The organism is Pseudomonas sp. 18058, from assembly GCF_902706155.1.
GTDB lineage: Bacteria > Pseudomonadota > Gammaproteobacteria > Pseudomonadales > Pseudomonadaceae > Aquipseudomonas > Aquipseudomonas rustica.
In genome coordinates, this window is record NZ_CACSJY010000026.1 from 1 (window position 1) to 55391 (window position 55391).

A 55391-nucleotide genomic window follows, 5' to 3' on the forward strand; every position below is an offset into this window, starting at 1 on the left:
ACGAAGCATTCTTTATCGGCGCTTTGGTGGAAGGGGTGGGGCCGATGTCTCCCACAGTCTGTACTGGGCTAACAGTCAGAAGCTGGCTTTTGGTCCCACCCACCCCTTCGAGTCCTACCATACAAGCGGGCTTGCTCGCGAAGGGGGCGGCAGGTTCAGTATCTTCGTTACAGGTACACCGCTTTCGCGAGCAAGCTCTGCTCCTACAAAAACAAAAGCAACATCAAAAGATCGCAGCCTTCGGCAGCTCCTACGCAGGATGAGCGCAAGCTCGGCTGCAGCTTTTGATCTACCCGCCCCGTCGGAAGGCTGAGTGGCGGGATTTATCCGGGGGTGGGAGCGCAGCGACCGTTTGGCGCAGCCAAATGCATCGAGAGGAGGTGCAGCGAAGCAAACCGTAGGCGATGCGCCCGGATGAATTCCGTAACGAAGGAACCCCGAGCCCCAGCGAGCGGGCCGAACGCTGGGGCAAAGCCTTTTGGGTTACCTTTTCGGCGTCTGGAAAAGGTGACCCGCCGTAAGGGCGGAACCCTAAGCGGCCGTTACCGCAGGAATGGATATGTACGCAGTCAGAAAGAACCCAACACCTGAAAAACAGCCTTCGCGAGCAGGCTCACTCCCACAATTGGAACTGGGTATATTCTGCCAGAGATTGGTCGGCTCTCAGGCCGCCATCGCTGGCAAGCCAGCTCCCACAAGGATTTGTGCTAATCCGCGGTTCCGTGATCAACATCAAATCCTTGTAGGAGCCGAGCTTGCTCGCGAAGAGGCCGGTACATTCAAAGCTGATGCTGAATGTGCTGACGCCTTCGCGAGCAGGCTCGCTCCCACAGGTTTTGTGATCAGGCCAATTCTTTGCGCAGTTGCCGGGCAGCGGTGACCATGTGCACCAGCGCCGCTTCGGTCTCTGGCCAGCCGCGGGTTTTCAGGCCGCAGTCGGGGTTGACCCACAAGCGTTCCGCCGGAATACGCTTGGCCGCTTTACGCAACAGATTGGCCATTTCCGACGCATCCGGCACCCGTGGCGAGTGGATGTCGTAGACGCCCGGGCCGATTTCATTCGGGTAGGCGAAAGCTTCGAAAGCCTCCAGCAATTCCATGTCCGAGCGCGAAGTTTCGATGGTGATCACGTCGGCATCCATCGCCGCGATGGACTCGATCACATCGTTGAACTCGCTGTAGCACATGTGCGTATGGATCTGCGTTTCATCGCGCACGCCCGAGGCGCACAAACGGAACACTTCGGTCGCCCAATCCAGATAATGCTGCCACTGCGCCTGACGCAACGGCAGACCTTCACGGAAGGCCGCTTCGTCGATTTGCACGATCTTGATGCCGGCGGCTTCCAGATCCACCACTTCATCACGGATCGCCAGCGCCAGTTGCCGCGCCTGCACTTCACGGGTGACATCCTCACGCGGGAACGACCACATCAGCATGGTCACCGGGCCAGTCAGCATGCCTTTCATGACCTTGCGGGTCAGGCTCTGGGCGTAGCGAATCCATTCGACGGTCATGGCTTTCGGACGACTCAGATCACCAAAAATCACCGCCGGTTTCACGCAGCGCGAACCGTAGCTCTGCACCCAGCCAAAACGGGTGAATACATAGCCGTCGAGTTGCTCGGCAAAGTACTCGACCATGTCATTGCGCTCGGCTTCACCGTGCACCAACACATCAAGACCCAAACGCTCCTGAATCTCCACCGCGTGGCGGATTTCGCTGTGCATCGCCTCGGTGTATTCCGCTTCGCTGAGCTTGCCTTGCTTGAACGATTGCCGAGCCAGACGAATCGATGCGGTTTGTGGGAACGAACCTATCGTCGTGGTCGGAAACAGCGGCAGATCGAGCCCGGCACGCTGCTTGGCGATACGCTGGGCAAACAACGATTGACGCTGACTGTCCTGGGCAGTGATCGCCGCCACACGCGCCTGAACCGCCGGTTTGTGAATGCGTGGCGATGCAGCACGCGCAGCCTGCACCGAACGGCTCTGGGTCAATGCCCGCAGCACGCGCGGCGCTTCCGGCTCGTTGACCGCCTGAGCCAGAACCGCCACTTCCTCGCACTTCTGCACGGCGAAAGCCAGCCAGCTTTTCAATTCGGCATCCAGCTTGTCTTCACGGCCCAGATCCACCGGGCTGTGCAGCAGCGAGCAGGACGGCGCCACCCACAGACGATCACCCAGACGCTCATGCGCATGCTGCAAAGTCGCAAGGGCATTTTCCAGATCGCAGCGCCAGACGTTACGGCCGTTGACCACACCCAGCGACAACACTTTATACGCCGGCAGACGATCAAGAATCGTCGGGTACTGTTCCGGCGCACGCACCAGGTCAATGTGCAAACCGTCGACCGGCAGATTCGCCGCCAGACCAAGGTTTTCTTCCAGGCCACCAAAGTACGTGGCCAACAGTTTCTTCAGCGGATCGCGCTGGATCTGGTTGTAGGCGCGCTCGAATGCGTTCTTCCATTCCTGAGGCAGATCGAGCACCAGAATCGGCTCGTCAATCTGCACCCACTCCACACCCAGAGCAGCGAGGCGCGAGAAGATCTGGCCGTACAGCGGCAACAAACGATCGAGCAAATCGAGCTTGTCGAACTCAGCGCCTTTGGCCTTGCCCAGCCACAGATAGGTCAGCGGGCCGATGATCACCGGTTTGACGTTGTGCCCCAGCGCGCGGGCTTCTTCGACTTCTTCGAACAACTGTTCCCAACCCAACTGGAACTGTTGATCCGCGCTGAATTCCGGGACGAGATAGTGGTAGTTGGTGTCGAACCACTTGGTCATTTCCTGGGCGTGAGCACCGCCGCAGCAACTGTCGCTGACGCCACGCGCCATACCGAACAGGGTGTGCAGATTGGCTTTGCCGTCGTGCGGACGGAAGCGCTCCGGGATCACACCGAACATCAGCGAGTGCGTCAGCACCTGGTCGTACCAGGCGAAATCGCCGACCGGCAACAGCTCGATGCCGGCGTTCTTCTGCAAGTCCCAATGGGCTTTGCGCAGTTCGCGCCCGACGTCACGCAGGCCCGCTTCGTTCAGTTCTCCTTTCCAGAACGCCTCTTGCGCTTTTTTCAGTTCGCGGTCGCGACCGATGCGCGGAAATCCAAGGGAATGGGCCAGTGCCATAACAAACAACTCCAATGTCTTGTTGATGGCGGGCATTGTCGGCATCGGTCGCAAGTGAATCAAACTCAATATAATCCTGATCATCACAAGAAATCCTCATGATCAATCGCCCCCCTGTAGGAGCTGCGGAACGCTGCGATCTTTTGATCTCGCCCTTCAAAAACCAACATCAAAAGATCGCAGCGTTCCGCAGCTCCTACGGGGATCGGGGTTGCGAGAGGTGCCAACCGGGCCTATGTTGCTTGCGAGCATCTTCTGCGCGAATGGAACGCGATCAATCACCAACACTGAGGTGAAGACATGTCAAAGGAATCCCGCCCTGCCGTACTTGGGCTGATCGGCAACACCCCGCTGGTGCAAGTGACCCGCTTTGATACCGGGCCGTGCACGCTGTTTCTCAAACTCGAATCACAGAACCCAGGCGGCTCGATCAAGGATCGTATCGGCCTGGCGATGATCGACGCCGCTGAACGCGATGGCCGTCTGCAACCGGGTGGCACCATCGTCGAAGCGACGGCCGGCAACACCGGTCTGGGCCTGGCACTGGTCGGCCGCGCCAAAGGTTATCGGGTGGTTTTGGTGGTTCCGGACAAAATGTCCACTGAGAAAGTCCTGCACTTGAAAGCCATGGGCGCCGAGGTGCACATCACCCGCTCCGATGTCGGCAAGGGCCATCCCGAGTATTACCAGGACGTCGCCGCGCGCCTGGCGAAAGACATTCCCGGCGCGTTTTTCGCCGACCAGTTCAACAACCCCGCCAACCCGCTGGCCCACGAATGCAGCACCGCGCCGGAGATCTGGGCGCAGACCGAACATGATCTGGACGCGATTGTGGTCGGCGTTGGCTCGGCCGGCACGCTGACCGGTTTGACCCGTTTTTTCAAACGCGTGCAACCGGATCTGGAAATGGTCTTGGCCGACCCGGTCGGCTCGGTCATGGCGCAATACAGCCGCGACGGCAGCCTGCCAACGCCCGGTTCATGGGCGGTGGAAGGCATCGGCGAAGATTTTATTCCGTCGATCACCGACCTCTCCAGCGTGCGCCACGCCTACTCGATCAGCGACGAAGAAAGCTTCGATCACGCCCGTCAATTACTCAAGGCCGAAGGCATTCTCGGCGGCTCCTCCACCGGCACCCTCCTCGCCGCCGCGCTGCGTTATTGCCGCGAACAGACCGAGCCGAAGCGCGTAGTCAGTTTCGTCTGCGACACCGGCACGCGCTATCTGTCGAAGGTTTACAACGATCAATGGATGACCGATCAGGGCCTGCTCAAACGCAAAGGTTATGGCGACTTGCGCGACCTGGTTGCCCGTCGTTTTGAAGATGGCCGGGTGATCAGCGTCGGCCCCGACGACACCCTGCTGACCGCGTTCCAGCGCATGCGCCTGGCCGACGTTTCGCAGTTGCCGGTGTTGATCGACGGCAAGCAATTGGTCGGTGTGATCGATGAGTCGGACATCCTGCTCGGCGTCCATGAAGACGCCGCGCACTTCCGCAAACCGGTGGCCAGCGCCATGACCGACAAACTGCAAACCCTCGCGCCGAACGCCGATCTGGCTGAGCTGGAAAGCGTGCTCAGCCGTGGCCTCGTCGCCATCATCGCTGACGCTTCGGGCTTCCATGGCCTGATCACCCGCGTCGACATGCTCAACCAATTACGGAGATCCCTCGCATGAGTCAGCACGACGATAAATCCCAAGGCTTCGCGACCCGGGTGATCCACGCCGGGCAGGAACCGGATCCGACCACCGGCGCGCTGATGCCGCCGATCTACGCCAACTCCACCTACCTGCAAGACAGCCCCGGCGTGCACAAGGGTTTCGATTACGGCCGCTCGCACAACCCGACGCGCTTCGCGCTGGAGCGTTGCGTGGCGGATCTTGAAGGTGGCACGCGGGCGTTTGCGTTTGCGTCAGGGCTGGCGACGATTTCGACGGTGCTGGAATTGCTCGATGCCGGCTCGCACATTGTTTCCGGCAACGATCTGTACGGCGGCACGTTCCGTCTTTTCGACAAGGTGCGCCAGCGCAGCGCCGGGCATCGTTTCAGCTTCGTCGACCTGGCCGATCTGTCGGCGTTCGAAGCGTCATTGCAGGACGACACGCGGATGGTCATGGTCGAGACGCCGACCAACCCGCTGCTGAGCCTGTCGGATCTGGCCGCGATTGCGCGTATCTGCCGCGCACGCGGGATCATTTGCGTGGCCGACAACACCTTCGCCAGTCCCTATATCCAGCGGCCGCTGGAGCTGGGTTTCGACATCGTGCTGCACTCGACCACCAAGTATTTGAACGGCCACTCCGATGTGATTGGCGGGATTGCCGTGGTTGGGCAAAACGCTGAACTGGCGGAGAAACTGGGTTTTCTGCAAAACGCTGTGGGGGCGATTGCCGGGCCGTTCGATGCGTTTCTGACCTTGCGCGGAGTGAAGACTTTAGCGCTGCGCATGGAGCGTCATTGCAGCAATGCGCTGGAGCTGGCGCAGTGGCTGGAGCAGCAGCCGCAGGTTAAACGTGTCTACTATCCGGGGCTGCCGTCGCATCCGCAGCATGAGTTGGCCAAGCGGCAGATGCGTGGTTTTGGCGGGATGATTTCTGTTGATCTGAATAGTGATCTGGCCGGCGCGCGGCGGTTTTTGGAGAATGTGAAGATCTTTGCGTTGGCGGAAAGTCTGGGCGGCGTGGAGAGTTTGATCGAGCATCCGGCGATCATGACGCATGCGACGATTCCGGCTGAGACGCGGGCTAAACTCGGGATTGGTGACGGGTTGGTGCGGCTGTCGGTGGGGGTTGAGGATGTTGAGGATCTGCGGGGGGATTTGTTGCAGGCGTTGGCTGGGATGTAAGTCTTGGGGTTTGATTCGAAATTGTCGAGGGGGCTGCTTCGCAGCCCAACGGGGATAAATCCCCTCGCCACAGGGGTACAAGGGAGACCTGTGGAGAACGACAAAGCCCGCACTGGGCGGGCTTTGGTGTTTGAGTAGGCGGCCAGTGCTGGTCTCTGGCTTACAAGGTTTATCGGGAGTCTCACAGTACTGGACCAGGGTGAAAGTAACGGTCTCAGCTGCTTCACACGGCATAAGGGCTGGATCTCAGCGCGGAGATCTTTCTAACCGTGAACCCTTCGGAACGCGCCCCACGTTTCCTTGCTATCCGATTGCGCATCAGTCTGCGTCTTCGCCTACATCATTGAGCCTAGCAAAGCCTGCGCAAACCGGTTCAGTGTTTTTAGACGGATTTCTTTTTTGCGCGTGGCTGCAAGGAAGCGAAACGACTATCCCCTCACCCTTCGTCCCGCCGGCCAATGGCCGGCAAATGCCCATCTATACTAGTTCAGTTGCCTTCGCTGAGTCGTTCAAATCGCCGACACCCGTGCACCCCGACGGTGCGCCCGTGCCAATCGCCAACCAGCTAGACCCGAGTCAGTAAATCGAACGGACATCACTCAACTGCGTTGTAGCTGACGGGTCGTGGAGAAGATCATGAATCACAAGCTTTTGTCAGGCGTTGTATTCGCAGTAGCGGCAACAATCGTGGCGCCCGGAGTCTGGGCCGGACAGCCGCAAGCGGTGGCGGCGGATGGGTCGGATCATGTTGGTGCGGGTGCGGTCGCTGCTGATGGCGCAGATCACGTCGGCGCGAATGCCGTGGCTGCTGACGGTTCCGATCACGTCGGTGCGGGTGCGGTCGCTGCTGATGGCGCAGATCACGTCGGCGCGAATGCCGTGGCTGCTGACGGTTCCGATCAAGTCGGCGCGGGTGCAGTGGCTGCTGACGGCGCAGATCACGTCGGCGCGGGTGCCGTTGCTGCTGACGGCTCTGATCACGTCGGTGCGGGTGCCGTCGCTGCTGACGGCTCCGATCACGTCGGCGCGAATGCCGTGGCAGCAGACGGCGCAGATCACGTCGGCGCGAATGCCGTGGCAGCAGACGGCGCAGATCACGTCGGCGCGAATGCCGTGGCAGCAGACGGCGCAGATCACGTCGGCGCGAATGCCGTGGCAGCAGACGGCGCAGATCACGTCGGCGCGAATGCCGTGGCAGCAGACGGCGCAGATCACGTCGGCGCGAATGCCGTGGCAGCAGACGGCGCAGATCACGTCGGCGCGAATGCCGTGGCAGCAGACGGCGCAGATCACGTCGGCGCGAATGCCGTGGCAGCAGACGGCGCAGATCGCCTAAACGCCAACCGCCTCGCTTATTCCCGCGTTGGCGTGGGTTCTGATCGCGTTGCGTCGGCATTGATGACTGGCAGCTATTCCGACCAGTTCAACAGCCCCCAGTAATAAAAAAAACTGTAGGAGTGAGCCTGCTCGCGATAGCGCAGTGTCTGTGCCGAAGAAGATGGCTGACACAACGCCATCGCGAGCAGGCTCACTCCTACAATGATTTGTGATGTGCCGGGGATTTTGTGTACGGCACAAAACCCTGTGGGAGCGGGCTTGCTCGCGAAAGCGTCTGCTCAGCCAACATCCATGTTGAATTCACTGCCCCCTTCGTGAGCAAGCCCACTCCCACTTTGGTTCTGCGCCAGTCAATGCATCCGCATACGCCACAAGTCCCTGTGGGAGCAGGCACGGCTCCTACAAGGATTCGTGCGTTCGGGCGTGAGGTGTCAGCTTACGGATCCACCTGCGCCATCAATTCCGGCACTGATTCCGGCCGTTTCGCATAACGCTGCGCCAACACCGCACAGACCATCAATTGAATCTGATGGAACAACATCAGCGGCAGAATCAACACGCCAATCGTGCTACCGGCAAACAACACTTGCGCCATTGGCACCCCGGTGGCCAGGCTCTTTTTCGAGCCGCAGAACAGGATGGTGATGCGGTCTTCCTGATTGAAGCCAAACGCCTTGCCCAACAGCGTCGAGGCCACCAGCACCAGCGCCAGCAAAATGCAGCAAACCACCACCAGTCCCAGCAACTCGATCAGCGGAATCTGATGCCAGATGCCTTCATTGACCGCCTCGCTGAACGCGCCGTACACCACCAGCAGAATCGAGCCCTGATCAACGAATTTCAACCAGCTCTTGTTGCGGCCGACCCACGCGCCGATCCAGCGGCGGGCAATCTGACCGGCAATAAACGGCAGGAGCAATTGCACGCTGATCTTGAGGATCGCATCCAGCGTCGAGCCGCCGTCACCGTGGACGTTGAGCAACAGCGTCACCAGCAATGGTGTGAGGAAAATGCCGAAGAGGCTCGAGGCCGCCGCGCTGCAAATCGCCGCCGGAATATTGCCCCGCGCCAGCGAGGTGAAGGCAATCGCCGACTGCACCGTGGCGGGCAAGGCGCAGAGGTACAACATGCCCATGTACAGTTTGCCGCCGATCAGCGGTGAGAGCAGCGGTTTCAGCGCCAGGCCCAACAGCGGGAACAGCACGAAGGTCAGGCCGAACACCAACAGATGCAAACGCCAGTGACCGGCGCCGGCGATGATTGATTCGCGAGAGAGCTTGGCGCCATGCAGGAAAAACAGCAGCGCGATGGCGATGTTGGTCAGCCAGCCAAAACCGACTGCTACCTGGCCGCTGGCCGGCAGAAAACTGGCGAGCAGCACAACGCCGATCAGCGTCAGGGTGAAGTTATCGGGCAAAAATCTTGGGCGAGTCATGGTGTTTTTATCCGGGGGTTGCCAGTGCGTGCCGACGACTCTAACGTGACTGCAAATTACCGACTAACGCCGAAGAGCCTTGAGATGCCGCCTAAAGGACATGACAAAAGCATTCGCCGCAGCATTCCCGGGCTGCCCAGCCTGCCGCGTCCGCTGTATGGACGCACGGAATCACTGCCCAATCGCGCACTGACCCGGCGCCATAGTCACCCGTGGGTGCAGTTGTCGTACGCGATTCAAGGTGTGCTCGAAGTGCAGACCAGCGCCGGCCGCTTTGTCGCGCCACCGGAGCGCGCGGTGTGGATTCCGGCCGGTGTGCCGCATCGGGTATTCAGCTCGCCGCACACCGAAATGCGCAGCCTCTACATCGATTGCAGCGTGGCAGGCTGGGCGGTTGAGCATTGTCATGTGCTCGGCGTCAGTGATTTGCTTCGCGAACTGATCCGCGCGTTCAGTCAGGTGCCGGTGGAATACGACCAGAGCGGCCCGCACGGGCGCATGGCGCAGGTGATCCTCGATCAACTGGCCGATGCGCCGCAGATCGATCTGATGCTACCGCTGCCGCAGGACGCGCGCTTAAAACAAATCTACCAAAGCCTGGAGCAACACCCGGAGCAGCAGACCACCCTGAGTCACTGGAGCGAAAAGTTCGGCGTCACTGAAAAGACCCTCACCCGCCTGTTCCTGCGCGACACCGGCCTGACCTTCCGCGCCTGGCGCCAACGCCTGCGCCTGCTCGGGGCACTGACGCCGCTGGAGAAAGGTGAACGCGTCACCGATGTGGCGCTGGCCTGTGGTTACGATTCAACGTCAGCGTTTATTGCGGCGTTTCGGCAGCAGTTTGGCGAAACGCCGGGGGAGTTCTTTCGTTGATCAGCGATCCGCCAACTCTTCCAGCAAATCCGCCGACGGCACAAAATACAAATTTCCGGTGACTGCAGTGCTGAAATCCAGCAACTTGTCATAGTTGCCGACTGGCTTGCCGACAAACATATTCTCCAACATCCGCTCCATCGGCTCAGGCGAACGCGCATAGCCAATAAAGAACGTACCAAACTCCCCTGCCCCCGGTCGGCCAAACGGCATGTTGTCGCGCAGGATTTTCACCTCCTCGCCCGCGGCGGTGGTGATCGTCGTCAGTGCACTGTGTGAATTGGAAGGTTTGACCGAGTCGTCCAGTTCGATGTCGGAGAGTTTCTTGCGGCCGATCACTCGCTCCTGCGCCTCAACGCTCAGCGAATTCCACGCAGTCATGTTGTGCAGGTATTTCTGCACCAGCACGTAGCTGCCGCCACTGAAGCCCGGATCTTCATCACCGACGATGGTGAAATTCACCGCTTTGCGCCCGACCGGGTTTTCCGTGCCGTCGACAAAACCGATGATGCTGCGCATGTCGAAATAGCGGAAACCCTGCACCTCGTCGACCACGGTGACGGCATCGCCCAGCACGGCCATGATTTGCGTCGCCAGTTCAAAACACAGATCCATCTGATCGGCGCGGATGTGCAACAGCAGATCGCCCGGCGTCGACGGTGCGTGTCGCCCTTCCCCGCCGAATTCGCGGAACGCGTGCAGGGACGCCGGTCGCGGGCTGCCGAATAAACGATCCCAGGCGTTCGAGGAAAAGCCGCAGATGCAGGTCAGATTGCCCGACGGCACGCGCTTGCCGACCGAGCGCACCAGCCCGGCGACGTCGCCGCACCAGCCTTTCACGGTTGCGGCGGCGTCGGCGCCTTCATTGAGTGTCGCGACGATAAAAATCGCGCTACGGGTGATCGGGCTGCATACGACTTGCGGCTCGAGGATGTCGGTTTGCATGGCTGAAAGTGCCGCCCTGTAGGGGTTACACCAAAGGTGCGACCCGAAATTCGAGGATGAGTCGGACTGCCTTGTTGGCCCGACACTTCGTTTTTATCGAACTCTACCGCAGAAATAAACGATTTTTCTTTCGCGCAAACTCGTCGCTAGCATGGCCACGTCTGACGCTAATCGAATAAAAGACAGGGAGCGTGACATGCCTTCAACCAATATCAATATCGGCGAACCGTGGATGTGGGGCGCCTTCGTCGTCTTCGTGCTGGCGATGCTCGCATTGGATCTCTTTGTGTTCGGAGGGCGCAAGGCGCACCGCGTCTCAGTGCGCGAAGCCTTGTCCTGGGTGATTGCCTGGTGCTTGTTGGCACTGAGTTTCGCAGCGCTGTTGTGGTGGTATTTGCACGGCGAATTCGGCGCTGATATCGCCCGACAGAAGACCCTGGAATTTCTCACCGGTTATCTGATCGAGCAATCGCTGTCGATCGACAACATGTTCATCTTCGTGATGATTTTCACCTACTTCGCGGTGCCGCCGGAGTTGCAACGTCGCGTGCTGCTGTACGGCGTGCTCGGGGCGATTGTGATGCGCGCGGTGATGATTTTCGCCGGCGTGTGGCTGGTGTCGCAGTTCGAATGGCTGCTGTACGCGTTCGGCGTGTTCCTGATCATCACCGGGATCAAGATGCTGGTGTTTGCCGACCAGCAACCGGATCTCGACAAGAATCCGCTGCTGCGCTGGGTGCGCGGTCATATGCGCATCACCAGTGGCTTTCATGGTGAGCGCTTTTTTGTCCTGCAAAACGGTGTGCGCTGGGCGACGCCGATGTTTCTGGTGCTGGTGCTGATCGAAGCGAGCGACTTGATGTTCGCGGTCGACAGCATCCCGGCGATCTTCGCCGTGACCACGGACCCGTTCATTGTGTTCACCTCGAACATCTTCGCGATCATGGGCTTGCGCGCGCTGTACTTCCTGCTGGCGGACATGGCTGACCGCTTTCATTTGCTCAAGTACGGGCTGGCGATTGTGCTGGTGTTTATCGGCGGAAAAATGGTGCTGATGCCATGGTTTCACATGCCGGTGGAGTGGTCGCTGCTGGTGGTGGGCGGGGTGATTTTTGGTTCGGTGTTCCTGAGTCTGGTCATCACCCGAAAACAAAACCAAACCGAAGCCCTGTAGGAGCTGCCGCAGGCTGCGATCTTTTGACTTTGATTTTTAAAAACAAGATCAAAAGATCGCAGCCTGCGGCAGCTCCTACAGGGGAATTTCGTCTGGACGGAGACTATTTATCGGACTTGATGCTGGTCCAGACGCGGGTGCGCACGCGTTCGAGTTTCTGCGGCAATGGCTGGACGACGTAGAGGTTTTTCAGTGCTTCCGGGGTCGGTGTCAGGTTCGGGTTGTCGGTGATCTCTTTGTTGATCAGCGGAATCGAATCCTTGTTCGCATTCGGGTAACCGAGGAAGTCACTGATCGGAGCGATCACTTTCGGATCGAGCAAGTTGTTGAGGAATTCGTGGGCCTCTTCGACGTTCTTCGCGCTCTTCGGAATCGCAAAGGTATCGAACCAGATCGGCGCGCCTTCCTTCGGCAAGCGCCAGTCGACCACGACACCGTTTTTCGCCTCTTTGGCGCGGTTGCCGAACTGGTAGAAGCTGCCCGAGTAACCGATGGCCACGCAGATGTCGCCGTTGGCGATGTCAGTCATGTACTTGGCCGAGTTGAAGTAGGTCACGTACGGACGAACCTTGAGCATCAGCTCTTTGGCTTTTTCATAGTCGGCGGGGTTTTGGCTGTTCGGGTCGAGCCCCAAATAGTGCAGGGCCAGCGGCAGAATTTCTGTCGGCGAATCGAGCATCGCTACGCCGCAGGATTTGAGTTTTTCCATGTTCTCCGGTTTGAACACCAGATCCCAACTGTCGACCGGCGCGTTGTCGCCCAGTGCAGCTTTGACCTTGTCCGGGTTGAAGCCGATCAGCACGGTGCCGACCATGTAAGGCACGCCGTACTGGTTGCCGGGGTCGTTCTTGCCCAGCAGTTTCAACAGCTCCGGATCCTGGTGGCTCCAGTTTGGCAATTTCGACTTGTCGAGTTTCTGGAACACGCCGGCCTTGATCTGCGTTTCGAGGAACTGGTTCGACGGCACGACGAGGTCGTAACCGGAGTTGCCGGTGAGCAGTTTGGCTTCCAGGGATTCGTTGGTGTCGAAGGTGTCCCAGATCACTTTGATGCCGCTTTTTGCAGCGAAATCCTTGGGCACGGACGGCAGAATGTAATCCGCCCAGTTGTACACCCGCAGTTCGCGTTGCTCGGCCTGGACGGCGCTGGCCAACAGCGTCAGCCCACACACGGCGGCACCCAGAATGCGTTTCATTGTGACCATGGTTGTTTCCCCAAAATGCGGCGTGAGTTCGATGGTTTTTATGTTCTGTACACGGCAGCGGCTTTAAAGGTAGCCGAGGGTAAAAAAGGTCTAGCGTTTCGTTGTGGTTTTGATTCTTGCTGACAGCGTAGACGGATCACAGTGGGGGATGGGCCAAAAGGGGATCGATGTGGCCAATATGAATGACCACCGGGATGCGTGAGCATCCCGCAGATCAATTGTGGTGAGGGGACATCACCAGAGAAATCGGTTAGGAGCGATAGCTCAGTTTTGCCACCCGGCTCTGCTGCGCCTGACCACGTGTCGCCAGGCAGTAATACAGCGGCACAGTGACCACCAGCCCGACCAGCCACGACAGATCAGCACCCTCCACCAGATTGGCGTACGGCCCGACATACAGCGAAGTATTGGCGAACGGCAGCTGCACAATGATGCCGATGAAGTACGCGACGATCGCGTGCAGATTGAAGCGCCCGTAAATTCCACCGTCAGCGCGGAAGATCGAGGTGATGTCGTAGCTGCCGCGTTTGATCAGGTAGAAGTCGATCAGGTTGATCGACGCCCACGGCACCAGAACCAGCAACAGCGCCAGAATCAGCCCGATAAACTCGGAGATGAAATCCGCCGAAGCCCCCAGCGCCACCACGCAGCAACCCGCCAACACGACACTCGATAACACCACACGCACCTTGATGCTCGGCGTCCATTGGCTGGCGAAGGTCTGGATCGAGGTGATGATCGACAGCACCGCGCCATACAGATTCAGGGCGTTATGGCTGATGATATTGAGCAAAAACAGCACCATCAAAATCGGCCCCAGCCAGCCCGTCGACTGCTTGACCGCCGCCATCGCCTCGGTGCCTTCCGGAGTCGCCAACACCGCCACTGCGCCGAAGCTGAACGACAGAATTGTGCCCAGCGTCGCGCCCAGATACGTCGCCCAAAATGGCTTGGCGATGCCGATATCCGCCGGCAAATAACGCGAATAGTCGGAAACGTACGGCGAGAAGCTGATCTGCCAGATGATTCCCAACGACACCGTCGCCAGCCACCCGGACAGGTTGAAGCTGCCGCGCGTGAGGAAATCCGCCGGCAAGTCATGGGCGAAGATATAGATGAAGCCGGCGAGCAACGCGCTGCCCATCACCCAGGTGCCGATGCGGTTCAGCGTGTGAATGAAGTTGTAGCCGATCACGCCAATGGCCGTGGCCGCCAGCGCACCAATCAAAATGCTCAGCGGAGCCGGCACCGACGGTGCAAGGCCAACAATGGATTTACCCGCCAGCACGATGTTGGAAATGAAGAAGCCTATGTAGATGATCGCCGCAAAAAACACGATCAACAGCGCGCCATAGCGCCCGAACTGACCACGGCTCTGCACCATCTGCGGAATGCCCATGCGCGGGCCTTGCGCCGAGGCCAGCGCAATCACCACGCCGCCAATCATGTGCCCCAGCGCAATAGCCAGCAGGCCCCAGAGCAAATCGAGATGGAACACCTGAACCACCATGGCGCCGGTAACGATGGGCAGTGGCGCAATGTTGGTGCTGAACCAAAGGGTGAAAAGGTCGCGGGCCTTGCCGTGGCGTTCCGCGAGTGGGACGTAGTCGACCGTATGATTCTCGATCAACGGATCTTGCCTGGACATCTGGGGCATAGGAATGAACTCGAGTTTGTCTGTTCTTATCTTTGTATGAAGCCAAACCGGGGGGACTCTCTGGCCGCCCCTCAGATGCAGACCATATTATGGTATTCCAAACTTTTCACAAGACTGATCCTTAGTTCACAGCGCTAACTGATACGCCATCCTCCCTGAAACCGCGGCTCAGAGGCCAACGGAAAGCCCAATAAACGTTGAGTTTCCGACGAAAGCACCACGTTAATCGGTTCAGCTTAAAAGCCCTTGCAAAGTAAAATTACTGGTATACCATCAGACCAACAAATACATAAAAATCGCGTCACAACACCCGAGGACCGTCCAATGATCGATGCAGCCATCTACAAACAAGTCATGGGCTCGTTTCCGTCCGGCGTCACTGTCATCACCACGCTGGATGATGACGGGCAGATCGTCGGCCTGACCGCCAGCGCCTTCAGTTCGCTGTCGATGGATCCTGCGCTGGTGCTGTTCTGCCCCAACTACAGCTCCGACTCCTACCCTGTGCTGATCAAGAACAAACGCTTCGCGATTCATGTTCTGTCCGGCGGCCAGCAAAGCGAGGCCTACGCTTTCGCCCGCAAAGGCAAGGACAAGGCGCACGGCATCGAGTGGACGCTGAGCGAATTGGGTAACCCGATTCTGGCCAACGCGACGGCTGTCATCGAGTGTGAACTGTGGCGCGAATACGAAGGCGGCGACCACGCCATCATGGTCGGCGCCGTGAAGAACCTGATCGTCCCGGAGCAGCACAGCGGCCCGCTGGTGTACTGCCACGGCAAAATGGGCGCCCTGCCCGTCCTGGCCTGAATAGATCAATGTAGGAGCTGCCGCAGGCTGCGATCTTTTGATTTTGCTTTAAAGACCAGATCAAAAGATCGCAGCCTTCGGCAGCTCCTACAGAGTTCAGCGTAAGCAGGCGAAGGCCTACAAGTTTTTGCCTCAACAACAAAAGATCCGAGGAAGCGTGATGAAATTTTCCCTGTTCGTACACATGGAGCGCTGGGACGAAAGCGTCAGCCACCGCCAACTGTTCGAAGACCTGACCGAACTCACCCTGATGGCCGAGGCCGGCGGTTTCAGCACCGTGTGGATCGGCGAACACCACGCGATGGAATACACCATCTCGCCAAGCCCGATGCCGCTGCTGGCCTACCTCGCGGCAAAAACCACGACCATCCACCTCGGCGCCGGCACCATCATCGCGCCGTTCTGGCACCCGCTGCGAGTGGCCGGTGAATGCGCCTTGCTCGACGTGATCAGCAATGGCCGCATGGAAGTCGGTCTGGCCCGTGGCGCTTATCAAGTTGAATTCGATCGCATGGCCGGCGGCATGCCTGCCTCTTCCGGCGGTCAGGCCTTGCGTGAAATGGTTCCGGTGGTGCGCGCCCTGTGGAAAGGCGATTACGCCCATGACGGCGACATCTGGAAATTCCCCACTTCGACCAGCGTGCCGAAGCCGATTCAGCAGCCGAACCCGCCGATGTGGATCGCCGCCCGCGATCCGGATTCGCACAACTTCGCCGTGGCCAACGGCTGCAACGTGATGGTTACGCCGTTGATGAAAGGCGACGAAGAAGTTCTCGACCTGAAGAACAAATTCCAGACCGCACTGAACAACAACCCCGACGTGCCGCGTCCACAATTGATGGTGCTGCGTCATACCCACGTACACACCGCAGACGATCCGGACGGCTGGAAAGTCGGCGCCAAAGCGATCTCGCGCTTCTACCGCACCTTCGACGCGTGGTTCGGCAACAAGCAAACCCCGGTCAACGGCTTCCTCGACCCAAGCCCGGAAGAGAAGTTTGCCGGACGTCCTGAGTTCGAACTGGAAAGCCTGCACAAAACCGCAATGATCGGCACGCCGGAGGAGATTATTCCGCGCATCAAGTACTACCAGGAACTGGGCGTCGATGAGTTCAGCTTCTGGTGCGACAACAGCTTGCCGCATGCCGAGAAAAAGAAATCGCTGGAGCTGTTTATCAAGCACGTGGTGCCGGCGTTTCGCTGAGTGATCTGCTGATCAGGCCTGGCCAATGAAAACGCCCCGATTGATTCGGGGCGTTTTTTACTCGAAGTCGATTGAGCCGCGCATAAACTACCCACCCTTACCCCTCTAGGTTATTCCCGCAAACAGGTCAACAAAAAAGTCTGTTAAAAACCAATCCAATGGAATTGTTCACAACAATCTGTCCAAAGGTAAAATCCAATGTGTCCGAGACTACAACCAGCGACCTTAAACTCTCGGGAAAGTCTTCAATCCCCGCAGGTACAGTTGGAACTAAAAACCGAAAATAGTCCCCATTTGATGCTTTTCCTTCATATCCGACCGGATAATCTTCGCCAGGAGAAGAGCTTTCCAATGCATGATAAACGTAAAATCCTTTGATTGACGGAATTGAATACTCTGAGAGTGTTTGATCAAAACCTGCTCTTTCTGAAACTATCAACTCCACATCTTTGCGCGAATGAGTATTACGGTATCTGCGAAATGAATACACATCTAACAAAGTTCGACCTGCCTTATTCTCTGGATAATCAGTAAAATCTAACGACTCCTCCCATAAAAACTCATTGATACCATCGAGTTTCGCTTCCAAGCCTGGAACATCCAGCAACACAGGAGGGAGGCGACCAAAACAGTTGTTTACCATCACTGCTATAAGTCCATTTTTATCCATGGCGAACCAAGTGATTATTTCTCCGAAACCAGGCTGCCAATCTTTATTCAGTGACATCACTTTCTCTCCGGCCAGCTAACTATGCTGTCAGCACAAGTATCAATTTTAGCGACGTTCCAAGTGAAACAATCACGGCGCCATTGTAGCCCCCCGAGCTAGTGCTCGACCGCCAAGCGGGTCGCTACAGCCTCCGGTGCGAACACGCGACCATCGGTTGCCATCAGCTCCAGCTTGCGAATCGGCTGACGATTTTTTACATCAACCATCACCGAGCCCGGCGCATACATGCATTCCCCGCCTCATTGCGACAACGCAACGATCACCGTCTACAACGCTTTGCCACGTTCAGTCAGCACGTATTCCTTTGCGCACCGCCATCCGCTGCGGGCACTGTTTGCAGGATGCCCTGCTCGACCAGGCCCTTGAGCCGGGCGCTGAGCAGGTTCTTGGCGGTGTCCAGGTTCTTCTGAAAATCACTGAATCGCCGCATCCCGTCCAGCGCATCACAAAAGGTACTCCACTGACGGATCAAAGGTTGCATCAACCAACTCTGCTATGGATTAGAACCGATATAACCCAGCACCTGCATACAAGTAGCTGCAACGCTTTGCGCCGATAGTGAAGGCTGCCATTTCGGCTTTCCAAACCATCGCTGACGCAAGGAGTTTGCATGAGCACATTCACCACGCAAGACGGCACCGAGATCTATTTCAAGGACTGGGGCAGCGGCAAACCCGTGCTGTTCAGCCACGGCTGGCCGCTGGATGCCGACATGTGGGAGTACCAGATGGAATACCTGAGCAGCCGTGGCTATCGCACCATCGCGTTCGATCGCCGGGGTTTCGGCCGCTCCGATCAGCCATGGACAGGTTACGACTACGACACTTTCGCCGACGACATCGCGCAATTGATCAACCATCTGGATCTGCGTGACGTCACGCTGGTGGGTTTTTCCATGGGCGGTGGCGACGTCAGCCGCTATATCGCCCGTCATGGCAGCGAGCGCGTTGCCGGGCTGGTGTTGTTGGGCGCAGTGACGCCGTTGTTCGGCAAGAAAGCTGACTTCCCGCAAGGCGTTGACACGTCGGTATTCGACGGCATCAAGGCTGGCCTGTTGAAGGATCGTGCGCAGTTCATCGCCGATTTTGCCGCGCCGTTCTATGGCACCAATCAGGGCCAGAAAGTCTCTGACGGCGTACTCACGCAGACCCTGAATGTGGCTCTGCTGGCGTCGCTCAAGGGCACGGTGGATTGCGTCACTGCGTTCTCGGAAACCGACTTCCGTCCGGACATGGCGAAGATCGATGTGCCGACGCTGGTGATTCATGGCGACGGCGATCAGATTGTGCCGTTTGAAACCACGGGTAAGCAGGCTGCTGCGCAGATCAAGGGTGCTGAGTTGAAGGTGTATGCTGGTGCGCCCCATGGATTTGCGGTGACGCATGCGCAAGCATTGAATGAAGACCTGCTGGCGTTCCTCAACCGATAACCCCTCTAAGATTCCCACTACCACTGTGGTGAGGGGATTCAGCGAAACGTCGCACCGCCCCGACGGGTTGCGAAGCGGCCCCTCTTTTGATTTAAAAAAGGGGCCTGCTGCGCAGTCCATCGGGGATAAATCCCCTCACCACAAGGATTGCACTCTGGTGGAAGATTTTTGTGTGTAGTTGCAGGTTCGTCCACTGCTAGAACCCCGTATTCAAAGGCCTTCACCCCCCTGCATCAGAATTTTATCTTCACATCCCAGCTTAATAATATTTTACCGATATCCCCCCTCTCCCTAGTCTGACCTCAAGCCAAACGGACAAGCCAACAGCGCCCGAATCCAACTGCCTTGCTAGGAAGGATGTAGAGATGACCACTGAAATAATAAAAACAGACACGCTGATCGTGGGTGCCGGCCAGGCAGGCGTCGCCATGAGTGAGCACCTGAGCAAACTCGGTGTGCCGCACCTGGTGCTGGAGCGCAACCGCATTGCCGAGCGCTGGCGCACCGGGCGTTGGGATTCGCTGGTCGCCAATGGCCCGGCGTGGCACGACCGCTTTCCGGGTCTGGAATTTGATGATGTCGATCCCGACGGTTTCGCCCCGAAAGAACGCGTGGCCGATTACTTCGAAGCCTATGCGAAGAAATTCAATGCGCCGATCCGCACCGGCGTTGAAGTCAAAAGCGTGGTGCGCAATGTCGGTCGTCAGGGTTTCACCGTCGAAACCTCCGAAGGCGTGATCGAAGCCAGCCGTGTGGTCGCGGCTACCGGCCCGTTTCAGAAACCGGTAATCCCGGCGATTGCCCCGCGAGACGAACGTCTGCTGCAGATCCACTCCGCTGACTATCGCAACCCGCAGCAACTGCCGGAAGGCGCAGTGCTGGTGGTCGGTGCCGGTTCTTCCGGCGTACAGATTGCTGATGAGTTGCAGCGTTCCGGCAAGCAGGTGTTCCTGTCCGTCGGCGCCCACGACCGCCCGCCTCGCGCTTACCGCAACCGTGATTTCTGCTGGTGGCTGGGCGTGCTCGGCGAGTGGGATCAAGCGGCGATGAAACCTGGCCGCGAGCACGTGACCATCGCGGTAAGCGGCGCGCACGGCGGGCGCACCATCGATTTCCGTGGTCTGGCCCATCGCGGCATGACCCTGGTCGGGGTGACCGAGTCGTTCAACAACGGTGTGGTGACCTTCAAACAGGATCTGGTCGGCAACCTCAATCGCGGTGACGAAAACTACCTGGCGCTGCTGGATGCCGCCGACGCCTACATCGAGCGTAACGGCCTCGATCTGCCGGAAGAACCGGAGGCTCGCGAAACGTTTCCAGAGCCTGAGTGCGTGAAAAACCCGCTGGCCGATCTGGATCTGGCCAAGGCTGGCATCACCTCGATCATCTGGGCGACAGGTTTTGCCGTGGATTATTCCTGGCTGCAAGTCGCGGCGTTCGATGACAAAGGCAAGCCTGTGCATCAGCGCGGTGTGTCGAGCGAACCGGGGGTTTATTTCCTCGGTTTGCCGTGGCAGTCGCGTCGCGGTTCGTCGTTCATCTGGGGTGTTTGGCACGACGCCAAACACGTCGCCGATCACATCGCGACCCAGCGCAAATATCTGGACTATCGCGACGCCGAGCAGCGTGAAGCCGAACTGCACTCGCCGACATACAGCAAAATCGCCGACACCGTCGACGCCTGATTTTTCTCTTTCGATCCGGCGCCGATTGCGCCGGGCAACCCTGATTCTGGAGCTGTAAATGAGCACGCCAACCCACACTCGCATCCGTATGTTCAACACTAAAGACACTTACCCGAACCAATCGCTGGACAACGACCTGTGCCAGGCCGTGCGTGCCGGCAACACCGTGTATGTCCGTGGTCAGGTCGGCACTGATTTCGACGGCAATCTGGTTGGTCTCGGCGACCCGCGTGCGCAGGCTGAACAAGCGATGCGCAACGTCAAGCAGTTGCTGGAAGAAGCCGGCAGCGACATGAGCCACATTGTGAAAACCACCACCTACCTGATCGACCCGCGTTATCGCGAAGCGGTGTATGGCGAAGTGGGCAAGTGGCTCAAAGGCGTGTTCCCGATCTCGACCGGGTTGGTGGTGTCGGCACTGGGGCAGCCGCAGTGGTTGATGGAGATTGATGTGATTGCGGTGATTCCTGAGTAAGGCATAACACCGAGTTATGGCCTTCGCGGGCAAGCCTTGCTCCTACAGAAGCAGATCTTTGTAGGAGCAGAGCTTGCTCGCGAAGAGGCCCTAAAGGACAACCATTTCCTCAAAAGGATTAAAACCATGACCTTTTCAATCGCAGCCCGCTGCGCCGAAACCGGCCAGTTCGGTGTCGCCATCAGTTCCTCCAGCATCGCCGTCGGCGCGCGCTGCCCATGGTTGCTGCCAGGCGTTGGCGCGGTGTCGAGCCAGAACATCACCCTGCCCTCGCTCGGCCCGGAAGTGCTCGCGCTGATAGAGCAAGGCCTGGCGCCGGACGATGCGCTAGACAAAGTCCTCACACGCAACGGCTACAGCCAGTACCGCCAGATCACCGCGATCAACCACCTCGGCCAGACCGCACACTTCAGCGGTTCACAGACCCTCGGCGTGCACAATGCGGTCTCCGGCGAACAGTGCGTCGCTGCCGGCAACATGCTCGCCGGGCGCTCAGTCATCGAAGCGATGGTCAGCGCTTTCGAAGACGGCGAAGGCCAACTCGCCGACCGCCTGCTCAAAGCCCTGCACGCCGCGCAAGCCCTCGGTGGCGAAGCCGGCCCGGTGCATTCGGCTGCGGTTGTAGTGGTCGGTGAACAGACCTGGCCGATCGTCAATCTGCGCGTCGACTGGGCCGATGAAAACCCGATCGGTCAGTTGCAAAAACTTTGGGATGCCTACCAACCACAGTTGCAGGACTACATCGACCGTGCCCTCGACCCGGCTAAGGCCCCGGGTTACGGCGTCGCCGGTGATGATCGATGAACAGCGTCGAGTTGCTCAGAGCGCTGGTGGGTTTCGACACCACCAGCCGTGAATCCAACTTGCAACTGATCGAATTCGTTCGTGATTACCTCGAAGGCTTCGACGTGCCCTGCGCGCTGATCTACAACGACGAGCGCAGCAAAGCCAACCTGTTCGCCACGATCGGCCCGGTGGATCAACCGGGCATCGTGCTGTCCGGGCACACCGATGTGGTGCCGGTCGACGGCCAGCCGTGGACGCTTCCTCCATTCGAACTGACGGAGCGCGACGGCAAAGTGTTCGGCCGAGGCACGGCGGACATGAAGGGCTACATCGCCTGCGTGCTCGCCTTGGTGCCGGCGCTGGTGCAGGCTTCGTTGCGCATCCCGGTGCACATCGCGTTGTCGTATGACGAAGAAGTCGGCTGCCTCGGCGTGCGTTCTTTGCTCAAGGTTCTGCAGCAGCGCCCAGTCAAACCACTGCTGTGCATCATCGGCGAACCGACTGAACTGAAACCGGTGCTCGGCCACAAAGGCAAACTGGCAATGCGCTGCGATGTGCACGGCCATCCGTGCCATTCGGCCTACGCGCCACTCGGGGTTAACGCCATCGAGTACGCCGCCGAACTGATCGGCGAACTGGGGCGCCTCGGTCAGCAACTGAAAGCACCGGAGCATCACGACAAGCGTTTTGATCCGCCCTACAGCACCGTGCAAACCGGCGTCATCAGCGGTGGTAAAGCGCTGAACATCGTGCCCGCCGATTGCCGTTTCGATTTCGAGATCCGTGCCCTGCCCTCGCAGGATCCGGCCTTGGTTGCCGAGGCGCTGAAAAGCTATGCCGAGCGTGAAGTGCTGCCGCGTATGCGTGCGGTCAGTGCGCAAAGTGAAATTCGTTTCAGCGAGTTGTCGGCCTATCCGGGGCTGGTCACCGATGCGCAGAGCCAGGCTGCCGAATTGATTGCGGCGTTCTGCGGCTCAACGGAATTTGGCACGGTGGCATTCGGCACTGAAGGTGGTTTGTTTGATGCAGTGGGCATTCCGACCGTGGTCTGCGGCCCCGGCAGCATGGATCAGGGCCACAAACCCGATGAGTTTGTCAGCCTCGATCAGTTGCAGGCTTGCGATGAAATGCTCCGACGCGTGCTGGCGTTTATCCGCGATTGAAACCCGGCTCGACGGCGCTCAAGCGTACAGTCGGGCCAATTCCTCACGGCAATGGTCGACGAACAACTGCACCGGTTTGGTCAGTTGCACGCGACGTAACCACGCCGCCGACAATCCCGAACCGGTCACCGTTTCCGCCAATGGCACACACACGACTTGCTGACCGTCGTAGGTGTAGTCGCTGAACGGTTTCGTCACCAGAATCGAAAAGCCGAAACCATTGCCGACCATGCCGCGCACCATCTCGATCGACGGTGAGCTGAAGACGATGTTCGGCGTCAGGCCGCGCTCTTCGAAAATGCTCACGAAGTAGGTGCGGCTCGGCACTACGTCGAGCAGGATCATCGGTTCCAGCACCAGATCATGCAGCGAAACCTTGGCCTGTTGCGCGAAGCGATGGTTGGCCGGGAGTAGCGCATAAGGCTGCTGCGGCGGCATCAACGGCGTGGTTTCGATGGTGCTGTCGAGGTCGTGCTCGAACATCATCGCCACGTCGATGCTGCCAGCGGTGAGGGCTTGCACCAGCTCCTGTTGTTCGCCGTCGCGAATGCGGATTTCCACGCCGGGCCAGCGCGCCTTGAAACCGGCGATCAGGCGCGGCAGGTACAGCGGCGCGACGGTTTCGAAACAGCCGATATCGATCTGTCCGGAGACCACGTCGTTGTCGGCCAGGGCGTTTTGTTCGAACTCGTGAGCAACGCGCAACAGTTCCAGCGCCTTGCGATAGAAGCGCGAACCGCTCGGTGTCAGCGAAACGCCCTGGGCGTGATGGCGGATGAACAACTGCACGCCGAAGCTTTCTTCCAGATGCTTGATCGCGGTGGAGACCGATGGCTGCGCGATGTAGAGCTTGCGCGAGGCTTCGGCGACGCTGCCGCAATCGGCGGTGGTGACGAAGTATTTGAGCTGGCGCAGGTTGTAGGCGGCCATGGGAATCTCCAGAAAATCAAAGGATCGCTGTGGCGAGGGGATTTATCCCCGATGGGGCGCGAAGCGGCCCCTGTTTTTAAAGTCAAAAGAGGGGCCGCTGCGCAGCCCATCGGGGATAAATCCCCTCACCACAGGACCCTCATTGCAGATAAATCTCTGCTTGCAGGTAAATCCCATCATCACAAAGGGTCACTGACTACTGGAGGTGAACATACCGGAGCACCGCCTCCCCCAGAGCATATTTTTTTTAACGTCTGTAGCAACAAACTTACTAATTTATCTATCCCGACGCTTTACCCATGATCGCTTCAACAAGAATTGCGCCGCCCGTGCCGGCGCTTGCCGAAGTACGTCCACGTACTCATCCTTGCCTTGGAGTTCGTCATGGCTACCCCCGCAGCATCCTCCGCTCCGCTGATTGAAAAACACACGATAGGATACGTGCCCCCCGAAGATCGCCACGGAAAGGTCAGGGATCTGTTCACGCTCTGGTTCGGCGGCAACATCGCGCCGTTGCCCATCGTCACCGGTGCGCTGGGCGTGCAGTTGTTTCACTTGAATCTGGTCTGGGGCATCGTCGCGATCCTCGTCGGCCATCTGGTCGGCGGCGTGCTGATGGCGTTGCACTCGGCGCAAGGCCCGCAAATGGGCATTCCGCAGATGATCCAGAGCCGCGCGCAGTTCGGCTCCCTCGGTGCGCTGCTGGTGGTGTTGATTGCCGGCGTCATGTACATCGGTTTCTTCGCCTCTAACATCGTCCTGGCCGGCAAGTCGTTGCACGGCGTGGTTGATAGCGTTCCGGTGCCGGTCGGCATTGTCATCGGCGCCGTGGGTTCGGGGATCATCGGCATCATCGGCTACCGCTTTATCCACGTGCTCAACCGCATCGGCACCTGGGTACTGGGGATCGGCATCGTCGTCGGATTCGGCTACATCTTTACCCATACTCAGACCGATGACTTCCTCACCCGTGGCAGCTTCAACCTGTCCGGCTGGCTGGCCACCGTGTCGTTGGCGGCGTTGTGGCAGATCGCGTTTGCGCCATACGTGTCCGATTATTCGCGTTACTTGCCGGCCGACGTCAAAGTCTCGTCGACCTTCTGGACGACCTATCTGGGTTCGGCGCTCGGTTCGAGCCTGGCGTTCATTTTCGGCGCCGTTGCCGTGCTTGCCACACCGGTTGGCATGGACACCATGGACGCCGTGAAAATGGCCACCGGTTCCATCGGCCCGCTGATGTTGGTGCTGTTCCTGCTCAGCGTGATCAGCCACAACGCCCTCAACCTCTACGGCGCCGTGCTGTCGCTGATCACTCTGGTGCAGACCTTCGCCTACCGCTGGATCCCGACCGCCAAGAGCCGCGCAGTGATCTCGATCATCGTGTTGCTGGCGTGCTGCTTCGCCGCCGTCGGCGCCTCCAAGGACTTCATCGGCCACTTCGTCGATATGGTGCTGGTGCTTTTGGTGGTTCTGGTGCCGTGGACGGCGATCAACCTGATCGACTTCTATGCGATCCACAAAGGCAAATACGACATCCAGTCGATCTTCCAGGTTGATGGCGGCATCTACGGTCGCTACAACCCGCAGGCCTTGCTGGCTTACGCGATCGGCATCGCCGTGCAGATCCCGTTCATGAACACGCCACTGTACGTCGGCCCGGTGTCGGCACACATCAACGGCGCGGATCTGTCGTGGCTGGTGGGCTTGCTGGTGACGTCGCCGCTGTACTTCTGGCTGGCGAATCGGGATACGTCCTATCGTCGACGGATGATGGGCGGGAAGTTGGCGAGCAGCTTGTAATCATCATCTGCTGAACGCACAAAGGGCCGGAACGCTGTGCAGCGATCCGGCCCTTTTTCGTTACCTTCAGATAAAGCGCTGGCGATGCTCCTCGATGAATTGCGCCGGTGTCTGCAATGGCTGACCGATGATCGCGGCGCCCGTGTCATCGAGCCCTTCCAGGCGTTTCTCACGCTGGTCGATTTTCACTGCGTTGAAGTGCACGGCAAACGCTGGATCGGCATCAACGCCGAGCATCCGCACAAAGTCTTCGACTTCCACCTGCTCGAAACGCACCTCCTTGCCCAGCGTGCTGCCCAACAGAGCGGCGAGTTCACGGTGGCTGTATTCGATCGGGCCGTGCAGCGCATACGCCTGACCGCCGTGGCCTTCGGGTTTGAGCAGAACATTGGCCACCACCAACGCGATATCACTGGCCGCCATGGGCGCAAAACGGCTGTCGGCGTCGAACGGTGTCAGGTAGCGCCCCTCGCGAATAAAGTCGGCGATGTAGAGCATCCATTGGGCGAAAAACGTCACGCGCAGGTGGGTGGATGGAATGCCCGACCAAGTGAAAATCTGTTCCGACATCCAATGGTTCAACGTCGCCTGACTGCGTGCATCCGGTCGCGATTGTTTGTGCGACATGTTGACGATGTGCTTGACCCCCTGCTCTTTCGCCGCTTGGGCAAACAGCGCCGCTGCTTCGACCAGGCCATCGCTCAACGGGTAGCAAAAGTAGGCACCGTCCACGCCTTCCATCGCCGGGCGCAATGACTTGAGGTCGCGCAGGTTACCGAGGTGAATCTCGGCGCCCATGTCCTTGAGCTTTTGCGAGCGGTCATCTTCACGTCGCACCAGCGCTTTGACGCGGTGACCGCGCTCGAGCAGGGCTTTGACGGTTGGCGCGCCAGTGTCGCCGGTAGAACCTGTTACCAAAAACGTACTCATCGTATTTCTCCAGTTCACATTATGAAAATAGGGGGTTGTCAAGGACGCAAGCGGCTGGCCGGCACCACGGTCTCGACGAGCCCAGTGGCGACGTCGTAGACCATGCCGCTGACACTGAAACCAGCAGGCAGCTGTGGGTTAGCTTTCAGCGCTGCGACATCAATGGCCACGGCCTGACGCGGGTCGGCTATCGCCAGTGCCGGCAGTTGTTCCGGGGCCACGCCCATGTACTGCGCAAGCAATGAAGGTGCGTGGTGCAAGCAACCGCGAATGCCGCAATCGGTGTGCTGCAGGATGATCAAGTGCCAGCCCTCACCGATGGCCGCACCGCCGGCCTGAGAAACCCGGCCCAGAATCGCCAGCGTTTCGAACAGTGCCGGGGTGACCCGACCACCGACGTTGCGGATAACTGCAGCCTCGCCGGGTTGCAGGCCGAGCACATCCACCGGGTCAACACGTGGATCGACACAACCGACGATCAGCGCTCGCTGGAAAGGAATGATCTTCAGCTCAGCCGAGAAGCCGTTGGCGGCAAACGCGGCATTGCGTCCGAGCAGGGTTTGCAGAAAGTCCATGGCACACCTCGATCAAGAATGGGCAATCAGCCGCGCTGTGGCAGACGCGTCGACATCAGCGCCTGAAGCTTTTGTGGGTCAGCGGTAAAGGCTTGATGGATGTTGCGCGACTGGGCGCCGGCGATGACTTCATCGTTGATACCGGCTTCAATTGCATTCAGCGCATCTGTCACCACTTCGAGCGGGCTTAGGCGCGGTTCCGGGAGCTTCGCGCCCATCGCCGTTTCGGTTTGTACCGCCAGCACGCCGACCACTTGAGTGCCCTGCCCACCAAGTTCTGCACGCAAACTGCGGGTCAACGACAGGCCGGCGGCTTTCGACGCGGAGTACGTTGCTGCCATCGGCAGGCTGACCAGCGAGAGCATCGACAACATGTTCAACACCGCGCCACCCGAGGCCGCCAGCACCGGTGCAAACGCCCGGGTCAGGGCCAATGGGCCGAAGTAATTCACTTCCATTTCCAGGCGGGCGTCCTGCATGTCCGGCGCGCTGATGGCGCCGTCGAACGCGGCATACCCGGCGTTGTTGATCAGCAACGTGACATCGGCGGCGACGCTGGCAGCGGCAGCCACTTGATCGGGATCCGTCACGTCCAGTGGCAGTGGCACCAGTCGGCGATCGCCACTTTTGAGCAGGTCGGCCAGCGAAGCGGTGTCGCGGACAGCAACGTAGACCTTGGCCGCGCCACGCTTGAGCAGTTCTTCAGCAAATGTGCGACCGATGCCGCGGTTGGCACCGGTAACCAGGGCAATGGAATGGGCGATTTGCATGATGGGTTCCTCGAAAGTCGATAAGGGCAAGTTGCGGAGTTGGCGGCCGTGCCGCGTTTCCGATGTGGCCAATATCAACGCTTCGACTCATGCTCGGTAGCCCGTGAATTGGGCTAAGATTTATCTCGATCCAGCATTAATCCTCCGCGCGCACGGGAACCGGCATGCCACTCAAAGACCTTCACAGCCTGCGGCTCTACACTCGCGTCGCACGTCTGGGCAGTTTCTCCGCCGCCGCGCGCGAAGCGGGCCTGACGCAATCCCAAGTGTCGCGAATGATCGCCGAGCTGGAAGCCAGCCTCGGCGCCCGGCTGTTGTCGCGCACCACCCGCGCGGTAGTGCCGACCGAGGCGGGCCTGGAGTTTCTGGCGCGGATGGAACCGATCCTCGCGGCTGTCGACGACGCCGAAAACAGCGTGCGCGAAACCGGTGAATTGCGCGGATTGCTGCGCATCGGCATGCCCTCGACGATGGCCATTCGCGTGGTCATTCCGCGCTTGTCGGCCTTCACCGAACGTCACCCGCAACTGCACCTCGAACTGATGCTCGAAGATCAATGGCAAGACATGGTCAAGGAAGCGGTCGATGTCGGTATTCGCGTCGGCAAGTTGCCGGATCTGGCCGGCACCGCGAAGCTGATTGGCAGCATGCAGCGGATCGTCGTGGCGTCTGCCGCTTATCTCGCGCAGCACGGCACGCCGGCGCGGCCTGAGGATCTTGAGCGACATCGGATCATCGGTGGGCCAGCGGCAGCACATGCGTCATCGTGGCAATTCGAACGTGATGGCGAGAGCACATCCGTCAGTCTGACCGCACAGATTTCGGTCAACGATACTGCCGGGGCATTGGCGGCGGCCGTTGGCGGACTGGGCGTCACTTCGACCACGTCATGGGCTTGCGCGCAGGAGTTGCAGGACGGCACGCTGGTGCAGGTTCTGCCGGCGTGGAAAATGGCCGACCTGCCGGTTCACGCCTACTTTCCCATGGGGCGCGCGACACGTCTGGCGGCGCGTGCGTTCGCTGACTTTCTCGCCAGCGCACTCGAACAACCACCCACCCTTTCAGAGTAATGACATGCTGCGAATACTCGGTAAGACCTCATCGATCAACGTGCGCAAAGTGCTGTGGACGTGTGCTGAATTGCACATCCCGTTCGAGCGTGAAGACTGGGGCTCGGGGTTTCAGCCGACGAATACGCCGGCGTTTCTCGCGCTGAATCCGTGCGCCATGGTGCCGGTAATTCAGGACGGCGATTTCACGTTGTGGGAATCGAATACGATCATTCGTTATCTGGCCTCGCGCTATGGTGGCGCGCAGCTGTATCCGACTGAGCCGATGGCCCGGGCGCGGGTCGATCAGTGGATTGACTGGCAGGCTTCGGAGCTGAATCGCTCGTGGTCGTATCCGCTGATGTCGCTGGTGCGCAAGTCGCCTGATTATCAAGACGACGCGGCGCTGGCAGCGGGTTGCCGGGATTGGTCGAAGAACATGGAGATTCTGGATCGACAGCTGGAATTGACCGGCGCTTACGTCAGCGGCAACGAGTTTTCACTGGCGGACATCCCGATCGGACTCTCGGTTAACCGCTGGTTCGAAACGCCGCTCAAGCACCCGCACTTCTCCGCTGTCAGCGCCTACTACGATCGCCTTAACCAACGCGAAGGCTATCGCCTGTACGGTCGAAACGGCACACCATAAAGCAAAAAACCGCTGATCCCGGAATCAGCGGTTTTTTATTTGCCTAAGAAACTATCAGGCCGGAACACCCAGAATGATGTGCGAAGCCTTGATCACCGCCGTCGCGCTGACGCCTTTGGCCAGACCCAGTTCGGCAACGGCATCACGGGTTACGATCGAGTAGACCTTCGAACCGCCAGCCAACTCGATCACCACTTCAGCGTTGACCGCACCGTCCGTCACGCTCAGCACTTTACCTTCCAGGCAATTGCGCGCCGACAGACGAATGTCGCTGGATTCGGTCATCAGCATCACCCAGGGTGCCTTGATCAGCGCAACGGCTTCTTTGCCGACAGCAATGCCGAGGTTCTTGATGCTTTCCATGGTCACGACGGCCACCAGTTGTTCACCACCGGCGAGGGTCAGCACCACTTCGGCGTTGACGGCGCCGGCCTGAACATTGCTGACTTTGCCTTTGAATACGTTGCGTGCACTGACTTTCATGATGGACGTCCTGTTTTTTGACTTTGGAGTTAGGAAACGGCGTGCATCATCGAAGCTGACGCTATATAAAAACAACTACAGCGCTGCGCTCTGTTGTCACGCCCCCCTACATACAAGCACGCCCTGAGAAACAGGCACGGATCAGATCAGCAGATCTTCATAAAACGCGCCGAACGGCCGTGTCGAATGAGCGATCTGGATTTCCAGAATCCACACGCCGGCATTCGGCGTTTGATCGAAGTCGCCAAGGTCGCCGCCACGGTGAATCGCATGAGGGAAATCGCTGACCCGATGGCCTTTGATATTGAGGTTCAGAACCCAGCCCATCGCTTCGGCCTGATCGCTGGCAAAGCGGTACAGCGCAACGCCGGAAACGCCCTGACGCCAGAAGGCCTCGACTCGATCGAACAATTCTTTGGCCGCCGCCGCACAGGCGATCATTTCCGGGTCGGAGCCGGTGGTGTAAGTCGCGCCCGCATCGCCTTCGTGACCTCGCCAGACCACGCCCATATCGATGAAGAAAATGTCGTTTTTACCCAACACCGGATCGCCGTCGGAGCGTTGTTTGAAGGTCTTGAGTGTATTGGCACCGAAGCGAATCAGCAGCGGATGCCAGATCCGATCCATGTCCAGCTCAACCAGAATCTGCTTGCCCAGCGCCTGCGCTTCGGATTCAAGCATGCCCGGCTTGATCACCTCGGCAATTGCATCGACGGCTTTCCAGGTGAGTTGTTGGGCGTGGCGCATCGTTTCCAGCACAAAACGTTCGCCGACCGCTTCTTTACCGCTTAATGCTGTGGTCATTACTCATCTCATCTGTATCGCTATATATTTTTATATATTGCGATATCTGAAAGAAAAAGTGTTTATCGCCTGCAAATATCAAGCGCCCCACGATGAAGCCTAATGCCGTCCTCCGCTAAAGGCTGTCGTTCAACTCAAAGACACGGGCAAAGAGCGGGCTCACATCAATCTCTGCCTGGTCTGCAAACTCGCTTGCGTTGATCGACCAAGGTTCGCGGCTACCCGATTGGTGATTCAGCACGCCCAGCTCATGGAGAACTGCCGCCAGTGCACTGGTTGCAGGAGGGTTGCCCGTCTTGGCAGTGGCATCAAAGTAAGCTCGGCCTATCCCCGGTCTGGCTTTTCCTGAGCGAACGGCTGTTGCACTGTTCGCCAATGGAAATGATCGATTGCCAAATTGTTCGCGAAGGATGTTCAACGTCTTGTTGATGATCGTAGTCGGAAAGAAGCGACGGTCATGCAGACGGATACCGCCCGCTTCAATCCGATAATGGAAGCGCTTACCTTTTGCCGCCGTGTAGCACTCTGTCCAGTCATCCCCGACAGCATCGTAGGTATGAACGGCGGCACCGCCTGCAGAGTGTTCCACTGGCAAATCGTAGCCAATCATGAATAAAGCCGCTTCCAGACGGCGCAACGCCGGGATCGGCGAAGTGCCATTGAAATAGCTGGCAGGCGCCCGGGCTAATACCTCAGCCAGAATCCAACTGGCTTTCAGGTTCCAGACGGCGTGGAGTTCGCCGGCAACCAAGCGTGGGAAGTGATAGGGGCTTTGGCTCGGATCGCGATTTTTCGGCCTTGCAGCGTTGGGCGCTTCTTTGGCTGGCGCCCAAGGGAAAGCCAATTCGGCAGGTAACACGGGCAGGCTTCGAGCCTGACAATACTTCACCACGATCCAGCCCAATGCAGCGGCGACTCGGCTGTCGTAAATGATGAAGTCATTGACTAACAGTGAGTAAATTTTGGTCATGCCCGCGTTGAAGCGCAACTCCCTGGTCAGGACCGGGTTAGCAAGGTCGCCGCTGGTCAATGCAGCCGTCGTCGATGCGAGCGTACGGACAAGTCTCTTGGCGTTAACGGTCAGCCAGCGAACATTGCCCGCGCTGACCCCGCCCCACTCCATCACTCGCATGCTTGCATCAAGCGTGCTCGTGTCGTTTGCAGTGTTGATCCCTGTTTGCAAGGCATCACAAAGGGTTTCCAACGCCGCATGACTAGAGGTCAAGCATGCACCAGACGGAGTACCGAGAGCACCTTTGTGCTTCCAAAAGTACTGGGCATTGGCGTCAGTCAGGTTCAAAAACGTTTTTGTCACCTTCTGACGACGCTCGTAGTAAGAGTGCGCAAACAGCGAAACGTGGTCGAGATTGCTGGCGAGCCAATCGATAAAATCGGAGACCCGAGGAAGTGCTAAATACTGATCGCGAAGCATGTGCTGTTTCCTGACGCTGATTTTCAAGGGGTAGTAACCGGTTCGGATCGCTGCGAACTCAGCGAGGCAGCACCCGAAATTGCCCCGGTTCTTCGCTCACTTTTTCGTAGCGCACTGCCCGTGTACACGAAAGCGCCTGGTTGGCATCGCTGCCCAACAGCAAGGCTCGCAATGGATTAACGATCAGTGATTGGACATCCGCAGGACTGTTGATATCGATCAGATTGAGGCTGTAGCACCACTCATCATCGAACTGCGAATGCGACCACTTGAACAAGCGATCAGCCTCAAGCGTTAGATCGAACTCGCTGTCCAGCTCAAGCGGAAAGCTCATCAAGAACTCTTCGAAATCAATCGGCGCACCCCACCAACCTATATGTACCAAAGGCTCACGATTATCAGCTGCGCCGATTCCTTCACCCGTCAGACTGATTTGCACGACGACATAACCGCAGATGGAGCGCTTCGGCTTGACGACCACAGGCAGCGAAAAACCTAACTCGGTGTTGACCCAGCCGTGTTCATCATTGTTGAAATTTTCGATCCAGTCGCCTCCTGCACGATAACGACGAGCCACTTCAGGCACCAACAACAAGCGGCTGACTTCTTCTCTGATCAACTTGGCCAGTTGATCGCACTCTGCGCCAACCTTGGAGATGAATTGGATGTTCTCGGTAATTGCCTTACCGATGGACGAAGTCGTGGTCATGGCGCGGTACTCTGAAAAAAGGCTGGCGATTGATCAAACGAAGAAATGGCAGGTGTGACGATTTCGCCGAAGCCGTTCAACGGTCTCCAGAAAATCGATGCGCTGCTGATCGTGGTCGGAGAGGAAAGCGAAAGAAAACCCTGAAAGCGCAAAATGCCTAACTTGGCGAGAAAACGGGACATCTGCGCCTTCCACCGTTCAAGCCCGGTGAACTCAGACACACGCAGATCGCGCACGACATTCAGAACACTGATCCAGGAATGAAGGATCAATTGCCCCTTCCAAATGTCTTCACTGCTGAGTGCATTGAGGCCCGCGCTAATTTCGGGCGCGATGAAAAGGTGATACGCATCTGCACGTTCAGCGTCAGTCAGAAATTCAAGCCACTGACGGTGCAACTGATCCTTACCGCTTAATGGCGCGTTCCACTTGAACTCGACCAGCAAAATACGCCGCTCGCCGGATGGCCAACCCAACTCAACGACCAAGTCTGGTTCAATGCCACGACGCGGCCAAAAACGCATGCGGGCATGGCTGACGGGCGCTTCCGGGAATGCCGGCTGGATAGCGCGTCCCTCGCATTTCAGTAGGCCTTGCCAAAAAAGGCCTGCTGCTGGAGCCGGCACATAATCCAGCGGCCCCATGATTAAAGCGGTGATTTCATCCTCTTCGCACACACGTTTTTCGCCGTGTTCGCGGTGTCCGAGGTACCGTTTATATAGATGGCTTTTTCCATGATTGAAGGCATGTAGCATTCCGTTGGCTTCGCTATTCCTGACGAGAGCCAGATGATGGCGTTTCGCCCTACCTTTTACCAGTGCTCACTATCGCTGCTACAGACTGCAAGCATTTCCCGCCGTCAGTCAGTTGTAATCTCCGCACGCACCACCCCGCGTTCTTCAAGCAGCCGCACAAACATGCTCAAACTGCGCGACACCGTGCCCCGCCGCCACACCAGCCAAGTCGTCAGATAGCGGAAATCCTTCGTCAGCGGCCAGACGCTGACCGTCGCGCTGCCGGGCATGCTTTGCAGCATTTTGCGCGGCATCAGGGCCAGACCGGCGCCCGCACTGACGCAAGCTAGCATGCCGTGGTAGGACTCCATTTCGAAAATCTTGCCCGGCACGGCGGCGTCGGTGCTGAACCACTTTTCAAAGTGATGACGATAAGAGCAGTTGGAGCGGAAGGCGTAAATATTCTCGCCATTTACATCCGCCGCACGCTGGACGGGCGCGTGATTGAGCGGCGCGATGATGACCATTTCTTCCTCGAAGGCCGGCACGCCTTCCAGCGTCGGGTGCAGCACCGGGCCGTCGACAAACGCCGCGGCGAGGCGCCCGGAAAGCACGCCGTCGATCATTGTTCCCGAGGGCCCGGTGGACAGGTCGAGATCGACTTTCGGGTGTAATTGGTTATACGCCGCGAGCAGCTCGGGAATGCGCACTGCCGCGGTGCTTTCCAGCGATCCCAGTGGAAATGCGCCTTGCGGCTCCTCGCCCGCCACGGTCGCGCGCGCCTCTTGCACCAGATCGAGAATCCGTCGCGCGTATTCGAGAAAACTCCATCCGGCCGGCGACAGGCGCAAACGGCTTTTCTCGCGAATAAACAGATCGACACCCAAATCCTGCTCAAGCTGCTTGATGCGCGTGGTCAGGTTCGACGGCACGCGATGGATCTGCGTGGCGGCGGCGCTGATGCTGCCGTGCTCGGCAACGGCTTTGAAGATTTCCAGCTGCACCAGATCCACAGTCATTCTCCAATCGTGAAAGAAACGGTCTTTATTATTCAGTTTCCAGAAAACAAACACCACCCTACTCTAGGCTCATCCGACGAACATGCAGGACACAGCCATGAGCCAGATTTCCAGCCAGACCCACGCCATCTCGATCAACCCAGCCAGCGGCGAGCAGATTGGCCACTACGCCTTTGAATCGGCCGCCGCCCTCGATGCCGCGCTGACCCGCGCTGCTTACGGCTTCGGCAAGTGGAAGCGCAAGCCGCTGCAGGATCGCTCGCGTTTGCTGACCGCCCTCGCTGGCGCGCTGCGTGACACCGCTGAAGCCATGGCGACCATGATCACCCAGGAAATGGGCAAGCCGATCGCTCAGGCCCGTGGCGAAATCGAGAAATGCGCCAAGCTCTGCGAGTGGTACGCCGAACACGGCCCGGCCATGCTCGACGCTGAACCGACCCAGGTTGAAGGTGGCAAGGCGCGCATCGAATACCGTCCGCTCGGCCCGATTCTCGCGGTGATGCCTTGGAATTTCCCCATCTGGCAAGTGCTGCGCGGCGCCGTGCCAGCACTGATCGCCGGCAACACTTATGTGCTCAAGCATGCGCCGAACGTGATGGGCAGCGCTTACCTGCTGCGTGACGCCTTCACCCGTGCTGGTTTCGCTGACGGCGTGTTTGAAGTGATCAACGTCACTCCGGAAGGCGTTTCCACTGCGATTGCCGACCCGCGCATAGCTGCGGTGACCCTGACCGGTAGCGTCCGTGCCGGCATGGCCATTGGTGCTCAGGCCGGTGCTGCGCTGAAGAAATGCGTGCTGGAATTGGGTGGTTCCGATCCGTTTATCGTGCTGAACGATGCTGATATCGACGAGGCCGTGCAAGCCGCCGTTATTGGCCGCTACCAGAATTCCGGCCAGGTCTGCGCCGCCGCCAAACGTCTGATCATCGAAGAAGGCGTGGTGGAAGAATTCACCCGCAAATTCGTCGAAGCCACCCGCAAACTGAAAGTGGGTGATCCATTGGCTGCCGACACTTACATCGGCCCGATGGCGCGTTTCGACCTGCGTGATGAGCTCGATCAGCAAGTGCGCGACACCCTCGAAGAAGGCGCGACGCTGCTGCTCGGCGGCGGCAAATCTGAAGGTGCCGGCAACTACTACGAGCCCACCGTGCTGGCTGATGTCACCGACCGCATGACCTCGTTCAAACAGGAACTGTTCGGCCCGGTCGCCTCGATCATCACCGCCCGCGATTGCGCGCATGCCGTGGCATTGGCCAACGACAGCGAATTCGGCCTGACCGCGACGATCTACACCGCCAACGTGCAACTGGCCCAGCAACTGACCAGCGAACTGGAAACCGGCGGCGTGTTCATCAACGGCTATTCCGCCAGCGACCCGCGCGTGACCTTCGGCGGCGTGAAGAAAAGCGGTTTCGGCCGCGAGCTGTCGCACTTCGGCGTCCGCGAATTCTGCAACGCGCAAACCGTGTGGCTGGATCGTAAATAATCCCCAAGCCCCGCCACCTCCCCCTGTAGGAGCTGCCGAAGGCTGCGATCTTTTGACCTTGCTCTAAAAAAGCCAGATCAAAAGATCGCAGCCTTCGGCAGCTCCTACACATGCGTCTATAATGCCCGAGTCTTCCTGCCCCTGCGGCCTGCTGTCGAGCGTTGTCCATGGTCAACCCCGAAACCCTGATCATCTGCGAGCATTGCGACTGTGTGTATGAAAAAGTCGCGCTCGCCAAACACCAGAAAACCCTCTGCGTGCGTTGCGGCGGTGTGCTGCAGCGCTTCAATGGTCTGAGCGTTGAGCAGCGTCTGGCGCTTACCTTCACCGCCGCAATGCTGTGGCTGTTCGCCAATTTCTACCCGGTCATGAGCATCAGCCTGCAAGGCCTGAAAAACAGCGCGACGCTGTGGGATTCGGTGCTCGCGCTGAGTCAGGGCCCCATCACGTTTATTGCGATGGTCGCGGCGATTGCCATCATCATCGCCCCGGCGTTTCAACTGGTGCTGCTGGTCTGGGTGCTCAGTTACGCGATGCGCTCGCAACGTGCGCCGGGCTTCAAGGTTTGCATGCGCTGGCTGGAAACGTTGCGCCCGTGGAGCATGCTCGAAGTGTGCCTGCTGGGCGCAATGGTCGCGGTGTTCAAACTCGCCGGATTGCTCGACGTGTTGCCCGGCATCGGCCTGTTCGCACTCGCCGCGCTGAGCCTGATGATGATCCGTATTGCCGGCCGCGACATTCGCGATCTCTGGGACATTCTATGAAGCGACCACCGACCGCCACCGAACTCAATCTGTGCCTGTGCCACAGTTGCGGGCTGGCCTGTGACATGACCGACGAGCCGCACGAGTGCCCGCGTTGCGACGCCCCGTTGCATCGGCGCAAAACCAATTCAATGGCGCGCACCTGGGCTTACATGCTCGCCGCATTGGCGTTCTATGTCCCGGCCAATTTGCTGCCGGTGATGAACACCACCATGCTCGGCAACGGCGCCGACAGCACGATCATGAGCGGCGTGTTGGAGTTCTGGGAGGCCGGTGCCTGGGACATCGCGCTGATCATTTTCATCGCCAGTATTGCCGTGCCGGGGATCAAATTCGTCGCCCTGACTTTGCTGCTGGTCACCGTGCAACGTGACAGCGACTGGGCGCGCAAGGAACGTTCGAAGCTGTACCGTTTCGTCGAGCTGATCGGCTATTGGTCGATGCTCGACGTTTTGGTCGTCGCGCTGGTCGCGGCGCTGGTGAAGTTTCAGGCGCTCGGTGACATCGAACCACGACCGGGCATTCTGTTTTTCGGCCTGGTCGTGGTCTTCACCATGCTCGCGGCGATGAGTTTCGACCCGCGCATGATCTGGCGTAACGCCCCGGACGACGCAGACCTCAACCGCGCAGAACCTGCAACAACACCTGCAACGGATGGCGCAGTGCCCGATCCGACTGGCGCTTGACTTGGCTGCGGCACGAATAGCCGGTGGCCAGCGCCTCGCCCTGCTCCACCGGCGCCTCGACCTGACGCGCCCATGATTGCTCGTAAATCACCGCCGACGTTTCGCGGTTGCGCGCTTCGTGACCGTAAGTGCCGGACATCCCGCAGCAGCCAGTAGCCTGCGTCGCCAGTTGCAAACCCGCTCGTTCGAACACTTGCTCCCACTGACGGGTGGCGGCCGGGGCGTTGGTTTTCTCGGTGCAATGCGCCAGTAAGCGGAACGCTTCGGTACGCTTCTTTTGCTCGGGCATGACCTTGAGCAACCACTCCTGCATCAGCGCCACTTCCGGACAGTCCTGCATGCCGGGCACCTTCAGGTATTCCTGGCGATAGACCAGAGTCATCGCCGGATCAAGTCCCACCAGCGGCACGCCGATTTGCGCCAACTCACCGAGCTGGCGGGCATTGCGCAATGCCGCGCGATTAAACGCCGACAAGAAACCCTGCACGTGCAGCGGCTTGCCATTGGCACTGAACGGCGCGAGGTAAACCTGATAACCGAGACGCGAAATCAACTCGGCCAGATCCGCCAACAACGGCGCCTCGAAGTAGCGAGTAAAGGCGTCCTGCACCAACACCACACTGCGTTCACGTTGTGCCTGAGTCAGCGCTGACAGGTTGTCCACCGTCGCCGGCAACACCTGCCAACGGCGCATCGCCGCATGGAAATCAAAACGGCTGAGCAGCGGCACATCAACCATGCCACCGACACGCTCCAGCAAGCCGCGCACCCACGCAGCGCCCATCAAACCGTTGTACAGTGCCGGAATCCGCGCCATGTACGGAATGCTGTACTCCAGCGAAGCAATCAGATAATCCCGCGCCGGACGCAGATAACGGCTGTGATACAGCTCGAGAAACCGCGAACGAAACTCCGGCACATTGACCTTCACCGGGCACTGTCCCGCGCAGGATTTGCACGCCAGACAACCGGCCATGGCGTCGTAGACCTCGTGGGAGAAATCCTCGGATTGCGCACGGGTGTTGCGCCAGCGCTGCCACAGCGTGCTGAAAAATGCCGGTTTGCGAATCGCGTCAGAGAGCACATCGACACCGGCCTCGCCCTGCAAACGCAGCCACTCGCGAACCAGTGAAGCGCGGCCCTTGGGCGACTGCGAACGCTCGCGGGTGGCTTTCCACGAAGGGCACATCGCGTCATCGGGATCGAAGTTGTAGCAGGCGCCGTTGCCGTTGCAATGCATGGCCGCGCCGTAGCTTTGCCAGACTTTCTCGTCGATCTGCCGATCGAGTTCACCGCGCAGGGTGACTTCGTCGATTTTCAGCAACACCGCGTTGCTATTCGCCGGGGTGGCGATCTTGCCGGGGTTGAACTGGTTGAACGGATCGAACGCCGCTTTCAGGGCTTGCAGCGCCGGGTACAACTCGCCGAAAAACGCCGGGGCATATTCCGAGCGCAGACCTTTGCCGTGTTCGCCCCACAGCAGACCGCCGTAACGCTGGGTCAACGCCGCGACGCCATCGGACACCGGGCGCACCAGCGCCGCCTGCTGCGGATCCTTCATGTCGAGAATCGGCCGCACGTGCAGTACGCCGGCGTCGACGTGGCCGAACATGCCGTACTGCAAACCATGGCTGTCGAGCAGGTCGCGCAACTCGGCGATGTACTCGGCCAGGTGTTGCGGCGGCACAGCGGTGTCTTCGACAAACGGCTGCGGCCGCGCTTCCCCGGCAACGTTGCCGAGCAGGCCGACCGCGCGTTTGCGCATGCCGTAAACCTTGTTCACCGCGGCCTGACCGACCGCCAAGGTGTGACCCAAGCGCTCGACGGTCTGGTCGCTGGTCAAGTGTTCGATAAAGCTTTCAACCCGCTGCTGCAGGTCTTCGGGATCGTCGCCGCAGAACTCGACGAGGTTGATCCCCAGCGTCGGCCGCTCAGCGCTTTCAGGAAAGTATTCAGCGACGCCGTGCCAGACGATGTCCTGCATCGCCAGCAGCAGAACTTTCGAGTCGACCGTTTCGATCGACAACGGCTTGAGCGCCATCAGTGCACGGGCATCGCGCAGCGCGTCCATGAACCCGGCGTAGCGGATGTTGACCAGCATCGTGTGCTTGGGAATCGGCAGCACATTGAGCCGCGCCTCGACGACAAAACCCAGCGAACCTTCCGCGCCGCAGAGCACGCTGTTGAGGTTGAAACGGTTGTCCGACTCACGCAGGTGCGCCAAGTCATAACCGGTCAGGCAGCGGTTGAGATCGGGAAAGCGTTCCCGGATCAAATCGCCCTGTTCATCAATGATCTGCCGCGCACAGCGATAGACTTCACCGACGCGATCTTCCCGGGCGCACAGGTCTGAAAGTTCGTTCTCTTCTAGCGGCTGGCCGTGCAGGCGTTCGCCACCACGCAAGATCATGTCGAGTTCAAGCACATGATCGCGGGTCTTGCCGTAGGTGCAACTGCCCTGGCCGCTGGCGTCGGTGTTGATCATGCCGCCGACGGTGGCGCGGTTGGAGGTCGACAATTCCGGGGCGAAAAACAGCCCGGCGGATTTCAGCGCAGCGTTGAGCTGATCCTTGACCACACCGGCCTGCACGCGCACCCAGCGCTGCTCAACGTTGATTTCGAGAATACGGTTCATGTGCCGCGACAGGTCGACGACGATGCCGTCGGTCAGCGATTGGCCGTTGGTGCCGGTGCCGCCGCCACGCGGGGTGATCACCACTTGCTGAAACGCTGGTTCGGCAATCAGTCGTGCGACTCGCGCCACATCCTCGGCATCCATCGGAAACACCGCCGCTTGCGGCAGACGCTGATAGATCGAGTTATCGGTCGCCAACACCACGCGACTGGCGTAATCGGCGCTGATTTCCCCACGAAAGCCGCTGGCCTTCAGGGCTTTGAGGAACTGCTGATAATCAGTGGACAGGGCTTTGGCGGGGGACAGCTGGGCAATCATCGGTCAGGTTATCTCGGTACAAATCAGGCTATGTGGCGGTGAACAGTTGTACGCAACGAATGATTGCGTCAGGCTCCGCCATCTAATGGTGCCCATGTTCATTGCTGACCGACGCTGGGACAACCGTAAATTCGACCCGCTATTGATGACTTTTACGAATGAATCCGCGCACGCTCACCCCTTCCATGTCGTTATTGCTGGCCTTCGAGGCAGCAGCGCGCCACGAAAGCTACACCCGCGCCGCCCATGAGCTGTCGCTGACACAGAGCGCGGTCAGTCGTCAGGTGCAGATTCTTGAGAAGATGCTCGGCATGCGCCTGTTCAGCCGCGAGGGCCGCAAAGTGGTGCTGACAGATGTCGGGCGCATGTATCAGCGTGAACTCTCGGAGGCACTCGGACAGATTCGCAGCGCGACGTTGCAGGCGATGGCGTTCGGTTCGGGCATTCACAGTTTGCGTCTGGCGACGTTGCCGACGTTTGGCTCGAAATGGCTGTTGCCGCGCCTCAAGGATTTCTACACAGCGCACCCAGGCATGACCGTGCATTTGCATTCGCGCATCGAAGCGATCGACTTTGATACCAGCGAAATCGACGCCGCGATTTGTGTGGGTGGCGGGGAGTGGCCGGGCTTGACCGCCCTGCCCCTGCATACCGAAGAACTGGTGGTGATTGCCAGCGCGCAGTTATCAAAGGCCGAGCGCGATGACGCCGAAGCGCGCATCGCCGGGCAACTGCTGCTCAATGTCAGCAGCAACGCGCAGGCATGGACGGAATGGTTCAGCCATCACAGCCTGCCGCACCGCAGCATGCGCATCGGGCCGAGTTTTGAAATGACCTCGCATTTGATTCAGGCGGTGCGAGCGAATATTGGCGTAGGGCTGGTGCCGCGGATTCTGGTGGAAGAGGAACTGTTGAAGGGTGAATTGCTGCAGCTGGGTGAGCCAATTACCAGTCGGCGCAGCTATTACCTGGTGTATCCGCCGCGTAATGAGACGTTGCCGTCGTTGAAGGCGTTTCGGGATTGGTTGGTGGAGACACTTTAAGCGTGATGTGTTGTCAGTGAGTCCGCCTTCGCGAGCAAGCTCAGCTCCCACAAGAGGTAAGCGGCGCTCACAATTTCATTGTAGGAGCCCAGCTTGCTCGCGAAGAGGTCAGTCCGGACAACCTACAATTCGCGGCATGACCGCTATTGGCCAGTGGAATGTCACCCCTTCAGCGGCGGCGGGCCACTGGGTGCTTTAGGCAATGCATTCGCCACCGGCTTGCCATCCTTTGTATAACGACGCGCCACCCACTCTGGCATTGGTTGCGGTGCTCTGGCTGTCATAGCGAACTCTCCAATTTCGGGCCGAACTCGACCCACTTGACCTTGCCGGAATCTATCAGCAAATACTCGGCGCCAAAAGGCACCTCTGTTCCATCGGAGTCCAGCCAACAGGGGTTTTGCATCACAAACTGGCCACTATTGGATTCCGGCGGCCACTCCACCGGCCAGCCAAAAACGCGCCTCTCATCGGTCAGGTGCAGGGTGACAAGGCGATGGTGCTGGGCAAAAATGCTGAACCATTCGCTGGGATAGGAAGTTTGTTTCGTGACGTTTCTACTGCGCAGCCAACTGTGCAATTGGTCATTGGTTGCCAGATAACAGGAAAGCAACCCCAAGGTTATCGACACGACAAAAGCCCACACCGTCTCAGCCCTCGAATCCCATTGCCCTACAGAAAATCCCTTCGCGCCAACCCATAAACAGACAGATCCAACCCTCAACACAGCCCCTTGAATCACAAAAGTAAAAATCAGCGCCTGCACAATCTGTCCGAACGTATCCGGACGCTTGAACGCCGTCAGCGAGTAGAAAATCCACGCTGACAGGAATCCGGGGATCAAATACTGCAACAACGGAATAACTTCTTTGACCAGATCATCCATGATCCGAGGCTCCTTGAAAGACATGCAGGCCCATTCATAGCCCCGCGATCCAAAGCCTAGTCGACGCAGAAAATACGCCCGCCCCCAACTGTCACATCTCGTTGCGCGCTTTTTTGGCAGGCAAAAAAATCCCGCTTTTGTAAGCGGGATTTTTTACAGGCTCAGAATTACGCAACCACAGGAATCATCGGATCCGCCGCCGCCAGCGCACTCACGCGATCAGCCGCGGGTGGATAAATCCACTGGGTGTTGATCTGCGTCTTCAGGGTTTTGCCTTCCTGTTTGACCAGTTTCACCTGACGATCCCAGCCCTCGGTGTACACCGCGCCCCAGGCGCCGAGATCCAGACAGGTCACGTATTTCGGCTGGCTATACGGCGTTGGGTCGATACCGAGAATCTGCGCAGCGACATTGTTGCCAGCATGACGACCCAATGAAATAGCGTGCTGGCAGGTCATCAGCGCGAAATTACCGAGGTGGTCGGTGGCGGCGTAGGCGACATCGCCGGTGGCAAAAATATCGTCCTGACCGATGACTTTCAGGTTCGCATCAACGTGCAAGCGACCTTGTTTATCGCGTTCGGCAGGGATCTGCTCGGTCAACGAACTGGCGCGCACACCGGTCGTCCAGACCACGGTTTTTGCCGCGATGTGTTGACCGTCCGACAGCGTCACGCCATTGGCATCGACCGACTGCACCGAGACACCCAGACGCCATTCAACGCCCAGCTCTTCACTCGCCTCAAGGATGGAATGGCTGATTTCTTCACCCATTGCGGCGCCGATCTTCTGCCCGCGATCAACGATGATCACGTTGATATCGGCTTCCTCGCCGAGAATCTTGCGTAGACGCCCTGGCATTTCAGTCGCGGTTTCAATGCCGGTGAATCCACCGCCCGCAACCACCACGGTATTGCGCGCCTTGCTCGACGGTTGGTCTTTGAGGGATTTTAGATGGGTTTCCAGACGCATGGCCGCTTCGATCTGGTCAACGTCAAACGCATGCTGAGCAACACCCGGCGTGGCCGATTGTGCCAGACCGCTGCCGGAAGCCAGCACCAGTTTGTCGAAGTGGAAGACTTGTTGCTGCCCGGCCGTATCGGTGTAGCCAACGGTTTTCTCTGCGACATCGATGGTGTTCGCGGCGCCTTTGATGAAGTGAACGCCGACTGCTTCGAACAGTTCACCCAGCGGTGCCGCCAGTTGATGAGCGTTCGGCTCATAGAAACGCGGACGCACACGCAGCTCGGCTTGTGGGGCCAGAACGCTGATTTCAACATCATCACGTCCATGCAGATCGACCAGACGTGTTGCGCTCAATGCCGACCACATACCGCCAAAACCTGCGCCGATAACCAGAATCTGCTGCTTCATTGTGTTTCTCCAGAAAAAGCCAAGCCGTTGAAAGAGGTGAAACGAATTTCGCCGGAGGCCCGTCGTCGCCACTCCGATAGCGCCGACTGTATTGGTCGGATATAAAACCAACAAGTCAGATTATTCGATTGTTTTGATCGAATAATCTGATCAAGCAGGATGATAAGGATCCGCCAAAAATAGCCATTCTTGTTGCTTTCAAGCACATAAAGAACAAAATCAGTCCACGCAGACAGATTGCCGAGCCTCCCTCAGGCTGATAATATTTACGACAACTTAAGTCGGAGATAAAAATGTCTCTTTACAGCGCAGGCGTCGAATACGGCATTCATTGCCTGGCATTTTTGGTGGGCAATGGTGGTGACTCTCGCGAGGCCAGCGTGCGCGACCTCGCCGAGTTGCAAGGCGTGCCAGTCGAATATCTGGCGAAGATTTTTACCAAACTGGCCAAAGGCAAATTGGTGGTAGCAAGTGAAGGCGTGCGTGGTGGGTTCAGCCTGGCGCGACCGGCGGATGAAATCACCCTGCTCGACATCGTCAACGCCATCGATGGACGCAAGAATATTTTCGAATGCCGCGACATCCGGGGGCGTTGCGCCCTGTTTGAAGGCAATCCGCCGGAGTGGGCCACCGAAGGCACCTGCTCGATTCACGGCGCGATGATGACCGCGCAAAAGCGCATGGAAGAAGCCCTCGCCCAGCAAACCATTCTCGATATCGCGAGAAAAGTCGGGCGCAAGGCCCCGGCGGAATTCGGCCAGCAAGTGGAAGACTGGATTCAGGATCGCCGTGAGAAGAAAGGCAATGTCGGCACCATCGCGCTGACCGACATTACTGACTGACCAAGCGCCCAATAAAAAAGCAGAAACCGAGGTTTCTGCTTTTTTTTCATCCGGGAACGCCGTTACAGGCAGTCACGCACCGATTTGCGCAACGAGCCGGACTTGGCCCAGGGCGGCCCCTGATACAGCGAGACGCGGCTACCGTCCTTGTATTTGACGATATCGAGAATCTCGTCGGCCGTGATGATGCTCGGCGCGGTGATGCGATAACCGTTGGAAATCGACGTTTGCGATGTCTTGGAAACGTCCTGCTGCCACAGCGGCAAAATGCACGCGGCGTAGTCTTTGGGCGTTTTTTCGCTGGTCTTGCTGAGATTGGGTTCACCCGGAACCAGTGACGCCGGCAAGGAGCAACCTGCCAATACCGCCAACGTCAAACTTCCGATCCATATCCGCATGGGTGCTTCTCTAATCTGAAAAAAAGCGAATGTAACGTGTAACTGGTTACACATCCATCGTGGCATTGCGCCGTTGATGCGCTTTCGACAATTTTTCACAACCGCTCAGCTTAATGACAGCATCGCTCCGCCCCACCGGCGAAAAAGCGACTACTCTTTTTTACCGAGAATGTTCTGGAGGTGATCATGCGGCTCAATGAATACGAACACGAACTTCAACGCGACCTGCAAGCTGTCGCATCGGATCTGAGATGGTCAGCGGTCGACCTCAAACGCATTGCCGAACAATTGCGCAAATCGGGCAACGAGGCTGACGCGCAAACGGTGCTGCGCTCTTGCGAAGTGCTGCAAAGCGACGAAGAGCGGCTGCAACTTTATGCCAAGGAAGTGAAGGCGCGCGCAATCAGCCGAACCAAAGTCCACTGACACTTGTGGCGAGGGAGCTTGCTCCCGCTGGGTCGCGAAGCGGCCCTCGCTCGTTATCCTAAAAGGGCCTGCTGCGCAGTTCAGCGGGAGCAAGCTCCCTCGCCACAATTCAACTAACGTTGTGACTTTGCGCTTTCACCGAGCGTTTTCTGTAGCCAGGAAGTGCTGCGGCATACGCCAGCGCCTCCTCTCTGCTGGCAAATGACGCCAGTCGGTCACCTTGCGTGCAAACCCGCCAAGGGCCGCTGTTCACGCTGAGTACGTCATAGCCGTTCATGTGCATCTTGTTCAACATGGGCATGCTCATGGGTACCTCCTTTTGCAACACGGTTATTCAGCTTCACGCTTTTAACCTTACACCCTGATTTACTGGAGTGGCCGACCGCCCGGCAGCCAACGATCAGGCACTTTCGATGCAGAACAATACTCAACATCCACAGGGAACCTTTAAACAAAGGCCCGGCTCGAATATTGCAGTTTTATTACGTTTTTGTGACAACCGGTAAACAGGTAACAGATGAAAGTACGCGCCACCGTCATTTGCGAGCAGGATCGCCATATCCTCCTGGTTCGCAAACCCAGATGTTGCTGGACATTGCCCGGCGGCAAAGTCGAGCCTGGAGAAACCAAAGCCGCTGCGGCTGTGCGCGAATTGCATGAAGAAACCGGGCTGGAAGCCGAAGACGTTTTGTACTTGATGGAGTTACAGAGCGGCCGCACGCAACATCACGTCTACGAGGCCTCGGTGCTGAACATTGAGGAAGTACGTCCACAGAATGAAATCAGCGATTGCATGTGGCATCCGCTGAACGCAGTGCACAACCTGAAAACCAGCGATGCGACGTTGCGCATCGTTCAGGCGTTTCAGCGGCGCTTATGACGGCTTAACCGGCGAAGGCCCGGCGCCCGGCGCTTATTTCCGTGCGCAATTCACCGATGAAGTTGGAAATGTCACGGATGGTGACGAGGTGTTCCGGGGAAACGCCATTGAGCTGCAACTTGATGTCGCCGCTGGCCGGCTCACTCACCTTGATCTGTAGCAGTCCCTGCGTCGAAATGCAGTTGCATGTGAACCCCGGAAACCCGGATTCGACAATGCGGCAAATGTCCGTAATGGCAAGCATGGGGCACGCCTCGCAGGCGATGAGTCGGTCGACCCGTAGAGCATAGATGAGCGTTTTGAAATCCGCCGCCCCGAAAAATGCCAACTCCCTCACATTTTTCGGGCGACTTTAATCAGCATCACGATCCCAGATCCAGTTCCAGATCCCCGGCAAATGCACCGGCTGAGAACTTTGCTGAACCGTGCGTGCCAGCGCGGCTTTTTCCAGTGCTGCGTGATCCACATAAAACGGCTGATCCGCCAGTGGCACGCCTGTCGCCGCCGCACTGTCGAGCAGGATCTGCAGATATTCGCGCGTATGCCGAGCGGTGTAGCGGTTCAGATCATGGAAAGTCACCACCACCGGAATCACGCCATCCACCACCGGAAACTCTCCGTGCGCAATCTGCTCACGGACTTCCGACAACTGCCGCAGCATGTTCGCACGACGTCTAGGGCTGGCGTTGAACCCCCAGATTTTGCCGTCATTGGCGCTCAAATCCGTCAACAACACGTGCAAGCCATGCTGCTGATACGCGGCAAAAGTGCGCTTGTCGTAATTCCAGAATGGTGGACGCAGCAGTTTCGGCGGCGCGCCGCTAATCGCGGCAATGTCTGCCATGCCATTGCTCAACGATTCTTCAAGTTCTTGCGGGCTCAGTGAACGGTGATTGGTGTGCCAGTGGGTCGCAGTGTGGAACGCGAGAATATGACCTTCATCGTGTTCGCGACGCATGATGCCGCGACCGATATCGCTGTTACCGGCCCTCGGTGCGCGGGTCTGCACGAAGAACACTGCTTTGATGCCCGGCTGAATCGGGTTGTCCTTGAGGCTATCGAGCACCGTCGCCGACGGATTCCAGAAACTTGAAGCACTGGGGCCATCATCGAAAGTCAGCAAAAAACGCACTGGCGCCTGCGCTTTCAGCTGTGTTTCGGTCTGCGCGGTCAATTCGATGGGCGCGGCAATGCAGCCAGCCAGCCCGAAAGCGATGGCCGCCGCACAGAATATTTTGAATAGCGATGTCATGTTTTGCCTTGAGCCCGACCGCTGCCGTCATGTTGTCGATTGGCAAAACTCCCTCGCCCTTATCCATCCCTGCGCTCCGATCCGCGAGCCGAGGTTGGATAAGGTACACAGGGTTTGGTTCCGGCGCTTGCTCAGTGCGCCAACGCTTGCTGAAACGAGGTGTCGATAATGCCGGCGGTGGCCAGTGGCGTCGGCAGTGCCTTGACCTTGAACAGGAAGTCCGCAGTGCTTTGCAGATCCGTCGCTGCCTGCTGATCCACCGGGCCGACCGTCATGTGCGCCTGGCGCAACCAGTGCCGCGAAACCTGTTGATCGAGATTGGCCTTTTTCGCCCAGAGGTCGGCGTACTCATCGGTATGACTGTCGACCCACGCCCTCGCCAGTTTCAAACGCCCAAGAAAATCGGCGATGGCTTCACGTTTACTGTCGATCGACGGTGTCGACGCGGCGATGGCACTGAGCCCCGGCATCAGGTTTTTCGCGGTCAGGATCGGTCGCGCGCCGGAGAACACGATCTGTTGGGAAATATACGGTTCCCACACCGGGAACGCGTCGATGCTGCCCTGCGGCAACGCGGCGGCTGCATCGATCGGCATCAATTTGACGAAGTCGACGTAGCTCTCCGGCAGACCGCCCTGCTCCAGCGCGCGCAAGGTCAACTGCTGACTCCAGGCACCGGGCCAATAGGCGACTTTTTTACCCTTCAGATCAGCGATGGTTTTCACCGGGGAATCTTTCGGCACCAGCAACGCAATGGTGTCGGGGTTTTGCCGCGACACGCCGATCAGCTTCACCGGCGCCTGCTTGGCTGCCAGAAACAGAAAGCCTGAATCACCTAAAAAGCCCAGATCCAGCGAGCCGGTTTGCAGGGCTTCAGCCAGCGGCGCGGCGGCCTGGAAATGTTTCCAGTCGACCGTATACGGCGCGTCTTTCAACACGCCGGACGCTTCAATAGAGGCGCGGATGTTGTAGTAATTCTGATCGCCGATATGCAGGACGACTGGCTCGGCCGCGTAGGAAAGTGGTGAAGCAAACAGTGCCGCAGTCAGCGCACTGCGTAGGAATCGGGAAAGCTTCATGGCAAGTCCTGCAAAGGGGATTTGCATAGACCATAACGCTCTTAATATTCAGTTTTAAAATTCGATTAATGCATAAGCTCATCACTGTCGTTTCCAACTGTTCACAGCGCAACAGTGGCTCGGCATGCTGTTCACCAGGCAACAGTTAAAAACGAGCAAACCAGCGGAAAACCCAATAAACACGGGCTAGATCGGATATGGCACAGAGCCTGCAATATTCCATTCATGCAGGAAGCATTCGCTAAAAATATCTTTTTGGACATAAGAAATCTGTGCCTTTGCCGGAGCGTTCCCCCATGAAACCGTTCTTCCCGTTCCTTCGAATCAAAACGCTGCTGGCTGCGAGCGCCCTTCTCCTGAGCCTGCAACCGATCGCCCACGCCGCCGAGACCGCGCCGGCCGAAGTGCACCTCGACTACGCTTATTACTCGCCAGTCAGCCTAGTGCTTAAACATTTCGGCTTCCTCGAAAAAGCCCTGCCGCAAACCAAAGTCAGTTGGGTGCTCAGCCAAGGCAGCAACCGTTCACTGGAATACCTCAACAGTGGCGGCGTCGATTTCGCTTCCAGCGCTAGCCTCGCCGCCGTGCTGAGCCGCGCCAACGGCAGCCCGATCAAATCCGTTTACGTGTACAGCCGTGCCGAATGGACAGCGTTAGTGGTGCGCAAAGACTCGCCGTACCAGACCGTTGCCGACCTCAAGGGCAAGAAAATCGCTGCCACCAAAGGCACCGATCCATACCTGTTCACCTTGCGCAGCCTGCAACAGGCCGGGCTGAAAAAAGACGACGTTGAGCTGGTGCACCTGCAACACCCGGACGGCCGCACTGCACTGGAAAAAGGCGACGTCGACGCCTGGGCCGGCCTCGATCCGCACATGGCCGCCAGCCAGGTTCAGGCCGGCTCGCGCTTGCTCTATCGCAACCCTGCCTTTAATAGCTATGGCGTGGTCAGCGTCACCGAGCAGTACGCCAAGGAGCATCCGCAAACCATCGACACCGTGATCAAAGCCTACGAGCAGGCGCGCGAATGGTCGCTGAAAAATCCTGATGAATTCGCCGCTCTCCTCGCCAAAGAATCCGGCCTGCCGCTGGACGTGGCCAAACTGCAACTGTCGCGCACCGACCTGAGCAGCCCGCAACTGACCGCCAACGACGTCAGCGCCTCCAAGGCTGCCGCGCCGATTCTGGTGTCGGAAGAACTGGTGCGCCGTGGCGTCAATGTTGATCAAGTCATCGATCAATTGCTCGACAGCGGTGTGCAGCAAGCCGTCGCCCGCCAGTAACTGACCAGACTCACCACGAATCCGCGCTCGTCGCGGATTCGTCGTGAGCGGAGCCCTGATCATGACCAGTCACAGCAAAGACCTGCCCGCGCCACTTGCTCTGTCGCGACGGCAGAAATCCGTTTCCAACCCGGCATGGCAGCGCCGTCTGAAAGGCCTCGCGTTGCCGTTGCTGATCATCGTCGTGCTGGAAATTATCGTACGCATCGGCTGGCTGCCGTCCTACCAGATGCCGGCGCCCAGTGAGATCGCCGTGACGCTTACCGACCTTGCCGAAGGTGCGCTGTGGAAACACATCGGCGCCAGCCTGATTCGTGTGCTGCTGGGTTTCGCCATTGGTGCGAGCCTGGCGCTGGTGTTCGCCGCGTGGGTCGGTTTGAGCCGCGAAGCCGAGGCGTATCTGGAACCGATGTTCGCCGCGTTGCGTTCGATTCCGAGTCTGGCCTGGGTGCCGCTTTTGCTGCTTTGGCTGGGCATCGACGAGACCTCGAAAATCGTCCTGATCGCCATCGGCGCGTTCTTCCCGGTCTACGTCAACGTAGTCGCGGCGATCCGCAATATCGACCGCAAACTGGTGGAAGTCGGGCGTATCTACGGTTTCAGTCGCTTGCAACTGGTGCGCCGGATTCTGTTGCCCGCCGCCCTGCCCGGCCTGTTCACCGGGCTGCGCAGCGGCATGAGTCTGGCGTGGATGTTTCTTGTCGCTGCCGAACTGATCGCCGCAACCAAAGGCCTGGGTTATTTGCTCAGTGACGGCCGCGAAACCTCGCGTCCCGATATCGTGCTGGCGGCGATCATCGTGCTGGCCTTGCTTGGCAAACTCAGCGATGGCTTGCTCGCAGCGCTCGAACGTCGCTGCCTGAACTGGCGCGACACGTTCACCGGTCAGGGCGCCAAGGATTGAATGACCGTTAGCATCTAAGCTGAAAGCGTCCAACCGGAGGTTCAGCCATGTGCGGAAGACTCTCGCAGTACCGGGGCATCCATGACTTTGTCGCGGTGCTGAGCATTCCCGACGCACTGATCAATCATGTCGGCGATGCGCCACTGGCGCATTACAACGCGGCGCCGACCACGTCGCTGGCGATTCTCCATCAACATGAACAGCAGGTTTACGCCGATACCCTGCGCTGGGGCTGGCGTCCGCATTGGGCCAAGGATCGCGCCGCGCCGATCAATGCGCGGGTCGAGAAAGTCGCCCATGGGCCGTTCTTCCGGGCGATCTGGAAACAGCGCCTGATCGTGCCGGTCGACAACTGGTTTGAGTGGGTCGATGCCGAGGATAAAACCCGACAACCCTGGCTGATTCGTCGGGCGGATCATGGGCCGGTTTTCTGTGCTGCCATCGGGCAATTTCCTACACCAGAAAAACCGGCGCGTGACGACGATGGTTTCGTGATCATCACCGCCGACAGTGCTGGCGGGATGATCGATATCCACGATCGCCGCCCCGTGGTATTCCGCACTGATTTGGTGCGCGAATGGCTGGATCCGGCGACACCGGCTGAACGCGCTGAGCAAATGTTGCTGTTCGAAGGGGAAAGCAGTGAAGCGTTCGAATGGCACAAAGTCGGCAAAGCGGTGGGTAACGTACGCAATCAGGGGCCCAGCTTGATCATTCCGCAGCCCTAAACATCCCTCAACGTCGTACGTCTAACGAATGTAGGAGCTGCCGAAGGCTGCGATCTTTTGATCTTGTTTTTTACAATCAACATCAAAAGATCGCAGCCTTCGGCAGCTCCTACAGGTGACTCCGTATCTTTACAAAGGCTGTTTCACGCTTGAGACAGGCTCTGTAAAACAGTCGTTTGAGCGAACTAACCGCTTGTCTGACATTTCGATCGTCATACATACATTTTCCAGCGCTAAAGCTAGCATGCGCGCCGCCTTCCGATTGGTATACCAATTGACCAAAGAGTCAATAAATCAGGAATCCACTAAAACATTTACAAGCCTTGCAGAGAAATAAGTTGCGCGACGATTTTGCAATCAAACAGGTCGGTGGCCTGGAGTGTGTCTATCTGTCGATGACAGAACGCTTTGAACTCGACTGTTTTATCGGCCACTACATCAAGACCCGAAACCTGCGTGATGTCCCGAATATTGATCGCATCCTGCGCACCACCCTCGAAGGGTATCCCGGCCACCCGCCGGTGATGGTCAACGAGCTCAATGCCTGGATCGACCGAACCTTGGGCTATCGGGCCTCACACCCCGATTTCACGCAGTTGGAAGATCTGTAAAACCACGAAAAAGCCCCTTGAATCAAGGGGCTTTTTTTGGATCAAAATTTGCGATCAGGATCCGACAAGTCCCTGCCTTCATCGCGTTTCCACGTTTGTTCCTTGTGTTTCTCGCGCTCGATCTCTTCTTCGGTCGGTTCGTCTGTGTCTTCTTCATCCCGTTGTGGATGTTCTTGCTCAGTCGCCATGCCCACCTCCTGTCACAAGTAAACGGTCTTCGTTACAGCGTAGAACAGATTCGCTCAGGCAACTTACAACCACCAACGCAACAAAAAGAAGAACGCCATGCTTAACAACATGCTGAGCAACGTGTTGCGTGTGGCTAGAACAAGGCCAATAGCTACCAATGAACTAAGCAGGTAAGGATTGTCCCACTGCAGATTCAATTGTTTGTCCGGCATGAATACGATTGGCCCGCAGATCGCGGTGAGCATTCCCGGTACGGCAAAACCGAGAAACTGCCGCGCGTTGCTACTCAGGCGCACCGGCAAACGCGGCTCGAGAAACACGTAACGGTTGAGGAACACCAGAATCCCCATGCCGAAAATCACTGCCCAAACCATCATGTGCGCTCCCGATACAGCTTGTTGCAGATAAATCCTGCGGTCATTCCCGCCAGCCCCGACAACACCAGCGCCGAGCCCCACTGCCAATAACTGAACAGCACCGAACAGAACAGCGAAACTGCCACGCACACCACCGTCGGCACGTTGCGCACCACCGGTGTGATCAGGGCGATGAAAGTGGCGGCAATCGAGAAGTCCAGGCCCAAATGTTCAAGCCCCGGAATGCTGCTGCCGAGGACGATGCCGGCCAGCGTGAACAGATTCCAGGCGATATAGAACGTCAGGCCGACGCCCAACGCATACCAGCGATTGAACTGCTGGCGATCGTGTTGACTGGTCAAGGCAAACAGCTCATCGGTGAGCAAAAAACCCAGGCCGATCCGCCAGCGTCCCGGTAACGGCGAAATCACCGAACGCATGCTCATGCCGTAAAGCAAATGCTGTGAGGTCAGCAAAACCGTGGTCAGCAGAATCGAGAAAATCCCCGCGCCGCCCTTGAGCATGCCAATCGCCACCAGTTGCGCGGCACCGGCAAACACAATGCTCGACAAGCCCTGCCCTTGCAGCGGCGTGAGATTGGCTTCGATCGCCATGGAGCCGGCCAGCAGCCCCCAAGGCGCCGTTGCCAGTGATAACGGCATGATCGCCACAGCGCCGCGAAGAAACGCACTGCGCGGTAAAAGTGAGTCAGACATAACGCCCTTCAACCAGAGAAACGGCCGAAGACTGTGCCAGCAAACGCTGCTTTTTGGCTTGAACAATCTTGCGCACTTGTGGGAAATCGGCCCGACTCAGCCGTTCATCGGCCAACTGCTTGCAACGCCTCAATGCTAGCAACATGCTGGCGCTGGATTTTTCCGTTGAAGACTTTTCCGAGACCGTGCCCGCCATGACCGCCATCGACAGCGACGTGTACAAGACCCTGCTGGAATCGACCAAAGCCATCCCGTGGCGAATCGACTGGGCAACCATGACCTTCAGCTACATCGGCCCGCAGATCGAAACCCTGCTTGGCTGGCAGCAAAACAGTTGGGTTGGGGTCAACGACTGGGTCGAACGCATGCACCCGGACGATCGCGATTACGTGGTGGAATTCTGCGTCTCGCAGTCACGCGCCGGCGTCGATCACGAAGCCGATTACCGCGCACTGACCAGCACCGGCGAGTACGTGTGGATCCGCGATGTCGTGCACGTGGTGCGCAAGGACGGTGAAGTCGAGGCGCTGGTGGGGTTCATGTTCGACATCAGCGAGCGCAAAAAAACCGAAGAACACCTGATCCGCCTGCAAAAGCAATTGGAGGAATATTCATTTCAGGACGGGCTCACCGGGATCGCCAATCGGCGCATGTTCGACACCGTGCTTGAGCGCGAGTGGGCCACAGCTCAGCGCAGCGGTTTGCCGCTGTCACTGCTGATCCTCGATATCGATTATTTCAAGCAGTACAACGACCATTACGGCCACATCAAGGGCGACGAATGCCTGCGTCAGGTCGCGAAGACGTTATCGCTGGCGGCCAATCGGCCACGGGACTTTATTGCGCGGATTGGCGGCGAAGAATTCGTCTGGCTGCTGCCGGAAACCGATGCGGAGTCGGCACGACTGGTGGCGCACAAATGCCTGCACCTGATCCGCCAGCAGCAGATCGCTCATGAGCATTCGGCGGTGTCGCCGCTGGTCACCTTGAGTCTCGGGGTTGGCACCACGCAAGTCGCCGTCGGCAGCGATCCGCTGCACTTCGTCGAACAGGTCGACAAGTTGCTGTATCAAGCCAAACACAATGGACGGATGCGCGCCGAGTTCGCTGATTTTCGCACTGACGTGTAAGCAACTGAGCGGCGTAAGATAGCGCCATTCGCAAACACGTCAGGGAGACGACATGCTGTACCGAATCGCAGCCGACGGGCTGGTGCTATTTCATTTGTGCTTTATTTTGTTCGTGCTGTTTGGCGGGTTGCTGGTGCTCAAGTGGCCACGAGTGATGTGGCTGCATTTGCCAGCGGCGGCCTGGGGCGTGGCGGTCGAGGTATTGCACCTGACCTGCCCGCTGACCTACTGGGAAAACCTGATGCGCCACGCCGCCGGGCAGACCGAATACGCCGGCGGTTTCATCGAGCACTATGTCTGGCCGATCATCTACCCCGCAGGGCTCACTCCACAGATTCAACTGGCGCTGGGCAGCGTGGTGCTGGCGGTCAATCTGTTGGTCTACGGTCGCCTGTTCCGCGCATGGAAACTGCGCAGCAAGCAGGCGCTTTAACGCGACGCTTGCTTCAGGTTTTCCAGCCAGGCCGGATCCAGCCGCGTCTGCTCGGTATCGAGCCCCAGCGTGTGCATCCGCTCTTTATGCGTTTCGACTTCCCGCCACAGTTGCCCATGATCGCTGGAGTTGCCGTCCAATTCATGCATCTGCGTCAGCCCCAGATGATAGAAGCGCAGCACTTTCATCGCCGTCGGATCG

At 58.4% G+C, this 55391-nt stretch carries 56 protein-coding genes and 1 pseudogene (1 of these 57 running past the window's edge); 28 read left to right on the forward strand and 29 right to left on the reverse strand.

Annotated elements, in window-relative coordinates:
- Nucleotides 1–842: 842 nt before the first annotated feature.
- Nucleotides 843–3131 carry a 5-methyltetrahydropteroyltriglutamate--homocysteine S-methyltransferase gene (gene metE / locus GVL50_RS15520; RefSeq protein WP_159814144.1) on the reverse strand — a complete coding sequence of 763 codons (2289 nt, stop codon included), beginning with the start codon at nt 3129–3131 and terminating at the stop codon, nt 843–845.
- Between the two features lie 300 nt (nt 3132–3431).
- On the opposite strand from metE, the gene GVL50_RS15525 reads away from it, so the two are divergent.
- The 3 genes from GVL50_RS15525 (at nt 3432) to GVL50_RS29450 (ending at nt 7313) form a co-directional block, all read left to right on the forward strand.
- The gene (locus GVL50_RS15525; RefSeq protein ID WP_159814027.1) at nt 3432–4808 is read left to right on the forward strand and encodes a pyridoxal-phosphate dependent enzyme; all 1377 of its coding nucleotides are present in this window, start codon (nt 3432–3434) and stop codon (nt 4806–4808) included.
- A complete protein-coding gene (locus GVL50_RS15530) occupies nt 4805–5977 on the forward strand; it encodes a cystathionine gamma-synthase (protein WP_159814029.1) in 1173 nt (390 codons plus the stop codon). Before GVL50_RS15525 ends, GVL50_RS15530 begins: the two co-directional genes overlap by 4 nt.
- Before the next feature lie 745 nt (nt 5978–6722).
- Nucleotides 6723–7313: a hypothetical protein gene (locus tag GVL50_RS29450; protein ID WP_178124193.1), complete on the forward strand. Its 591-nt coding sequence runs from the start codon at nt 6723–6725 to the stop codon at nt 7311–7313.
- Between the two features lie 438 nt (nt 7314–7751).
- On the opposite strand, the gene GVL50_RS15540 is transcribed toward GVL50_RS29450, so the two are convergent.
- Nucleotides 7752–8750: a bile acid:sodium symporter family protein gene (locus GVL50_RS15540; protein WP_159814031.1), complete on the reverse strand. Its 999-nt coding sequence runs from the start codon at nt 8748–8750 to the stop codon at nt 7752–7754.
- 84 nt (nt 8751–8834) lie between these two features.
- On the opposite strand from GVL50_RS15540, the gene GVL50_RS15545 reads away from it, so the two are divergent.
- The gene (locus GVL50_RS15545; RefSeq protein WP_159814033.1) at nt 8835–9623 is read left to right on the forward strand and encodes a helix-turn-helix domain-containing protein; all 789 of its coding nucleotides are present in this window, start codon (nt 8835–8837) and stop codon (nt 9621–9623) included.
- Here the strand turns inward: GVL50_RS15545 and GVL50_RS15550 are convergent, their stop codons facing one another.
- Nucleotides 9624–10568, reverse strand: a complete 945-nt coding sequence (locus GVL50_RS15550) for a Dyp-type peroxidase (RefSeq protein WP_159814035.1) — start codon at nt 10566–10568, stop codon at nt 9624–9626.
- Nucleotides 10569–10764: 196 nt separating this feature from the next.
- Here GVL50_RS15550 and GVL50_RS15555 point away from each other — a divergent pair, with 196 nt between their 5' ends.
- A complete protein-coding gene (locus GVL50_RS15555) occupies nt 10765–11742 on the forward strand; it encodes a TerC family protein (RefSeq protein ID WP_159814037.1) in 978 nt (325 codons plus the stop codon).
- 103 nt (nt 11743–11845) lie between these two features.
- Here the strand turns inward: GVL50_RS15555 and GVL50_RS15560 are convergent, their stop codons facing one another.
- Both GVL50_RS15560 and GVL50_RS15565 read right to left on the reverse strand, forming a co-directional pair.
- On the reverse strand, nt 11846–12946 hold the full coding sequence (locus tag GVL50_RS15560; protein ID WP_159814039.1) for a polyamine ABC transporter substrate-binding protein: 1101 nt from the start codon (nt 12944–12946) through the stop codon (nt 11846–11848).
- A gap of 250 nt (nt 12947–13196) precedes the next feature.
- Nucleotides 13197–14603: a cytosine permease gene (locus GVL50_RS15565; RefSeq protein ID WP_159814040.1), complete on the reverse strand. Its 1407-nt coding sequence runs from the start codon at nt 14601–14603 to the stop codon at nt 13197–13199.
- Nucleotides 14604–14927: 324 nt separating this feature from the next.
- Between GVL50_RS15565 and GVL50_RS15570 the strand changes: the two genes are divergently transcribed.
- Complete coding sequence (locus GVL50_RS15570; protein WP_053121239.1) at nt 14928–15413, forward strand: flavin reductase family protein; 486 nt, start codon at nt 14928–14930, stop codon at nt 15411–15413.
- 160 nt (nt 15414–15573) lie between these two features.
- The gene (locus tag GVL50_RS15575) at nt 15574–16617 is read left to right on the forward strand and encodes an LLM class flavin-dependent oxidoreductase (RefSeq protein ID WP_159814042.1); all 1044 of its coding nucleotides are present in this window, start codon (nt 15574–15576) and stop codon (nt 16615–16617) included.
- A gap of 127 nt (nt 16618–16744) precedes the next feature.
- Here the strand turns inward: GVL50_RS15575 and GVL50_RS15580 are convergent, their stop codons facing one another.
- Complete coding sequence (locus GVL50_RS15580; protein ID WP_159814044.1) at nt 16745–17344, reverse strand: hypothetical protein; 600 nt, start codon at nt 17342–17344, stop codon at nt 16745–16747.
- Between the two features lie 98 nt (nt 17345–17442).
- Nucleotides 17443–17792 (reverse strand): annotated as a pseudogene (locus tag GVL50_RS15585) (winged helix-turn-helix transcriptional regulator); the annotation flags it as partial.
- A gap of 165 nt (nt 17793–17957) precedes the next feature.
- On the opposite strand from GVL50_RS15585, the gene GVL50_RS15590 reads away from it, so the two are divergent.
- From GVL50_RS15590 to argE, 5 genes are all read left to right on the forward strand, one after another.
- Nucleotides 17958–18776 carry an alpha/beta fold hydrolase gene (locus GVL50_RS15590; protein WP_159814046.1) on the forward strand — a complete coding sequence of 273 codons (819 nt, stop codon included), beginning with the start codon at nt 17958–17960 and terminating at the stop codon, nt 18774–18776.
- A gap of 365 nt (nt 18777–19141) precedes the next feature.
- A complete protein-coding gene (locus tag GVL50_RS15595) occupies nt 19142–20461 on the forward strand; it encodes an NAD(P)/FAD-dependent oxidoreductase (protein WP_159814048.1) in 1320 nt (439 codons plus the stop codon).
- A 58-nt stretch (nt 20462–20519) separates the two neighbouring features.
- Nucleotides 20520–20936 carry a RidA family protein gene (locus GVL50_RS15600; RefSeq protein ID WP_159814050.1) on the forward strand — a complete coding sequence of 139 codons (417 nt, stop codon included), beginning with the start codon at nt 20520–20522 and terminating at the stop codon, nt 20934–20936.
- 126 nt (nt 20937–21062) lie between these two features.
- Entirely contained in the window at nt 21063–21740 is a 678-nt protein-coding gene (locus GVL50_RS15605; protein ID WP_159814052.1) for a DUF1028 domain-containing protein, read from the forward strand.
- Nucleotides 21737–22885 carry an acetylornithine deacetylase gene (gene argE, locus GVL50_RS15610; protein ID WP_159814054.1) on the forward strand — a complete coding sequence of 383 codons (1149 nt, stop codon included), beginning with the start codon at nt 21737–21739 and terminating at the stop codon, nt 22883–22885. Before GVL50_RS15605 ends, argE begins: the two co-directional genes overlap by 4 nt.
- Nucleotides 22886–22903: 18 nt before the next feature.
- Here the strand turns inward: argE and GVL50_RS15615 are convergent, their stop codons facing one another.
- Nucleotides 22904–23815: a LysR family transcriptional regulator gene (locus GVL50_RS15615; protein ID WP_053121255.1), complete on the reverse strand. Its 912-nt coding sequence runs from the start codon at nt 23813–23815 to the stop codon at nt 22904–22906.
- Between the two features lie 384 nt (nt 23816–24199).
- On the opposite strand from GVL50_RS15615, the gene GVL50_RS15620 reads away from it, so the two are divergent.
- Nucleotides 24200–25615: a cytosine permease gene (locus tag GVL50_RS15620; protein ID WP_159814056.1), complete on the forward strand. Its 1416-nt coding sequence runs from the start codon at nt 24200–24202 to the stop codon at nt 25613–25615.
- 66 nt (nt 25616–25681) lie between these two features.
- Here GVL50_RS15620 and GVL50_RS15625 read toward each other — a convergent pair whose 3' ends face one another.
- From GVL50_RS15625 to GVL50_RS15635, 3 genes are read right to left on the reverse strand one after another with little or no spacing between them, the layout of a single operon-like run.
- Nucleotides 25682–26545 (reverse strand): NmrA family NAD(P)-binding protein, encoded by an 864-nt coding sequence (locus GVL50_RS15625; protein ID WP_159814058.1) that lies wholly within the window; start codon nt 26543–26545, stop codon nt 25682–25684.
- A 38-nt stretch (nt 26546–26583) separates the two neighbouring features.
- The gene (locus GVL50_RS15630; RefSeq protein ID WP_159814060.1) at nt 26584–27120 is read right to left on the reverse strand and encodes a carbonic anhydrase; all 537 of its coding nucleotides are present in this window, start codon (nt 27118–27120) and stop codon (nt 26584–26586) included.
- A gap of 26 nt (nt 27121–27146) precedes the next feature.
- Nucleotides 27147–27890: an SDR family NAD(P)-dependent oxidoreductase gene (locus GVL50_RS15635; RefSeq protein ID WP_159814062.1), complete on the reverse strand. Its 744-nt coding sequence runs from the start codon at nt 27888–27890 to the stop codon at nt 27147–27149.
- A gap of 164 nt (nt 27891–28054) precedes the next feature.
- Between GVL50_RS15635 and GVL50_RS15640 the strand changes: the two genes are divergently transcribed.
- Together GVL50_RS15640 and GVL50_RS15645 are read left to right on the forward strand one after the other, a co-directional pair.
- Nucleotides 28055–28960: a LysR family transcriptional regulator gene (locus GVL50_RS15640; protein ID WP_159814064.1), complete on the forward strand. Its 906-nt coding sequence runs from the start codon at nt 28055–28057 to the stop codon at nt 28958–28960.
- Nucleotides 28961–28964: 4 nt separating this feature from the next.
- Complete coding sequence (locus GVL50_RS15645; RefSeq protein WP_159814066.1) at nt 28965–29588, forward strand: glutathione S-transferase family protein; 624 nt, start codon at nt 28965–28967, stop codon at nt 29586–29588.
- A gap of 54 nt (nt 29589–29642) precedes the next feature.
- On the opposite strand, the gene GVL50_RS15650 is transcribed toward GVL50_RS15645, so the two are convergent.
- The 6 genes from GVL50_RS15650 to GVL50_RS15675 all read right to left on the reverse strand — a co-directional run bounded on the left by GVL50_RS15650 (nt 29643) and on the right by GVL50_RS15675 (nt 34763).
- Entirely contained in the window at nt 29643–30071 is a 429-nt protein-coding gene (locus tag GVL50_RS15650; protein WP_158957911.1) for a molybdopterin-binding protein, read from the reverse strand.
- Between the two features lie 141 nt (nt 30072–30212).
- A complete protein-coding gene (locus GVL50_RS15655; protein ID WP_159814069.1) occupies nt 30213–30875 on the reverse strand; it encodes a M24 family metallopeptidase in 663 nt (220 codons plus the stop codon).
- 115 nt (nt 30876–30990) lie between these two features.
- Nucleotides 30991–32307 carry a hypothetical protein gene (locus GVL50_RS28760; RefSeq protein ID WP_178124194.1) on the reverse strand — a complete coding sequence of 439 codons (1317 nt, stop codon included), beginning with the start codon at nt 32305–32307 and terminating at the stop codon, nt 30991–30993.
- A 58-nt stretch (nt 32308–32365) separates the two neighbouring features.
- Nucleotides 32366–33016 (reverse strand): hypothetical protein, encoded by a 651-nt coding sequence (locus tag GVL50_RS15665; RefSeq protein WP_159814071.1) that lies wholly within the window; start codon nt 33014–33016, stop codon nt 32366–32368.
- On the reverse strand, nt 33013–33771 hold the full coding sequence (locus GVL50_RS15670) for a hypothetical protein (RefSeq protein ID WP_159814073.1): 759 nt from the start codon (nt 33769–33771) through the stop codon (nt 33013–33015). Before GVL50_RS15670 ends, GVL50_RS15665 begins: the two co-directional genes overlap by 4 nt.
- Before the next feature lie 104 nt (nt 33772–33875).
- The gene (locus GVL50_RS15675; RefSeq protein WP_159814146.1) at nt 33876–34763 is read right to left on the reverse strand and encodes a LysR family transcriptional regulator; all 888 of its coding nucleotides are present in this window, start codon (nt 34761–34763) and stop codon (nt 33876–33878) included.
- A gap of 103 nt (nt 34764–34866) precedes the next feature.
- Here GVL50_RS15675 and GVL50_RS15680 point away from each other — a divergent pair, with 103 nt between their 5' ends.
- The 3 genes from GVL50_RS15680 (at nt 34867) to GVL50_RS15690 (ending at nt 37708) form a co-directional block, all read left to right on the forward strand.
- Nucleotides 34867–36258 (forward strand): aldehyde dehydrogenase family protein, encoded by a 1392-nt coding sequence (locus GVL50_RS15680; RefSeq protein WP_159814075.1) that lies wholly within the window; start codon nt 34867–34869, stop codon nt 36256–36258.
- 167 nt (nt 36259–36425) lie between these two features.
- Entirely contained in the window at nt 36426–37022 is a 597-nt protein-coding gene (locus GVL50_RS15685; protein ID WP_053121267.1) for a paraquat-inducible protein A, read from the forward strand.
- Nucleotides 37019–37708 carry a paraquat-inducible protein A gene (locus GVL50_RS15690; protein WP_159814077.1) on the forward strand — a complete coding sequence of 230 codons (690 nt, stop codon included), beginning with the start codon at nt 37019–37021 and terminating at the stop codon, nt 37706–37708. Before GVL50_RS15685 ends, GVL50_RS15690 begins: the two co-directional genes overlap by 4 nt.
- Here GVL50_RS15690 and GVL50_RS15695 read toward each other — a convergent pair.
- Complete coding sequence (locus tag GVL50_RS15695) at nt 37641–40661, reverse strand: FAD-binding and (Fe-S)-binding domain-containing protein (protein WP_159814079.1); 3021 nt, start codon at nt 40659–40661, stop codon at nt 37641–37643. The two genes, GVL50_RS15690 and GVL50_RS15695, sit on opposite strands and share 68 nt — an antisense overlap.
- 158 nt (nt 40662–40819) lie before the next feature.
- On the opposite strand from GVL50_RS15695, the gene GVL50_RS15700 reads away from it, so the two are divergent.
- The gene (locus GVL50_RS15700) at nt 40820–41704 is read left to right on the forward strand and encodes a LysR substrate-binding domain-containing protein (RefSeq protein ID WP_159814081.1); all 885 of its coding nucleotides are present in this window, start codon (nt 40820–40822) and stop codon (nt 41702–41704) included.
- Between the two features lie 280 nt (nt 41705–41984).
- On the opposite strand, the gene GVL50_RS15705 is transcribed toward GVL50_RS15700, so the two are convergent.
- Together GVL50_RS15705 and GVL50_RS15710 are read right to left on the reverse strand one after the other, a co-directional pair.
- Entirely contained in the window at nt 41985–42590 is a 606-nt protein-coding gene (locus tag GVL50_RS15705; protein WP_159814083.1) for a DUF6338 family protein, read from the reverse strand.
- Nucleotides 42591–42757: 167 nt separating this feature from the next.
- Nucleotides 42758–43963, reverse strand: a complete 1206-nt coding sequence (locus GVL50_RS15710; RefSeq protein WP_159814085.1) for an NAD(P)/FAD-dependent oxidoreductase — start codon at nt 43961–43963, stop codon at nt 42758–42760.
- 293 nt (nt 43964–44256) lie between these two features.
- On the opposite strand from GVL50_RS15710, the gene GVL50_RS15715 reads away from it, so the two are divergent.
- On the forward strand, nt 44257–44805 hold the full coding sequence (locus tag GVL50_RS15715) for an Rrf2 family transcriptional regulator (protein WP_159814087.1): 549 nt from the start codon (nt 44257–44259) through the stop codon (nt 44803–44805).
- Between the two features lie 62 nt (nt 44806–44867).
- Here GVL50_RS15715 and GVL50_RS15720 read toward each other — a convergent pair whose 3' ends face one another.
- The gene (locus GVL50_RS15720; protein ID WP_053121280.1) at nt 44868–45203 is read right to left on the reverse strand and encodes a hypothetical protein; all 336 of its coding nucleotides are present in this window, start codon (nt 45201–45203) and stop codon (nt 44868–44870) included.
- Nucleotides 45204–45389: 186 nt separating this feature from the next.
- Here GVL50_RS15720 and GVL50_RS15725 point away from each other — a divergent pair, with 186 nt between their 5' ends.
- Nucleotides 45390–45629 carry a hypothetical protein gene (locus GVL50_RS15725; protein WP_053121283.1) on the forward strand — a complete coding sequence of 80 codons (240 nt, stop codon included), beginning with the start codon at nt 45390–45392 and terminating at the stop codon, nt 45627–45629.
- A 109-nt stretch (nt 45630–45738) separates the two neighbouring features.
- Here GVL50_RS15725 and GVL50_RS15730 read toward each other — a convergent pair whose 3' ends face one another.
- Nucleotides 45739–45936 carry a DUF2188 domain-containing protein gene (locus GVL50_RS15730; RefSeq protein WP_159814089.1) on the reverse strand — a complete coding sequence of 66 codons (198 nt, stop codon included), beginning with the start codon at nt 45934–45936 and terminating at the stop codon, nt 45739–45741.
- 210 nt (nt 45937–46146) lie between these two features.
- On the opposite strand from GVL50_RS15730, the gene GVL50_RS15735 reads away from it, so the two are divergent.
- On the forward strand, nt 46147–46509 hold the full coding sequence (locus tag GVL50_RS15735) for an NUDIX hydrolase (protein WP_159814091.1): 363 nt from the start codon (nt 46147–46149) through the stop codon (nt 46507–46509).
- A gap of 4 nt (nt 46510–46513) precedes the next feature.
- On the opposite strand, the gene GVL50_RS15740 is transcribed toward GVL50_RS15735, so the two are convergent.
- From GVL50_RS15740 to GVL50_RS15750, 3 genes are all read right to left on the reverse strand, one after another.
- A complete protein-coding gene (locus GVL50_RS15740) occupies nt 46514–46753 on the reverse strand; it encodes a DUF1652 domain-containing protein (protein WP_159814094.1) in 240 nt (79 codons plus the stop codon).
- A gap of 108 nt (nt 46754–46861) precedes the next feature.
- Complete coding sequence (locus tag GVL50_RS15745; RefSeq protein WP_159814096.1) at nt 46862–47761, reverse strand: polysaccharide deacetylase family protein; 900 nt, start codon at nt 47759–47761, stop codon at nt 46862–46864.
- Between the two features lie 131 nt (nt 47762–47892).
- Complete coding sequence (locus GVL50_RS15750; RefSeq protein WP_159814098.1) at nt 47893–48840, reverse strand: ABC transporter substrate-binding protein; 948 nt, start codon at nt 48838–48840, stop codon at nt 47893–47895.
- 296 nt (nt 48841–49136) lie between these two features.
- Here GVL50_RS15750 and GVL50_RS15755 point away from each other — a divergent pair, with 296 nt between their 5' ends.
- From GVL50_RS15755 to GVL50_RS15770, 4 genes are all read left to right on the forward strand, one after another.
- A complete protein-coding gene (locus tag GVL50_RS15755) occupies nt 49137–50123 on the forward strand; it encodes an aliphatic sulfonate ABC transporter substrate-binding protein (RefSeq protein WP_159814101.1) in 987 nt (328 codons plus the stop codon).
- Between the two features lie 61 nt (nt 50124–50184).
- The gene (locus tag GVL50_RS15760) at nt 50185–51027 is read left to right on the forward strand and encodes an ABC transporter permease (RefSeq protein ID WP_159814103.1); all 843 of its coding nucleotides are present in this window, start codon (nt 50185–50187) and stop codon (nt 51025–51027) included.
- 47 nt (nt 51028–51074) lie between these two features.
- A complete protein-coding gene (locus GVL50_RS15765; protein WP_159814105.1) occupies nt 51075–51755 on the forward strand; it encodes an SOS response-associated peptidase in 681 nt (226 codons plus the stop codon).
- A 338-nt stretch (nt 51756–52093) separates the two neighbouring features.
- On the forward strand, nt 52094–52366 hold the full coding sequence (locus GVL50_RS15770) for a hypothetical protein (RefSeq protein ID WP_053121300.1): 273 nt from the start codon (nt 52094–52096) through the stop codon (nt 52364–52366).
- 41 nt (nt 52367–52407) lie between these two features.
- Here the strand turns inward: GVL50_RS15770 and GVL50_RS28765 are convergent, their stop codons facing one another.
- From GVL50_RS28765 to GVL50_RS15780, 3 genes are all read right to left on the reverse strand, one after another.
- The gene (locus GVL50_RS28765) at nt 52408–52554 is read right to left on the reverse strand and encodes a hypothetical protein (RefSeq protein ID WP_172680121.1); all 147 of its coding nucleotides are present in this window, start codon (nt 52552–52554) and stop codon (nt 52408–52410) included.
- A 63-nt stretch (nt 52555–52617) separates the two neighbouring features.
- Nucleotides 52618–52929: an AzlD domain-containing protein gene (locus GVL50_RS15775; protein ID WP_172680124.1), complete on the reverse strand. Its 312-nt coding sequence runs from the start codon at nt 52927–52929 to the stop codon at nt 52618–52620.
- Complete coding sequence (locus tag GVL50_RS15780) at nt 52929–53627, reverse strand: AzlC family ABC transporter permease (protein WP_159814107.1); 699 nt, start codon at nt 53625–53627, stop codon at nt 52929–52931. Before GVL50_RS15780 ends, GVL50_RS15775 begins: the two co-directional genes overlap by 1 nt.
- Nucleotides 53628–53821: 194 nt before the next feature.
- On the opposite strand from GVL50_RS15780, the gene GVL50_RS15785 reads away from it, so the two are divergent.
- Together GVL50_RS15785 and GVL50_RS15790 are read left to right on the forward strand one after the other, a co-directional pair.
- Entirely contained in the window at nt 53822–54757 is a 936-nt protein-coding gene (locus GVL50_RS15785) for a sensor domain-containing diguanylate cyclase (RefSeq protein ID WP_159814148.1), read from the forward strand.
- A gap of 52 nt (nt 54758–54809) precedes the next feature.
- Entirely contained in the window at nt 54810–55190 is a 381-nt protein-coding gene (locus tag GVL50_RS15790; protein WP_159814109.1) for a DUF2784 domain-containing protein, read from the forward strand.
- Here GVL50_RS15790 and GVL50_RS15795 read toward each other — a convergent pair.
- On the reverse strand, nt 55187–55391 hold the end of the coding sequence (locus tag GVL50_RS15795) for a DUF3087 family protein (RefSeq protein WP_159814110.1). It continues 323 nt past the right edge of the window; the window shows 205 of its 528 coding nt (coding positions 324–528); its start codon lies off the right edge, out of view; the stop codon is at nt 55187–55189. The two genes, GVL50_RS15790 and GVL50_RS15795, sit on opposite strands and share 4 nt — an antisense overlap.

Bases quoted from the DNA above. Each gene is read 5' to 3' on its own strand.
- metE (WP_159814144.1), bottom strand. From the start codon at position 3,131: ATGGCACTGGCCCATTCCCTTGGATTTCCGCGCATCGGTCGCGACCGC.
- GVL50_RS15525 (WP_159814027.1), top strand. From the start codon at position 3,432: ATGTCAAAGGAATCCCGCCCTGCCGTACTTGGGCTGATCGGCAACACC.
- GVL50_RS15530 (WP_159814029.1), top strand. From the start codon at position 4,805: ATGAGTCAGCACGACGATAAATCCCAAGGCTTCGCGACCCGGGTGATC.
- GVL50_RS29450 (WP_178124193.1), top strand. From the start codon at position 6,723: ATGTTGGTGCGGGTGCGGTCGCTGCTGATGGCGCAGATCACGTCGGCG.
- GVL50_RS15540 (WP_159814031.1), bottom strand. From the start codon at position 8,750: ATGACTCGCCCAAGATTTTTGCCCGATAACTTCACCCTGACGCTGATC.
- GVL50_RS15545 (WP_159814033.1), top strand. From the start codon at position 8,835: ATGCCGCCTAAAGGACATGACAAAAGCATTCGCCGCAGCATTCCCGGG.
- GVL50_RS15550 (WP_159814035.1), bottom strand. From the start codon at position 10,568: ATGCAAACCGACATCCTCGAGCCGCAAGTCGTATGCAGCCCGATCACC.
- GVL50_RS15555 (WP_159814037.1), top strand. From the start codon at position 10,765: ATGCCTTCAACCAATATCAATATCGGCGAACCGTGGATGTGGGGCGCC.
- GVL50_RS15560 (WP_159814039.1), bottom strand. From the start codon at position 12,946: ATGGTCACAATGAAACGCATTCTGGGTGCCGCCGTGTGTGGGCTGACG.
- GVL50_RS15565 (WP_159814040.1), bottom strand. From the start codon at position 14,603: ATGCCCCAGATGTCCAGGCAAGATCCGTTGATCGAGAATCATACGGTC.
- GVL50_RS15570 (WP_053121239.1), top strand. From the start codon at position 14,928: ATGATCGATGCAGCCATCTACAAACAAGTCATGGGCTCGTTTCCGTCC.
- GVL50_RS15575 (WP_159814042.1), top strand. From the start codon at position 15,574: ATGAAATTTTCCCTGTTCGTACACATGGAGCGCTGGGACGAAAGCGTC.
- GVL50_RS15580 (WP_159814044.1), bottom strand. From the start codon at position 17,344: ATGTCACTGAATAAAGATTGGCAGCCTGGTTTCGGAGAAATAATCACT.
- GVL50_RS15590 (WP_159814046.1), top strand. From the start codon at position 17,958: ATGAGCACATTCACCACGCAAGACGGCACCGAGATCTATTTCAAGGAC.
- GVL50_RS15595 (WP_159814048.1), top strand. From the start codon at position 19,142: ATGACCACTGAAATAATAAAAACAGACACGCTGATCGTGGGTGCCGGC.
- GVL50_RS15600 (WP_159814050.1), top strand. From the start codon at position 20,520: ATGAGCACGCCAACCCACACTCGCATCCGTATGTTCAACACTAAAGAC.
- GVL50_RS15605 (WP_159814052.1), top strand. From the start codon at position 21,063: ATGACCTTTTCAATCGCAGCCCGCTGCGCCGAAACCGGCCAGTTCGGT.
- argE (WP_159814054.1), top strand. From the start codon at position 21,737: ATGAACAGCGTCGAGTTGCTCAGAGCGCTGGTGGGTTTCGACACCACC.
- GVL50_RS15615 (WP_053121255.1), bottom strand. From the start codon at position 23,815: ATGGCCGCCTACAACCTGCGCCAGCTCAAATACTTCGTCACCACCGCC.
- GVL50_RS15620 (WP_159814056.1), top strand. From the start codon at position 24,200: ATGGCTACCCCCGCAGCATCCTCCGCTCCGCTGATTGAAAAACACACG.
- GVL50_RS15625 (WP_159814058.1), bottom strand. From the start codon at position 26,545: ATGAGTACGTTTTTGGTAACAGGTTCTACCGGCGACACTGGCGCGCCA.
- GVL50_RS15630 (WP_159814060.1), bottom strand. From the start codon at position 27,120: ATGGACTTTCTGCAAACCCTGCTCGGACGCAATGCCGCGTTTGCCGCC.
- GVL50_RS15635 (WP_159814062.1), bottom strand. From the start codon at position 27,890: ATGCAAATCGCCCATTCCATTGCCCTGGTTACCGGTGCCAACCGCGGC.
- GVL50_RS15640 (WP_159814064.1), top strand. From the start codon at position 28,055: ATGCCACTCAAAGACCTTCACAGCCTGCGGCTCTACACTCGCGTCGCA.
- GVL50_RS15645 (WP_159814066.1), top strand. From the start codon at position 28,965: ATGCTGCGAATACTCGGTAAGACCTCATCGATCAACGTGCGCAAAGTG.
- GVL50_RS15650 (WP_158957911.1), bottom strand. From the start codon at position 30,071: ATGAAAGTCAGTGCACGCAACGTATTCAAAGGCAAAGTCAGCAATGTT.
- GVL50_RS15655 (WP_159814069.1), bottom strand. From the start codon at position 30,875: ATGACCACAGCATTAAGCGGTAAAGAAGCGGTCGGCGAACGTTTTGTG.
- GVL50_RS28760 (WP_178124194.1), bottom strand. From the start codon at position 32,307: ATGCTTCGCGATCAGTATTTAGCACTTCCTCGGGTCTCCGATTTTATC.
- GVL50_RS15665 (WP_159814071.1), bottom strand. From the start codon at position 33,016: ATGACCACGACTTCGTCCATCGGTAAGGCAATTACCGAGAACATCCAA.
- GVL50_RS15670 (WP_159814073.1), bottom strand. From the start codon at position 33,771: ATGCTACATGCCTTCAATCATGGAAAAAGCCATCTATATAAACGGTAC.
- GVL50_RS15680 (WP_159814075.1), top strand. From the start codon at position 34,867: ATGAGCCAGATTTCCAGCCAGACCCACGCCATCTCGATCAACCCAGCC.
- GVL50_RS15685 (WP_053121267.1), top strand. From the start codon at position 36,426: ATGGTCAACCCCGAAACCCTGATCATCTGCGAGCATTGCGACTGTGTG.
- GVL50_RS15690 (WP_159814077.1), top strand. From the start codon at position 37,019: ATGAAGCGACCACCGACCGCCACCGAACTCAATCTGTGCCTGTGCCAC.
- GVL50_RS15695 (WP_159814079.1), bottom strand. From the start codon at position 40,661: ATGATTGCCCAGCTGTCCCCCGCCAAAGCCCTGTCCACTGATTATCAG.
- GVL50_RS15700 (WP_159814081.1), top strand. From the start codon at position 40,820: ATGAATCCGCGCACGCTCACCCCTTCCATGTCGTTATTGCTGGCCTTC.
- GVL50_RS15705 (WP_159814083.1), bottom strand. From the start codon at position 42,590: ATGGATGATCTGGTCAAAGAAGTTATTCCGTTGTTGCAGTATTTGATC.
- GVL50_RS15710 (WP_159814085.1), bottom strand. From the start codon at position 43,963: ATGAAGCAGCAGATTCTGGTTATCGGCGCAGGTTTTGGCGGTATGTGG.
- GVL50_RS15715 (WP_159814087.1), top strand. From the start codon at position 44,257: ATGTCTCTTTACAGCGCAGGCGTCGAATACGGCATTCATTGCCTGGCA.
- GVL50_RS15720 (WP_053121280.1), bottom strand. From the start codon at position 45,203: ATGCGGATATGGATCGGAAGTTTGACGTTGGCGGTATTGGCAGGTTGC.
- GVL50_RS15725 (WP_053121283.1), top strand. From the start codon at position 45,390: ATGCGGCTCAATGAATACGAACACGAACTTCAACGCGACCTGCAAGCT.
- GVL50_RS15730 (WP_159814089.1), bottom strand. From the start codon at position 45,936: ATGAGCATGCCCATGTTGAACAAGATGCACATGAACGGCTATGACGTA.
- GVL50_RS15735 (WP_159814091.1), top strand. From the start codon at position 46,147: ATGAAAGTACGCGCCACCGTCATTTGCGAGCAGGATCGCCATATCCTC.
- GVL50_RS15740 (WP_159814094.1), bottom strand. From the start codon at position 46,753: ATGCTTGCCATTACGGACATTTGCCGCATTGTCGAATCCGGGTTTCCG.
- GVL50_RS15745 (WP_159814096.1), bottom strand. From the start codon at position 47,761: ATGACATCGCTATTCAAAATATTCTGTGCGGCGGCCATCGCTTTCGGG.
- GVL50_RS15750 (WP_159814098.1), bottom strand. From the start codon at position 48,840: ATGAAGCTTTCCCGATTCCTACGCAGTGCGCTGACTGCGGCACTGTTT.
- GVL50_RS15755 (WP_159814101.1), top strand. From the start codon at position 49,137: ATGAAACCGTTCTTCCCGTTCCTTCGAATCAAAACGCTGCTGGCTGCG.
- GVL50_RS15760 (WP_159814103.1), top strand. From the start codon at position 50,185: ATGACCAGTCACAGCAAAGACCTGCCCGCGCCACTTGCTCTGTCGCGA.
- GVL50_RS15765 (WP_159814105.1), top strand. From the start codon at position 51,075: ATGTGCGGAAGACTCTCGCAGTACCGGGGCATCCATGACTTTGTCGCG.
- GVL50_RS28765 (WP_172680121.1), bottom strand. From the start codon at position 52,554: ATGGCGACTGAGCAAGAACATCCACAACGGGATGAAGAAGACACAGAC.
- GVL50_RS15775 (WP_172680124.1), bottom strand. From the start codon at position 52,929: ATGGTTTGGGCAGTGATTTTCGGCATGGGGATTCTGGTGTTCCTCAAC.
- GVL50_RS15780 (WP_159814107.1), bottom strand. From the start codon at position 53,627: ATGTCTGACTCACTTTTACCGCGCAGTGCGTTTCTTCGCGGCGCTGTG.
- GVL50_RS15785 (WP_159814148.1), top strand. From the start codon at position 53,822: ATGACCGCCATCGACAGCGACGTGTACAAGACCCTGCTGGAATCGACC.
- GVL50_RS15790 (WP_159814109.1), top strand. From the start codon at position 54,810: ATGCTGTACCGAATCGCAGCCGACGGGCTGGTGCTATTTCATTTGTGC.